The sequence below is a fragment of the Deltaproteobacteria bacterium genome, from assembly GCA_022340465.1.
GTDB lineage: Bacteria > Desulfobacterota > Desulfobacteria > Desulfobacterales > B30-G6 > JAJDNW01.
This window is the reverse complement of record JAJDNW010000087.1, coordinates 1-57,671: the sequence shown is the minus strand read 5'-3', so window position 1 is coordinate 57,671 and position 57,671 is coordinate 1. Positions and strand designations below refer to the sequence as shown.

Annotated in this window: 49 protein-coding genes (1 of these 49 running past the window's edge); 18 read left to right on the top strand and 31 right to left on the bottom strand. The window is 57.2% G+C overall.

The genetic code is table 11. The features are described from left to right. From LJE94_13155 to LJE94_13105, 11 genes are all read left to right on the top strand, one after another. On the top strand, nt 1-352 hold the 3' end of the coding sequence (locus LJE94_13155) for a bifunctional riboflavin kinase/FAD synthetase (GenBank protein MCG6911057.1). Its footprint begins 581 nt before the window's first position; 352 of the gene's 933 nt are visible here — the last part of the coding sequence; its start codon lies off the left edge, out of view; it ends in the stop codon at nt 350-352. Nucleotides 353-418: 66 nt separating this feature from the next. After that, nucleotides 419-1,519, top strand: coding sequence for a flippase-like domain-containing protein (locus tag LJE94_13150; protein MCG6911056.1), 1,101 nt, complete (start codon nt 419-421; stop codon nt 1,517-1,519). A 124-nt stretch (nt 1,520-1,643) separates the two neighbouring features. Continuing rightward, a complete protein-coding gene (gene def / locus LJE94_13145; protein ID MCG6911055.1) occupies nt 1,644-2,156 on the top strand; it encodes a peptide deformylase in 513 nt (170 codons plus the stop codon). A 34-nt stretch (nt 2,157-2,190) separates the two neighbouring features. Further along, on the top strand, nt 2,191-3,105 hold the full coding sequence (gene fmt / locus LJE94_13140; protein ID MCG6911054.1) for a methionyl-tRNA formyltransferase: 915 nt from the start codon (nt 2,191-2,193) through the stop codon (nt 3,103-3,105). Then, a complete protein-coding gene (gene rsmB, locus LJE94_13135; protein MCG6911053.1) occupies nt 3,102-4,463 on the top strand; it encodes a 16S rRNA (cytosine(967)-C(5))-methyltransferase RsmB in 1,362 nt (453 codons plus the stop codon). Before fmt ends, rsmB begins: the two co-directional genes overlap by 4 nt. Beyond that, complete coding sequence (locus LJE94_13130; GenBank protein MCG6911052.1) at nt 4,460-5,434, top strand: PASTA domain-containing protein; 975 nt, start codon at nt 4,460-4,462, stop codon at nt 5,432-5,434. The genes rsmB and LJE94_13130 overlap by 4 nt, the downstream gene beginning before the upstream one ends. 55 nt (nt 5,435-5,489) lie before the next feature. After that, nucleotides 5,490-6,146: a ribulose-phosphate 3-epimerase gene (rpe, locus tag LJE94_13125; protein MCG6911051.1), complete on the top strand. Its 657-nt coding sequence runs from the start codon at nt 5,490-5,492 to the stop codon at nt 6,144-6,146. A 173-nt stretch (nt 6,147-6,319) separates the two neighbouring features. Beyond that, nucleotides 6,320-8,017, top strand: a complete 1,698-nt coding sequence (locus tag LJE94_13120; GenBank protein MCG6911050.1) for a GAF domain-containing protein — start codon at nt 6,320-6,322, stop codon at nt 8,015-8,017. 173 nt (nt 8,018-8,190) lie between these two features. Beyond that, on the top strand, nt 8,191-9,318 hold the full coding sequence (locus LJE94_13115; GenBank protein ID MCG6911049.1) for an SPFH domain-containing protein: 1,128 nt from the start codon (nt 8,191-8,193) through the stop codon (nt 9,316-9,318). Nucleotides 9,319-9,373: 55 nt separating this feature from the next. Next, nucleotides 9,374-10,654, top strand: a complete 1,281-nt coding sequence (locus LJE94_13110) for a hypothetical protein (GenBank protein ID MCG6911048.1) — start codon at nt 9,374-9,376, stop codon at nt 10,652-10,654. Nucleotides 10,655-11,005: 351 nt separating this feature from the next. Beyond that, on the top strand, nt 11,006-11,398 hold the full coding sequence (locus LJE94_13105) for a hypothetical protein (protein MCG6911047.1): 393 nt from the start codon (nt 11,006-11,008) through the stop codon (nt 11,396-11,398). Nucleotides 11,399-11,547: 149 nt separating this feature from the next. Here LJE94_13105 and katG read toward each other — a convergent pair whose 3' ends face one another. The 8 genes from katG to LJE94_13065 form a co-directional block, all read right to left on the bottom strand. Further along, nucleotides 11,548-13,758, bottom strand: a complete 2,211-nt coding sequence (gene katG / locus LJE94_13100; GenBank protein ID MCG6911046.1) for a catalase/peroxidase HPI — start codon at nt 13,756-13,758, stop codon at nt 11,548-11,550. Between the two features lie 91 nt (nt 13,759-13,849). Next, a complete protein-coding gene (locus LJE94_13095; protein MCG6911045.1) occupies nt 13,850-14,239 on the bottom strand; it encodes a transcriptional repressor in 390 nt (129 codons plus the stop codon). A 117-nt stretch (nt 14,240-14,356) separates the two neighbouring features. Continuing rightward, entirely contained in the window at nt 14,357-15,763 is a 1,407-nt protein-coding gene (locus LJE94_13090) for a CoA-binding protein (GenBank protein MCG6911044.1), read from the bottom strand. Between the two features lie 14 nt (nt 15,764-15,777). Next, nucleotides 15,778-17,067, bottom strand: a complete 1,290-nt coding sequence (locus tag LJE94_13085; protein ID MCG6911043.1) for an MFS transporter — start codon at nt 17,065-17,067, stop codon at nt 15,778-15,780. A gap of 44 nt (nt 17,068-17,111) precedes the next feature. Next, nucleotides 17,112-18,401, bottom strand: coding sequence for an amidohydrolase family protein (locus LJE94_13080; protein MCG6911042.1), 1,290 nt, complete (start codon nt 18,399-18,401; stop codon nt 17,112-17,114). A 24-nt stretch (nt 18,402-18,425) separates the two neighbouring features. Beyond that, nucleotides 18,426-19,280, bottom strand: coding sequence for an alpha/beta fold hydrolase (locus tag LJE94_13075; protein MCG6911041.1), 855 nt, complete (start codon nt 19,278-19,280; stop codon nt 18,426-18,428). 143 nt (nt 19,281-19,423) lie between these two features. After that, nucleotides 19,424-20,671: a competence/damage-inducible protein A gene (locus LJE94_13070; protein MCG6911040.1), complete on the bottom strand. Its 1,248-nt coding sequence runs from the start codon at nt 20,669-20,671 to the stop codon at nt 19,424-19,426. A gap of 113 nt (nt 20,672-20,784) precedes the next feature. Continuing rightward, on the bottom strand, nt 20,785-21,372 hold the full coding sequence (locus LJE94_13065; GenBank protein ID MCG6911039.1) for a hypothetical protein: 588 nt from the start codon (nt 21,370-21,372) through the stop codon (nt 20,785-20,787). Between the two features lie 226 nt (nt 21,373-21,598). Here LJE94_13065 and LJE94_13060 point away from each other — a divergent pair, with 226 nt between their 5' ends. Beyond that, on the top strand, nt 21,599-22,765 hold the full coding sequence (locus LJE94_13060) for a M20 family metallopeptidase (protein MCG6911038.1): 1,167 nt from the start codon (nt 21,599-21,601) through the stop codon (nt 22,763-22,765). Between the two features lie 122 nt (nt 22,766-22,887). Here the strand turns inward: LJE94_13060 and LJE94_13055 are convergent, their stop codons facing one another. From LJE94_13055 to glpK, 3 genes are all read right to left on the bottom strand, one after another. After that, entirely contained in the window at nt 22,888-23,052 is a 165-nt protein-coding gene (locus tag LJE94_13055) for a hypothetical protein (GenBank protein MCG6911037.1), read from the bottom strand. A 218-nt stretch (nt 23,053-23,270) separates the two neighbouring features. Then, nucleotides 23,271-23,924, bottom strand: coding sequence for a helix-turn-helix domain-containing protein (locus tag LJE94_13050; GenBank protein ID MCG6911036.1), 654 nt, complete (start codon nt 23,922-23,924; stop codon nt 23,271-23,273). 171 nt (nt 23,925-24,095) lie between these two features. Then, entirely contained in the window at nt 24,096-25,574 is a 1,479-nt protein-coding gene (gene glpK, locus LJE94_13045) for a glycerol kinase GlpK (protein MCG6911035.1), read from the bottom strand. Nucleotides 25,575-25,878: 304 nt separating this feature from the next. Here glpK and LJE94_13040 point away from each other — a divergent pair, with 304 nt between their 5' ends. Further along, on the top strand, nt 25,879-26,733 hold the full coding sequence (locus tag LJE94_13040) for an alpha/beta hydrolase (protein MCG6911034.1): 855 nt from the start codon (nt 25,879-25,881) through the stop codon (nt 26,731-26,733). Here the strand turns inward: LJE94_13040 and LJE94_13035 are convergent. The 16 genes from LJE94_13035 to der form a co-directional block, all read right to left on the bottom strand. Next, nucleotides 26,724-27,785: a hypothetical protein gene (locus LJE94_13035; protein ID MCG6911033.1), complete on the bottom strand. Its 1,062-nt coding sequence runs from the start codon at nt 27,783-27,785 to the stop codon at nt 26,724-26,726. The two genes, LJE94_13040 and LJE94_13035, sit on opposite strands and share 10 nt — an antisense overlap. 195 nt (nt 27,786-27,980) lie before the next feature. Continuing rightward, complete coding sequence (locus LJE94_13030; GenBank protein ID MCG6911032.1) at nt 27,981-28,703, bottom strand: TVP38/TMEM64 family protein; 723 nt, start codon at nt 28,701-28,703, stop codon at nt 27,981-27,983. A 19-nt stretch (nt 28,704-28,722) separates the two neighbouring features. Further along, a complete protein-coding gene (locus LJE94_13025) occupies nt 28,723-29,925 on the bottom strand; it encodes a phosphoglycerate kinase (GenBank protein ID MCG6911031.1) in 1,203 nt (400 codons plus the stop codon). A 39-nt stretch (nt 29,926-29,964) separates the two neighbouring features. Further along, entirely contained in the window at nt 29,965-30,264 is a 300-nt protein-coding gene (locus tag LJE94_13020) for a hypothetical protein (GenBank protein MCG6911030.1), read from the bottom strand. Continuing rightward, nucleotides 30,248-31,009 carry a DNA repair protein RadC gene (gene radC / locus LJE94_13015; GenBank protein ID MCG6911029.1) on the bottom strand — a complete coding sequence of 254 codons (762 nt, stop codon included), beginning with the start codon at nt 31,007-31,009 and terminating at the stop codon, nt 30,248-30,250. The genes LJE94_13020 and radC overlap by 17 nt, the downstream gene beginning before the upstream one ends. Nucleotides 31,010-31,139: 130 nt before the next feature. Then, a complete protein-coding gene (locus LJE94_13010; GenBank protein ID MCG6911028.1) occupies nt 31,140-32,168 on the bottom strand; it encodes an NAD(P)-dependent glycerol-3-phosphate dehydrogenase in 1,029 nt (342 codons plus the stop codon). Between the two features lie 235 nt (nt 32,169-32,403). After that, a complete protein-coding gene (gene gyrA, locus LJE94_13005) occupies nt 32,404-34,827 on the bottom strand; it encodes a DNA gyrase subunit A (protein MCG6911027.1) in 2,424 nt (807 codons plus the stop codon). Beyond that, the gene (locus LJE94_13000) at nt 34,824-35,909 is read right to left on the bottom strand and encodes an AI-2E family transporter (protein MCG6911026.1); all 1,086 of its coding nucleotides are present in this window, start codon (nt 35,907-35,909) and stop codon (nt 34,824-34,826) included. Before LJE94_13000 ends, gyrA begins: the two co-directional genes overlap by 4 nt. A gap of 416 nt (nt 35,910-36,325) precedes the next feature. Continuing rightward, nucleotides 36,326-36,481, bottom strand: a complete 156-nt coding sequence (locus LJE94_12995) for a hypothetical protein (protein ID MCG6911025.1) — start codon at nt 36,479-36,481, stop codon at nt 36,326-36,328. Between the two features lie 340 nt (nt 36,482-36,821). Continuing rightward, the gene (locus LJE94_12990; protein ID MCG6911024.1) at nt 36,822-38,108 is read right to left on the bottom strand and encodes an acetyl-CoA C-acetyltransferase; all 1,287 of its coding nucleotides are present in this window, start codon (nt 38,106-38,108) and stop codon (nt 36,822-36,824) included. A gap of 113 nt (nt 38,109-38,221) precedes the next feature. Beyond that, nucleotides 38,222-38,869 carry a (2Fe-2S)-binding protein gene (locus LJE94_12985; protein ID MCG6911023.1) on the bottom strand — a complete coding sequence of 216 codons (648 nt, stop codon included), beginning with the start codon at nt 38,867-38,869 and terminating at the stop codon, nt 38,222-38,224. A 109-nt stretch (nt 38,870-38,978) separates the two neighbouring features. Continuing rightward, entirely contained in the window at nt 38,979-40,910 is a 1,932-nt protein-coding gene (locus tag LJE94_12980; protein MCG6911022.1) for an NADH-quinone oxidoreductase subunit NuoF, read from the bottom strand. 11 nt (nt 40,911-40,921) lie between these two features. Further along, the gene (nuoE, locus tag LJE94_12975) at nt 40,922-41,458 is read right to left on the bottom strand and encodes an NADH-quinone oxidoreductase subunit NuoE (GenBank protein ID MCG6911021.1); all 537 of its coding nucleotides are present in this window, start codon (nt 41,456-41,458) and stop codon (nt 40,922-40,924) included. Beyond that, on the bottom strand, nt 41,459-41,929 hold the full coding sequence (locus tag LJE94_12970) for a Crp/Fnr family transcriptional regulator (protein ID MCG6911020.1): 471 nt from the start codon (nt 41,927-41,929) through the stop codon (nt 41,459-41,461). It lies immediately after the preceding gene. Next, the gene (locus LJE94_12965) at nt 41,926-43,332 is read right to left on the bottom strand and encodes a replication-associated recombination protein A (GenBank protein MCG6911019.1); all 1,407 of its coding nucleotides are present in this window, start codon (nt 43,330-43,332) and stop codon (nt 41,926-41,928) included. Before LJE94_12965 ends, LJE94_12970 begins: the two co-directional genes overlap by 4 nt. A 106-nt stretch (nt 43,333-43,438) precedes the next feature. Further along, the gene (gene der, locus LJE94_12960; protein MCG6911018.1) at nt 43,439-44,818 is read right to left on the bottom strand and encodes a ribosome biogenesis GTPase Der; all 1,380 of its coding nucleotides are present in this window, start codon (nt 44,816-44,818) and stop codon (nt 43,439-43,441) included. 251 nt (nt 44,819-45,069) lie between these two features. Here der and LJE94_12955 point away from each other — a divergent pair, with 251 nt between their 5' ends. Together LJE94_12955 and LJE94_12950 are read left to right on the top strand one after the other, a co-directional pair. Continuing rightward, nucleotides 45,070-46,200, top strand: coding sequence for a pyruvate flavodoxin/ferredoxin oxidoreductase (locus LJE94_12955; protein ID MCG6911017.1), 1,131 nt, complete (start codon nt 45,070-45,072; stop codon nt 46,198-46,200). After that, a complete protein-coding gene (locus tag LJE94_12950; GenBank protein MCG6911016.1) occupies nt 46,181-47,500 on the top strand; it encodes a thiamine pyrophosphate-dependent enzyme in 1,320 nt (439 codons plus the stop codon). The genes LJE94_12955 and LJE94_12950 overlap by 20 nt, the downstream gene beginning before the upstream one ends. Before the next feature lie 354 nt (nt 47,501-47,854). On the opposite strand, the gene LJE94_12945 is transcribed toward LJE94_12950, so the two are convergent. From LJE94_12945 to LJE94_12930, 4 genes are all read right to left on the bottom strand, one after another. After that, nucleotides 47,855-48,580: an amino acid ABC transporter ATP-binding protein gene (locus tag LJE94_12945; GenBank protein MCG6911015.1), complete on the bottom strand. Its 726-nt coding sequence runs from the start codon at nt 48,578-48,580 to the stop codon at nt 47,855-47,857. A 123-nt stretch (nt 48,581-48,703) separates the two neighbouring features. Beyond that, nucleotides 48,704-49,798 (bottom strand): amino acid ABC transporter permease, encoded by a 1,095-nt coding sequence (locus LJE94_12940; protein ID MCG6911014.1) that lies wholly within the window; start codon nt 49,796-49,798, stop codon nt 48,704-48,706. A gap of 172 nt (nt 49,799-49,970) precedes the next feature. After that, nucleotides 49,971-51,164 (bottom strand): amino acid ABC transporter permease, encoded by a 1,194-nt coding sequence (locus LJE94_12935; protein MCG6911013.1) that lies wholly within the window; start codon nt 51,162-51,164, stop codon nt 49,971-49,973. A gap of 215 nt (nt 51,165-51,379) precedes the next feature. Further along, nucleotides 51,380-52,393 carry an amino acid ABC transporter substrate-binding protein gene (locus LJE94_12930; GenBank protein MCG6911012.1) on the bottom strand — a complete coding sequence of 338 codons (1,014 nt, stop codon included), beginning with the start codon at nt 52,391-52,393 and terminating at the stop codon, nt 51,380-51,382. Between the two features lie 300 nt (nt 52,394-52,693). Here LJE94_12930 and LJE94_12925 point away from each other — a divergent pair, with 300 nt between their 5' ends. Genes LJE94_12925 through LJE94_12915 form a run of 3 tightly spaced genes read left to right on the top strand, consistent with a single transcriptional unit; the run spans nt 52,694 to nt 57,544 of the window. Further along, complete coding sequence (locus tag LJE94_12925; GenBank protein MCG6911011.1) at nt 52,694-53,308, top strand: hypothetical protein; 615 nt, start codon at nt 52,694-52,696, stop codon at nt 53,306-53,308. Next, nucleotides 53,305-56,223, top strand: a complete 2,919-nt coding sequence (locus tag LJE94_12920) for a response regulator (GenBank protein MCG6911010.1) — start codon at nt 53,305-53,307, stop codon at nt 56,221-56,223. Before LJE94_12925 ends, LJE94_12920 begins: the two co-directional genes overlap by 4 nt. A 49-nt stretch (nt 56,224-56,272) precedes the next feature. Beyond that, complete coding sequence (locus LJE94_12915) at nt 56,273-57,544, top strand: FAD-dependent oxidoreductase (GenBank protein ID MCG6911009.1); 1,272 nt, start codon at nt 56,273-56,275, stop codon at nt 57,542-57,544. Nucleotides 57,545-57,671: the final 127 nt, after the last annotated feature.

Below are 57,671 nucleotides of genomic sequence, written 5' to 3'. Positions count from 1 at the left end.
AGGCATGGTCGTGACAGGACGCAACCGCGGGGGCAAATTGCTGGGTTTTCCCACCGCCAACATCAACCTTCACGATGAGCTGAGTCCCAAACTCGGCGTCTATGCCGTTACCGTCGAGTGCATGGGAGCCACCCACAAGGGTGTCGCCAACATCGGTTTCAGCCCGACCTTCGACGACCACATGTTTACGGTGGAAGTGCACATACTCGATTTCGACAGCGACATCTACGCCCAAGAGATCCGCATAAATTTCATCCAGCGGATCAGGGATGAAATCAAGTTTGCCAACATAGAGGAACTCTCCGAGCAGATCACGAAAGATATCGCCATCGCGCGCGGCATACTTAAGTAAAAAATCATAGCTCAGAGGATCAGGGTTTATATGCTGGCATAAAATTCTGTGCCACGATTTTATTACATGAACATTAAATGGATCACATCGCTGCTTTTAGGCATCGTCATATCGATCGGCGGGCTTTACCTGGCATTCCGGAACGTTCCCCTGGCAGAGCTCTTGAATTATCTGGCGTCCATCGATTATATCTGGCTCTTGCCTTCGGTCGCCCTGGTCATCCTCAGTTTTGTCTTCAGGGTGCTGCGCTGGCGGATCATCCTCGGATCGATCCGCCAGATCGATTTCTGGCCGGCCTTTCACCCGCTGATGATCGCCTTCATGATCAACACCATTCTGCCCGGCAGAGTCGGTGAACTGGTCAGGCCGGCCATTCTGCAGAAGCGGACGGGCGTGCCTTACAGTTCGGGACTGGCCACGGTAGCAGCGGAAAGAGCCTTCGACCTGGTCATCATCGTCATCCTTTTTTTCGCGGTCATGAGCACCGTACAAATCGACCCGGAGTTCGGCATGGCCTTCGGCGGCAATCAGCTCAACAAAGAAACCCTGGAAGCGATCACGGCGGGGCTGGCGAAACTCAGCCTGGTCCTGACTGCCTGTATAGCGCTGGTCAGCATCGATACCTGTCGCCGGTGGATCGGAAAAGGGATCGCCCATGCCCCCGCCTATCTGCTTTTTTTTGTGGGGAAGGAGCGCCGGGGCAAGCTCGCAGCCAAAGTCAGCCTTCGGCTGGTGGCGCTGCTGGAAGGGGTTGCCTCGGGTTTTTCCATGGTCAGGTCCCCCCTGAAAATAACGGTGACCCTGCTGCTTTCAGCGCTGATCTGGATCCTGGCCGCCCTGTCCTACGCGGTGTTTGCCCTGGGTTGCCCGGGCATTACGGTCAATTTGATTGAAATGACCGCGGTCATGGTTATTGTGTGTATTTTCATAGCGCTTCCTTCGGTCCCGGGGTACTGGGGACTGTGGGAAGCCGGAGGCATATTCGCTCTCACGCTGTTCGGCGTGGCTCATAACGAAGCGGCGGGGTTCACCCTGGCGAACCATGCCCTTCAGGTGATCCCGGTGATGGTCATCGGTGCCATATCGGCCTGGATCACCGGTATCAATATCTGGCGCACTTCGATTGACAAGGCCACGAAGAACGCGCATAAAGAGGATTTAGGTTGAGCGAGGAACAACCGCTTTTATTGACATGTAGTTCGGGGCATTCGCCTGTGCTTTGGACTGTCCGCAGTTCAGGGCGTTCGCCCTGTTGAAACCTGGTATTTGAGTACGTTGCGAGACAAACGACATGACACAGCTGAAAATCGTTACCTATCCGGACAAATTTCTCAAGGAACCTACAAAACCCGTCGAAAACATCGACGGTAAGCTGATAGAAAGCATCGGCGACATGGGCGAAACCATGTACGCCGCCCCGGGCGTCGGTCTGGCGGCCATCCAGGTGGGCATCGACAAGAGCTTCATCGTCTACGACGTCTCACCCGGTGATGAAAGGGGCAAACTGAGCGTGCTCATCAACCCCAGGATCGTGGAAAGGGAAGGGGAAATCATCTCCGAAAACGAAGGCTGCCTGAGCGTGCCCGATTACCGGGCGGATGTCAAACGCCATGCCTCGGTAATCGTGGAAGGTTATGACGACAACGAAAAGCCGGTGCGAATCGAAGCCCACGACCTTCTTGCCATCGTGCTGCAGCACGAAATCGATCATCTCGAAGGACGCCTGTTCATCGACCGCATCAGCTCGCTGAAACGGCAGATCTACAAACGCCGTGTTAAAAAGCAGTTGAAAAGGGAGGAGTAGCATCGTAGCACCGCGGACATACAGAATCGCCTTCATGGGCACACCCGGCTTTGCCGTGCCGTCTCTGGATGCGCTGCACCGTAGCAGGCACGAAATAACCCTGGTGGTAACGCAGCCGGATCGCCCCAAGGGGCGCGGCCGCAAGCTGACGGCGCCGCCGGTAAAAACGGCTGCCCGGAAATTCGGGTACGAGGTTATCCAACCGGAATCCGTCAAAACCGACGCATTCGCCCGGACCGTCCTGGACCTGAATCCCGACATCATTGTGGTCATCGCCTTCGGACACATCATTCCCAAAGCCGTTCTGGCAACCGCGCGGGAGGGCGCAATCAACCTGCACGCCTCCCTCCTGCCCAAGTACCGTGGACCGGCGCCGATTCAGTGGGCCATCATCAACGGTGAAGCGGAATCCGGGGTTACCACCATGTTCATGGATGAAGGGATGGATACCGGCGACATTCTCCTGTCGCACAGCGTCGCGATCGGCAGCCGCGACACATCGGGAACGCTCCACGACACGCTCGCGGAAACAGGCGCCGAACTGGTGCTGGAAACCCTTGACCGCATGGCGGCCGGCACCCTCAGCCCCCGTCCTCAGGACGACCGCAGGGCGACCTACGCCCCCATGCTGAAAAAAAAGGACGGCCGTATCGATTGGAACCTGCCCGCAAAAAAGATAGAAAGTCTCATCCGCGGCGTCAATCCCTGGCCGGGCGCCCACACATTCTGCGATGACCAGCGCCTCAAGATTCATTTGGCCCGGCAACTAGACGCACAAACGGACGCCGAGCCGGGCACCGTGCTGGTCGGCTTCCCCGGCGAACTGAGGATCGCCACCGGACGGGGTACGCTTTTACTGGAAGAGATTCAGGGGGCATCCGGAAAATGCCTCTTGATCAAGGACTTCCTGTGCGGTTGCCACATCAAACCGGGGTCGAAACTCACATGAAGGACATCGCCCGCCAAAGCGCACTGAAGATACTGAACATCGTAGAGGGGTCCCAACGACCGCTGGATGCCGTCGTGGACGAGCACCTGCCCGAGGGAAGCGCTCTCCTGAAAAGAGACCGCGCCTTCATTCAAACCATCGTATACGGCACCCTCAGGTGGCGCGGGCGCATCGACTGGGTTATCGCCCATTTTTCCAGCGTCAAGATCCACCGCATCGACCCCAAGATTCTCAATATCCTGCGCATGGGCCTCTTCCAGATCATGTTCCTGGACAGGGTGCCCGTTTCGGCCGCCGTCAACACCGCCGTGGAACTGTCCAAGTCCGTGGCCGAGCCCTACGTGGTGAAATTCGCCAATGCCGTCCTGAGAAAAGCCGCCGCCGGCCACACCCAAGTGCCCTTTCCCGCTTTTGAAAAAGACCCGGCGGCATCCATCGCCGCCAGGCACAGTTTCCCGCAGTGGCTGGTGGAAAGATGGCTCGAACGATTCGGGCCGGAGGAGTGCACGCGCCTCTGCAGTTTTGTCAACACCATTCCGCCGATCACCGTGCGCGCCAACAGTCTCAAAACGGATCGCAACGAACTCAAAGAAGCCCTGGAAAAAGACACGGAAAGCGCCGTGCCGACACGCTCGTCACCGGTGGGGATATCGATTACCGGGCCCAGGCTTCCCATCCCGAAAATGAGCGCCTACCGGAAAGGATGGTTCCAGGTGCAGGACGAAGCCGCCCAGCTGGTTTCCATCTTTCTCTCCCCCGAGCCCGGGGAGCGCATCATGGACGCCTGCGCCGGCCTGGGGGGCAAAACCGGTCACATTGCCCAGCTGATGCACAACAGGGGAAAAATCATCGCCGCCGACAAGGACCGTTGTAAACTCAGCCAGCTGCGCACCGAAATGATGCACCTGGGCATCTCCATGGTGACGACCCGGATGCTGGATCTGGAGCGCCCCCCCGCGGAGGCCGGCCCCGCCCAAGGATTCGACCGCATCCTGCTGGATGCCCCCTGCTCCGGGCTGGGGGTTTTGCGCCGCAACCCGGATGCAAAATGGGTTTCCGCCAAAAGGAACCTAACCGCTTTCAAAGAGCGCCAGGTATCCTTCCTGACGCAAGCGGCTCAGCTGTTGAAAACCGGAGGCACGCTGCTCTACACGGTGTGCAGCATGGAACCTGAAGAAAACGAAGCCGTTGTGTCGGCTTTTCTGGAGAAACATACGGACTACGCGGTCGATGCGGACAGACAGTCCTTCCCGGATGCCGTAAAACCGTTCGTGGACCGGCAGGGTTTTTTCAGAACCTTCCCTCATGCCCACAACATGGACGGTTTTTTCGCCGCCCGTCTGAAACGAATCAGATGATTCTGCGGTCTGCAAAATATATCATTCTGATAACCGCCTTGTTAGGGGTGACCGCCGTCAGTGCCTACCTGACCCTCATCTTCCTGATAAAAAGTGAAGACAGTGTCATCGTTCCCGACCTGGTGGGCAGAGACGTCATCTACGCACTTGAAATCCTGACGGACCTGGGCCTGAACATCAAAGTCAAGGGGTCCGAATACAGTGGCGATATCGCAAAAAACCACGTAATCTTCCAGGAGCCCGGACCGGGTGCTGAAATAAAAGTGGGCCGGGATGTCAGGATATTGCTTTCCAAGGGCACTAAAAACATTCTAATGCCCAACCTGAAAGGGCTTTCGATCCGCCATGCCAACCTGGCGATTCAGGAGAACGGGCTTTGCCAGGGCCGGACATCCTATACCCACTACGGCCAGAGCCTCGCCCGGGATGCCGTTATCTCCCAGGTCCCCGGGCCTGATCAATGGGTGAACCGCGGAAGCTGCGTTGACCTGCTCGTCAGCCTGGGGCCCCGCCCGCGCGCCTTTGAAATGAGAAAGCTCGAGGGGCTTTCCCTGGATGAAGCCGTCTACCTGGTCGAACAGAGCAACCTGGCCGTCGGCAACATCAAATATGCCTATGACAGGAGCAAAGCGGAGCACACCATCATTGACCAAATGCCGAAATACGGCTACAGAATAACGGAAAAAGAAACGGTGGACCTGGTCGTCAACCGAAACCCCGCCGGGCAGAAACGGGTCGCGGGGCAGGACGAATTCTCCCAGGGGGTTTTCGTCCATCGTTTGGCGCCCGGATTTTTCAAGAGGCGCGTGCAGGTCAAACTGGAGCTATCCGGCATAACCGGCGAGATCTTCGATGAACTGGTAGAGCCGGGAAAAGAGGTGTGGCTGATAGTGCCGACCAGTACGCCCGCCACGCTTTTCTGCTATGTCGACGGGGAGCTGGTTCGCACGCAGCGGTATAGCCCGGACTAACAGACTGCGAGACGAATGACCAGAGGACAGGTTGTCAAAGAAAGGAGAAGCGTTAATGAAATTGATAGCACCGTCGATACTGTCGGCCGATTTTTCTCAACTGGGCAATGAAATCAGGGCGGTCGAGGCGGCCGGCGCCGACTGGATCCACATTGACGTCATGGATGGTCATTTCGTACCCAATATAACCATTGGGCCGCTGGTAGTGGAAGCCGTGCGCAGGGTAACGTCCCTGCCCCTCGACGTCCATCTGATGATAGAGAACCCGGAGAGGTACATCACGGCGTTCGCCGAAGCGGGCGCCGACACAATCACCGTTCAGGTGGAAGCCTGTGTCCACCTCAACCGGGTGATCCAAATGATCCACAGCACCGGCGCCAAGGCCGGTGCTGTCCTGAACCCCTCGACCGCTTTGTCGACCCTCGAGTGGGAGCTCGAAACCCTCGACATCGTCATGGTCATGAGCGTGAACCCCGGTTTCGGGGGGCAGACCTTTATCCCCTCCTCGCTCGCCAAGGCAGCGCAACTGCGGCGGCTGATAGATCAAAAGGGGCTGCCGACCCTCATCGAAATTGACGGGGGAGTCAACCGTAAAACCATAAAAGATATTGCGGATGCCGGCGTGGATGTCTTTGTGGCCGGTTCGGCCATTTTCGGAAGCACCGACTATGCCGAAACCATCAACGACTTTCGCAAACGCATTGCCCGATAAATTCCCACTCGCACATTTATCTCATCGTTGAGGTTTACAAGCCGGGCGCGATTATGCTATTTTCCCGGCCATACCACCTTCAGGAAAAATTGACTACTTCCCACGGCAAGCTTGAGGGAGTATGCGCCCGTTATCTCGGTCCAAAACCACCGCGGCAATCGAGGGAAAAGGCCATGACCATTTCGAACGATTCTCGACCCATTGAAAGAGATGAGGACGCCCGGGAGTCTCGCAGGGACCCCGGCGAAGCGGGCCGCCCCCTGGACACCGCCCTTCTGCGCCACATCAGCAGAACGGCCCGTATCGGGATCGCCCTCTCGGTAGAAAAGGACATCAACAAACTGCTGGAAATGATCGTGGACGAAACCCGCGATTTGACCAACGCCGATGCGGGGACACTCTACATCCTCGACCGGGACCAGCGCTGCCTGACGTTTCAGATAATGCAAAACGACACCATGGATACGCGGCTGGGAGGCACCAGCGGAAAGGCCATCGATCTGCCCCACGTCCCCCTGTATACCGACAACGGCGAAGCCAACTACGCCAATGTATCCTCCTACGTGGCCCTGACCGGCAACGCCGTCAACATTCCGGACGTATACCGGGCCGAAGGATTCGATTTCACCGGCCCACGGAATTATGACGCCTCCACGGGCTACCGGTCGAAATCGATGCTGGTCATGGCGCTCCAAAACCACGAAAACGAGATCATCGGTGTACTGCAGCTCCTGAATGCCCAAGACCCGGTCACGGGGGAGGTCATCGCCTTTTCCGACGAATACGTGGACCTGGTGGCTTCGCTGGCCTCGCAGGCGGCGGTGGCACTGACCAACACCCAATTGATCCAGGACCTGACCGACCTGTTTTACTCCTTCATCAAGGGCATTGCCACGGCCATCGATGAAAAATCATCTTACACGGGCGGTCATATCAACCGGGTGGTCTCCATCGCCAAGATGATCGCACAAGAAATCAATGACGCCGAAAAAGGCCCTTTCAAAGATTTCTCCTTCTCCAAGGATGAAATGGAGGAGCTGATGCTGGCCGCCTGGATGCACGATGTCGGCAAAATCACCACCCCGGAATACGTGGTGGACAAGGCCACAAAACTGGAAACCATCTTCGACCGCATAAACCTCGTCGAATCGAGATTTCGCCTCATCGAACAAACGATCGAAAACGACCTGTTGAAGCAAAAGGTCGCCCTGATGCAAAAAGCACCGGGCGAAGCCGCCCCTGCCCTGGAAAAAGCCGAGAAAAAAGCGACTGAACGCCTGAGGGCCGTGAGGGAAGACTTCCATGCGGTCCGGCGCGCCAACACGCCGGAAGAGTTCATGGGCCGGGAAAAAATAGAGCTCATAAAGACCATCGCCAAAAAAACGTTTGTCCACGCCGGGAAGAAGACACCCTACCTCACGGCGGACGAGCGCCACAACCTGTGCATCAGCAAAGGGACCCTCACCGGTGAGGAACGGCAGGTGATCGAAAACCACGCCAGCATGACCTTGAAGATTCTCAACGAACTGACATTCCCGCGCAAATTTTCCAGAGTACCGGAATTCGCCGCGGGGCATCACGAAAAGCTGAACGGAACTGGCTATCCCCGGAAGTTAAAGGATAACGAGCTGGCCCTCCAGACGCGCATTCTGGCGATTGCCGATATCTTCGAAGCGCTCACCGCCAAGGACCGACCCTACAAACAGCCGATGAAGCTTTCTCAGGCGGTAAAAATCCTCGATTCCATGGTTCGGGATCACCTCATCGACGCCGACATCTTCAACCTGGCGCTGGAAAGCGATATCTTTACGGATTACGCCCAAAAGAACATGGACCCGAGCCAAATCGACGAACCGGGCGCAACCGATTGATACCGTTCAAGTGCCGCCAATGCCGAAGCACAAACCGGATGCTGGAACGTTATCATCAAATCAGCGACCTCCGGCAGAGCCTCGAGGTATGAGGAGGACCCCCTCGAAAGGGCCTGGATTGCCGTTGCCGCTGATTTGTTTCACCAATCGTCACAACTGTTGGAGGAGATATAATGGGAACCGACAACGTGGTCTTTTTGGAAAACCTGGAATGGTTCGACGAAACAGGCCGGCAGCTTGTTCACCGGCTGCCGGAAAAGGGATCCGGTGAAATCAAATGGGGCGCCCAGCTGACGGTGAGGGAAAGCCAGGCCGGGGTGTTCTTTTACAAAGGTAAAGCTGTCGAGGCCTTCGGCCCGGGGCGGCACACCTTGAAAACCGGTAATATCCCCCTGCTGACAAAGATCGTCAGCCTTCCCTGGGCCCTGCAAAGCCCCTTGCGAGCGGAAATGTACTTCGTAAACCTGAAGGTCTTTACGGACCTGAAATGGGGGACCAGGGACCCCGTTGCCTTCAAGGACTCGGAACTGGGGTTGATACGCCTGCGGGCCTTTGGCGTTTTCAACCTGCAAGTGGTGCAGCCGGTCCTATTCATCAACAGCATGGTGGGAACCCAGGGCATTTTCACCACCGAAGCGATCGAAACGTACCTAAACCGGGTGATCGTCGCGCGCTTTAACGACTATATGGGAGAAACCATCGACTCCATCCTGAACCTGCCGGCCCGATATGATGAACTGTCCGAAGGGCTGGCCCAGCGTCTTGGGAAGGATTTCAGCCACTTCGGCCTGGGCCTCACCCACCTGTACATGAATGCCATCACACCGCCGCCCGAGGTGCAGAAGGCCATCGACGACCGCAGCCGCATGGGTGTTTTCGACGACATGAACAAACTCATGCAGATGAAGGCCGCCATGGCCATGGAAAAAGCCTCCGAAGCGGAGGGTGGCGACACCGGCGGCACCATGGGCATGGGCATGGGGCTGATGATGCCCGCCATGTTTGCCCAATACTTTACCGGAGAAAAAGGCAAGGCGCCGGACCCGGGTGCAACCACGTCCTGCCAGGAGTGTCGCAGCGACATCCCGATCAACGCCAAATTCTGTCCATACTGCGGCCATCAGCAACTGGTCATCAAGCAGTGCAGCCACTGCGGGAAAAACCTGACGGCCAATGCCAAGTTCTGCTCACGCTGCGGGAAGCCCGCAGAGGAGAAACCCGAGCCCAAATTCTGTTCCCGGTGCGGCGGTGAGAACATGGCGGATTCCAAATTTTGCGGCAGCTGCGGGGAGAAATTGTAAGTTATAGCTGACAGCTAGTTGCTGACAGCTCATAGCATACCATCAGCTGTCGGCTATGAGCTATCAGCGCCGTCACCGGCAATCCGACGGCCAACTAAAGGATGTCGTTATCCAACTACGCATCGACCATCAGTGCCCCCAGTGCGGCGCACCGGCAATCCTGGAAGAAACGGACCGTTTGTTCACCTGCGAGTTCTGCCGGGTCAAATCCTTCCTCCAGGAGCAGGGATATTTCCGTTACCTCCTGCCCTCCAGAGCCCCGCAGGGGAAATCACTGGTATGGGTACCCTACTGGCGTTTCAAGGGCATGCATTTTTCCTGTACGGAAAAGGAGGTACGCCACCGCTTCGTCGATGTCAGCCTGCGGGCTGTGGATCTCGACCCCTTCCCGCCATCCGTCGGACTGCGCAGCCAGGCCCTCAAGCTTAAATTCGTCACTCCGGAAAGCCGGGGGCTGTTCCTGAAGCCCACCGTTCCCTTTGCGAACGTGCTGAAACGCATCGAGAGGCGTTTCGCCAGCCAGCAGCCCGAACCGGTCGTTCACAAGGCCCACATCGGCGAAAGCCTGAGCGTCATCTACGCCCCGTTTCACATTGACCGGAAGCTTTACGACGGTGTCCTCAACAGGCCGATAGCATCCGCAATGCCGGATAACTTCGACTTGTCAAAATCTCCTGAATGGCGCCGTAAAAAGGGCATCACGTTCCTGCCGACCCTGTGCCCGCACTGCGGGTGGGATCTCGAAGGCCAGCGGGACTCGCTGGTGCTTCACTGCGACAATTGCGCGTCGGTCTGGCGACCCCGAAAGGATGGGTTTTCCAAGCTGAACACGGCGCATATTCCGGACAGGGGCGACGATGTGATCTACCTTCCCTTCTGGCGCATCAAAGGGGAGATAGCCGGCGTCGATCTCAATTCCCATGCGGACCTCGTGCGGCTTGCCAATCTGCCTAAAATCGTCCGGCCCGCTATGGAAAAAACCCGCTTTTATTTCTGGGCCATGGCCTTCAAGGTGAGACCGCAGCTTCTGCTGAACCTGTCACGCGCGGTAACCCTCGCCCAGCCGAATGAGGGGCTTGCCGCCGGCCTACCCTCTGCTCCGCTCCACCCGGTTACCCTGCCCCTCAAAGAGGGGGTGGAGAGCCTGAAGCTGACCGTCAGCGACCTTATCAGGCCCAAATCCAGAATGGTGGAACTGATTCCCGGGATTAAAATCGTTCCCAAAAGCTTCCTCCTGATCTACATTCCTTTTCATGAAAACCATCACGACCTGGTGCAACCGACATTCAACATGTCTATCAACAAAAACATGCTGGCGCATGCGAGGCACATATAGCCCAGCAGATGCAACGCCGGGGATAACCCTCTTCCCGTTGGCGTCGAACGCATTCCGTTTCGGCCCCGGGCACCGAACGGCCGCCTTTCTCGACAGAAAACGGCAGCATAAGCAGACGCCTGCGGGAAGGCCGTCCGGTATTGTAATTTTTAAAATAATCCCCCTATTATAACAATCTAAGTTGAGCGATTGTCGAGCTTGCCGCATATGCAAGGAAGATGCTGTTTCACTATAGTGGTCTATGCGGGATAGCATCTGACGCGGTAGATTTAGGTTCGATCGGCAATCCCAACGGGTTTTTCCCTGAGCTACCTGGATGACGCCCTGCTGGTCCGCAACGCCTTTGAACTGGTGGCGAAGAATTCTTACGGCGACCTGTTCGGAAAAGTGGTCGACAAAATGAACCGTCAGGTCAAATGGGAAGAATATGTCGCCGAGGTCAAGAACGTCTATTCGGAAATGGCCAACAACTGTCTTTACTACGGGGTGAGCCAGGAAAAGGGAGTGGTGTTGAACGGCCCGCCGGGCGGCGGCAAAACCTTTCTTGCCAGAACCTGGTTGAGTGAAAACGAAGACGTTCATGACATTTCCACGAGCACGAGGTCATTCTCAGGCTGCGCTCCATGGAGTCAACGCAGGAGGAAAGGCGTGCGCGGAGTTTTTTCGGCACCGTCAGGGATATGGTTCAGAAAAACAGGTAGAAGTCAGACGTCAGAATACAGAAGTCAGGGGTCAGACGTCTAACGCCTCATGTTTCACAACTCATGTCTCACCATTCACGACTTGACACGGGGTTTGACAAGGCCCGCCAATCGCGAGGCGATCGGCGGGCCTTGTTTGGGGGGTATGGCGTTGGCTCGTGGATCTCCATCCCGCTTCTGACGCCAAGTTGCTCAGGCAAGGTCAAAGCGGTCTAGGTTCATCACCTTGTTCCACGCCGCCACAAAGTCGTGCACGAATTTTTCCTGGGAGTCCCCGCTCCCGTAGACCTCCGCCAGGGCACGAAGCTGGGAGTTCGAACCGAAGATCAGGTCGACGCGGGTACCGGTCCACTTGCGTTCGCCCGTTGTCCGGTCACGGCCCTCGAACACGTCTTCGTCGTCCGGGGTTGCCTGCCACGCCGTGTTCATGTCGAGCAGATTCACGAAGAAGTCATTGGTGAGCGTCTCCGGCCGCTCGGTGAAGACGCCGTGCCGGCTCTGTCCGAAATTGGCGTTCAAGGCGCGCATGCCGCCAACGAGAACCGTCATCTCGGGAGCGGTCAGCGTCAAAAGCTGCGCCCGGTCGACCAGCAGTTCCTCCGCCGACACGCTGTATTTGCCTTTGAGGTAGTTCCGGAAACCGTCGGCAACCGGTTCGAGCACGGCGAACGACTCCGCGTCGGTTTGTTCCTGCGACGCATCCGTGCGTCCCGGTGTGAAGGGAACGGTCACATCGGTGCCGGCGTTCTTCGCAGCCTGCTCGACACCGGCGCATCCCCCCAGGACGATCACGTCGGCGAGCGACACCTTTTTCCCGCCGGACTGTGCGCCGTTAAACGCCTCCTGGATTCCTTCGAGGGTCTCCAGCACTGAGGCGAGTTGCTCAGGCTGGTTGACGGCCCAATCCTTTTGCGGTGCGAGACGGATGCGCGCCCCGTTGGCACCGCCGCGCATATCGGAGCCGCGGAACGTGGACGCCGACGCCCAGGCGGTCGAGACCAGTTCCGGAATCGACAGGCCCGACTCGAGGAGCTTGCCTTTGAGGTCGGCGATGTCCTGGGCGTCGATCAGCTCATGATCGACCGCGGGCACCGGGTCTTGCCAGATCAGTTCCTCCGCCGGGACCTCCGGGCCGAGATAGCGTGAACGGGGGCCCATGTCACGGTGGGTCAGCTTGAACCAGGCCCGGGCAAAAGCATCCGCGAACTCGCCGGGGTTGTCCAGGTAGCGTCGCGCGATCGGTTCGTAGATCGGGTCGAAGCGCAGGGAAAGGTCCGCCGTGGTCATCATCGGCCGATGCTTCTTCGACGAATCGTGCGCGTCAACCACCATGTCCTCCTCGTCCACGTCCTTGGCCAGCCACTGATTCGCGCCGGCCGGGCTCTTGACCAGTTCCCATTCGTATTTGAACAGCACTTTCAGGTAGCCCATGTCCCATTGGGTCGGGTTGGGCTTCCAGGCGCCCTCGATGCCGCTGCCGATGGTGTCGCCGCCCTTCCCGCTGCCGAAGCTGCTCTTCCAGCCGAGGCCCTGCTCTTCGATACCCGCCGCTTCGGGTTCCGGGCCGACCTGCGCGGCATCGCCCGCGCCATGACACTTGCCGAAGGTGTGCCCGCCGGCGACCAGCGCGACAGTCTCTTCGTCGTTCATGGCCATGCGGGCAAAGGTCTCGCGAACGTCACGGCCGGAGGCGACCGGATCCGGGTTGCCGTCCGGGCCTTCCGGATTCACGTAGATCAGGCCCATCTGCACGGCGGCCAGGGGGTTTTCCAAATCCCGGTCGCCGCTGTAGCGGCTCTTGGGCTTGTCGCTCGTGGCCAGCCATTCTTCTTCGGCTCCCCAGTAAACGTCCTCTTCCGGCTCCCAGATGTCCACACGCCCGCCGCCGAAGCCGAAGGTCTTGAACCCCATCGATTCCAGGGCGCAGTTGCCGGCCAGGATCATGAGATCGGCCCACGAGATCTTCTTGCCGTATTTCTGTTTGATCGGCCACAGCAGGCGCCGCGCCTTGTCAAGGTTCACATTGTCCGGCCAGCTGTTGAGGGGCGCAAAGCGCTGGTTCCCCGACCCCGCGCCCCCACGGCCGTCCCCCATGCGGTAGGTGCCTGCACTGTGCCACGCCATCCGGATAAAGAGTCCCCCGTAGTGACCGTAATCGGCCGGCCACCATTCCTGGGAGTCCGTCATCAGCGCATAAAGGTCCTGCTTGACGGCCTCAAAGTCGAGTTTTTTAAATTCCTCGGCGTAGTTGAACCCTTGGCCCATGGGATTGCCCAGATAAGAGTGCTGATGAAGAATCCTGAGATTCAACTGGTTCGGCCACCAGTCGCGATTCGATGTGCCGCCACCGGCCACCTGTCTGCTTGACCGGCCCGTTACCGGGCATTTGCTGTCGTCACTCATAATGCTCCTCCTTTCTTTTGCCTGCATGGAACGTCTCAAATTGCATTCTCGACATTTGAAACCCTCCGGGATCTTCAGGTTCACCGTGCACTTATGTCGCGGCGCATTGGTGGCATATTCCCTTCACTTCTACCTGGGTCACTTCCGCACGACCGATTCCTCGAGCCGCTCGCGGCGGCTTCACTCTGTTCAGATCTTCGCTGTGAAAATCGCGTGTCAATCCGCACCGGGTACAGATGAAATGATGATGACGACGGAGATTGGCCTCGAAACGGGCTCTCTCCTGCTGGGGCCCCAGCATTTTGATCAACCCGAGGCCTTTCAGCCACCAGAGCGTCCGGTAAACCGTATCCAGGGATAGGGTGGGCATCCGTTGGCGTACACCCCGGAACACCGTCTCTGCGTCGGGATGGTCCGCACGCCGCGCCACTTCACGAAAAATTTCCAGGCGCTGAGGGGTTCGTTTGGCGCCCGACCGCATGCATGCCTCATTGAAGCGCGCCAACCGTTTTTTCGACTTCCTGCCCGGGAATTTTCATACTATATTCCTCATCAAGAATTATTTCCTAATTAGACTATATGTCGGAAACGATCCTTGTCAACAGCGCACGGCCAGCAATTGAAAGGCCCTCACGGCCCTCTCGGGGGTGAGAAAACACGGCACCCTGTGTTGCCCCAACCGTTCAACAATGGCGCGGTTTTCGGCATTTTTTGACAGGGACCCGACCGTAACCGCAAAGACCGGCTTGGGTTGCGACACCACCACCCGGATGATGTCGTCCAGTCCCTGCGTCGTCTGGAGCGCCCCGACGATCACAATCAGGCCGTCCACCGAGTCGTCCGCCAGGACGGTTTCGATGGTCCGCCAGACAAGCTCCGGATTGGTGGCGGCGCTGCCGGTCATATCGACGGGATTGCGCCACGAGGCAATGGGCGGCAGAATGCGCGACAACTTCTCGGCAGTGCCATTGCCCAAAGTCGCCATCTCCAAACCGGCTTCCAATGCGGCGTCACAGGCGGCCACGCCCGGTGCGCCCGGGCCGGTGACCACGGCCAAACGCCCGCCCCGGGGGCGCCGGCCGCAGGTAAAGGCCATGGTACCGTCGATGAGATCTCCGTAGGAACGCGCCTCCACGACGCCCACCTGCCGGCAAAGCCCGCTCAGGACGGCATCGCTGCCGGCCATGGCACCGGTGTGGGAAAAGGCCGCCTCCCTGCCCCGGGGCGTCCTTCCGGTGCGGAACATCACCACCGGTTTTTTCCCCTCACGATCCTTGAGCAGCTGAAAAAAACGCCGTGGCCGGCGAATCTGCTCCACATACATGGCCACGACCGCGGTGTCCGGGTCGCGCAGTAAATATTCCAGATAGTCGCACAGATCCAGGTCCGCCTCGTTCCCCGCGGCAATCAGCGTGGAAAATCCACCCCCCCTCTCCAGGCACCTGAAATACAAGGTCTCGCAAACAGACCCGCTCTGGGACACGACACCGATACCGCCCGGTTCGGATCCGCCCATATCCGAGGAAAAAGAAGCGTTCAGTCTGGACCGGACATCGATGATTCCGATGGTATTGGGCCCGATGAGCCGGACCCCGGCCTGTCGGGCGACCCGCAGGAGTTCCCCCTGGAGAGCCCTTCCCTCCGGGCCTGTTTCGGCAAACCCTCCGGCGATGACGGCCGCGCAGGCCACACCTTTTCTGCCCAGGGTTTCCAGCGTCTCCGGCACCCTGTTCCCGGGGACGGCCACAATGCCGAGATCCACCGGTTCCGGCAGGCGTTCGACATCGGTGATCACATCCAGTCCGAGCAAATTCCCGCCTTTGGGGTTCACCGGGTAAATCGCACCGGGAAATCCGCCGCTGATCAAGGACTGCAGGATCCAGTGGCCCAGGTTGTTTTCCCGGGAGGAGGCACCGACGACGGCGACCGCCCGTGGGTGCAAAGCGCGTCCGAGAGCCCCGGCGGCCCCGGGTTCGGTATCGTTGGCGTTTTGTCTTGGTTTCATCGTATCTTCTCCCGTCAACTCGCATTCTGCCGGCAATACGTTTCCCGTGTAAACAACAGTAGCAGCAGTGACAGGGCGATCCAGCAAAGCATGAGGGTGAAACCGGCTTGAAACGACCGCAACCCGTACACCCTCACCCCCTGCTGCAGCGCCCCTTCCCAACGGGTGTCGAGAACCCAGCCGACCGCAGGCTGCAGCACCATCGGTCCGGTCATGAGGCCGGTATTGACAACGCCGGAAACCGTTCCCGCCAGGGCAGGCGGTACCGTCTCCTTGGCAAAAACGAAACTGAGCACCGCCACACCGGAGCTGAATCCGGTAACAATCAGCAGCACCAGGAGGCTGAATACGGAGGTGCCGCGGGCATAGGTGATCAACATCCAACCGACGAAGGCCGTGGCCGTCATCGCCAGATAGAGCGGCTTTCGCCTGCCGATGCGGTCGGAGAGCCACCCCGACACCGGCCCCCCGATTGCCATGGCCACCATTAGGGTGGAAGTCAGGGCGGCGGCGTGAGGCTTCGACAGACCGTAGCGGGCTGTCAGGAAGGGGACCCCCCACAAGCCGGAAAAGGTAAGCACGCTTCCCAGGATACCGGCGGGGATAATGAAAAGAAGCAGCACATTGCGGTAGCGCAAGACTTCCGGAATGCCTTGCAGGATTTCCCGGAAGGTCGGCCTTTGCCGGCCGCTGTCGGCTTCCAGGTAATCGTCGAAACCTTTTTCGTGCGGATAATCCCTGACAAATATCCATATCAGAGCGGCCACGGCAAACAAAATCACCGACGAAAGGATGATGCCGCTGCGCCATCCCAAAAGGTTCACGAGCCAGCGCAGCGGCGTCCCGGCCGATACCGCGCCGACGATCCCCACCATCAGTGCGACGCCCGACAGCGTGGCATAATGACGCGCCGGGAACCAGCTGCTGGTAAGCTTCAAAATTGCGACCCAGGCGACGGCCACGGAGCCGCCGATAAGCAGTCTGCCGACGCCGGCCCACATCAAGCTGGGCGCCAGCCCGAATATGGCGGCCCCGACGCCGGCGACAAACGCACCGCCGGCCAGCAAGCGCCGGGGCCCCCATGTGTCGGCGAGGATGCCCGTAGGGATCTGCATGGCCACGTAGCTGTAGAAATAAAAGGCGGACAGGTTGCCGAGAACGGCCGCATTGATGTCGAAAGCCTGCATGAGTTCCGTCGTGATGACCGCGGGCGCCACGCGGTGGAAAAAGGCCATCAAATACAACAGTGCTCCCAGACCCCACATCGATCCGGCCAAAAACAGTGGCGGCGTGTTTTTATGCAAGGTCCCCCCCGTTCACGGTGCAGGCGGTTTCCGCCATACCGAATTTATGCATGCACACCGCGGTCATTGGTTATCCGACAGCGGCTTTCCCCGGACCACCGCCGGCCTTCGATGAACAGCGCATCGATGGCGCCCAGGCTCTGCGGCATCGCTTCCGGCGTTCCCCTGACGGCGATAAACGTCGCCGGCGCCCCCTTTTCGATGGAACCGCCCTGCGCCATGTCTAGCAGCCGGGCGCCGATGCTGGTGGCACTTTTCACAGCCGCCTGTACGCTGAGTCCGGCCTCCATCAGAATGCCGATCTCCTCGTGCAGGAATGTCCCGTGGTTGACGCCGGGACTGCCCGCATCGGTTCCCGCGGCAATCGGAACCCCCAGCCCTGCGGCTGCGGATATCTGCTCCAGCTGGTGTTCCAGGTTTCTGCGGGCACCCTCCACCGCGGCCGGCAGGATGTCGTCCCCGGCCGCCGGTTGTTCTCCGCCCCGACTGCCGTCAACCCTTTTTTGCATGAAATCGATGTAAGCGCGCATGGTACCGGCCGTCGGCACCCATACGACCTGCCTTTCCGCCATCCGCTCCAGGTTGTCTCTCCCCATGAAGAATCCGTGCTCGATGGAATCACAGCCCGCCCTGACGGCAATATCGACGGGAACCCTTCCATTGGCGTGCACCATGGTTTTAAGTCCCATCTCTTTGGCCGCGGCAACGGCTGCGGTCATCTCTTCCAGACTGAATTGAGGCGGCGTTTCCCTGCCGAAACGCACCAGGCTGTTCAATCCCGAATTGACGATTTTGACATGGTCGACGCTTTCACGGCTGTTCCTTATGGAGCCGGAGAGACCCCGGCCCGGATCCGGCGGTCTGCCGATCAGCCTGCCGTACCGCTTTCCCCTGCGCCAGGCCCTGCCGGCCGCAGACACCGCCACGGGTAGGGCCCTCGGATCCAGGACCTCCTGTTTGTAGGCCAGGGCGTGCCCGTGCCGGTCCCCACCGTCCCTCACGGCGATGATGCCGTTTTCCAGGCATTTGCCCAAACGCCGGGTGATGGCCTCGCGGACGGTATCGAAATCCGCTTCCAGTTGTCTTTCCCTGACAACGAGGTCGTGCGTACCGGACATGAACAGGTGGACGTGACTGTCGATCAGCCCGGGCATGACCGTACAGCGGGAAAGATCTTCGACAGGTGCGATGCCGCCCGATCCCGGTGTGTCCACCCCGGCCAGGCGTTGTATGCGGCCGTCGGCAATGGTGATCAGGACGTCATTTTCCGGGGGGCGGCCGCTGCCGTCGATCAACCAGCCGGCATGCAACCGTATAATATCCTTACCAAGCATGTGGATCAATACGTCTCATTGGGCTTACTTCAGGTACCTGTCGATAAACGCTTTTACCGCGTCCCGATATCCCGGCGTCAGGCTCGAGTCGCTGTGTCCCGCTCCCGGACCAATGTACATTTCCACTTTTTCATGGACAAAGCCGGCTTTGAGTTCATGGGCAAATGCGACCGGAAATCGGCGGTCCTGTTCACCGTGAACGATCATCACCGGCATGTCGATCTCCTTTGCCAGGCGTACAGGGCTGCAGTCGTTCAGCATGCCGCCATAGAAAAGATCCATCCAGAAAAGAATCATGCGTGCAAACAGAAGCCCGAACAGCGGGTTTACCCAGCAGTAAAGGCTGTAAAGCGCCTCCTTTGTGCGGGCATAGGACGCCTCCAGGATTAGAAGCCGAACCATCTCCTTGTTCCCGGCCGCGGCGATGATGGCACCCGCCGACCCCGCCGAATGCCCATACAGGATGACCGGCTCTTTCAGCCACCGCATCACCGTCGCGATGTCCTCCGCGAATCTGGCAGCGTTCATGAATCTCTTTTTACTGGATTTGCCGTGGTCCCGGGCGCTGTGAATCACGCAGGTGAATCCCCATTCGGCAAAAATCCTGGCCCTGGGCACCATTCTGTCGCGGTTGCGTCCCCAGCCGTGGGCAAAAAGAACAATGCCCTTCGACGACCGTACCTCCGGTTCGACGCGCCAGACCTCCAGGAATCCGCCTTCCGGCGTCGGGATTCTGGTGTCCAGACACGACCCCCAGTCAGGGGCCTCTTCGACCGGATGCCGCGGAAGTTGCTGCACCAGATAGGTCAGAAAGAGCGTGAAAAGCAGATAGAACAGCGCCAAGCCAATCAGAATGAATACTACCGTCAATACCGACATCCCCCTTGCATGTTTCCCTTCCGATGCCAATGAATTGCAGGTATCCGGGCCCATAGGTTCCGGCACTGGTCTTACTCTGGACGGTGGGTGGTTGGATACCGCCTAAACCGGTTAATCCCAGCCTGGGTAACCTGGAAATAGCGCTACAATGAAAGCAGCTCCCGCCGCAGCATTTCCAGTGCCGCCATGGCAAACATGCTCTTGTTCATGGAGCGCTTGCCAAAAGGGAAAAAAAAGCGTTTCCCGACGGCTTTTTCGGGCATGGCCAGTCCGACGCATACGGTGCCCACGGGCTTTTCTTCCGTGCCGCCGCCGGGGCCGGCCACACCGGTCGTGGAGATGCCGTAGGTCGCTCCGGCTATCCTGCGCACCCCCACGGCCATCTCCCGTGCCGTCTTTTCGGAAACGGCGCCGCAGGCGTCCAGCGTCTGCGGGGAAACTCCCAGTATGTCGACCTTGGCGGCATTGGCGTAGCTGACCCCGGAAAACAGGAAATAGTCGGAGCTGCCGGCCACGTCGGTGATCCAGTTGGCGATCCGCCCGCCGGTGCAGCTTTCAGCCACGGCCAGGGTGGCCCTCTTTTCCCTCAGCAGGTTTCCCACCACATGCGGCATCCCTTTCCCTTCGGTAGAGAGCACATATTTGCCGATACGCGCGTTCACCCATGCCGCGGCCGCATCCAGAGTCTTTTCCACGTGATCGCGATCGTCTCCCTGCAGGTAGAGTTTGACGTGAATTTCGGGAAATTTGGCACGCAGCCCCAGCTTGATTTCGGGAAACTGCCGCACGACACCGGCCACCTTTTCACCCGTGACGGATTCGGTCAGCCCGAAGGTCGATATGTTCCGTACCAGGCAGTTGGTCCGCCCGTCCCCCACCGTCTTTTCGATGTCCGGGAGGACTTCCGCTGCCAGCATGCGGCGCATTTCCGGCGGAACACCGGGCAGGAAATAAAACGTGCAGTCTTCAATCCTGAGTCTGAAACCCGGTGCGGTCCCCACGGGGTTGTAAAGCGTCTTCGCGCCCCTGGGTATCCGGGCCTGCTTCCGGTTCGACGGTGTCATCACCCGGTTCCGCGTTTTGAAAAAGGCTTCTATCATGGCCAGGGCTTTTTCGTCTTCGACAAGATCCATACCGGCCGCCGATGCCGCCGCCTCGGCGGTGACGTCGTCGGTGGTGGGGCCCAGTCCGCCGGTCACGACGCCGATGTCCGCCCTGGCGGCAATTTCCCTTAAAACAGCGGCCAGTGTGTTCAAATCGTCGCCCACACAGCCGTGACGCCGGACGACGATGCCCGCCGTTTCCAGTTTATCCGCTATGTAGGCCGAATTGGTGTCCACCAGGGCTCCGGCGCGAATTTCATCACCGGTTGCCAGAATTTCCGCATTCATATGCATTTATCCTTTCACATTCGCGCAAAGCCTTTTAGCACACGTACTGCAAAAAATAAACCTAAGTCGATCGTTTCAAATTTTCGACAGGCGGGGCATACCTTGACAATCGATCAGATCAGGGCCAGGAGTCGTTCCAGGAAGGAGGTGCCGAAATAGATGCGAATCGTTTCCTTGATCCCCTCGTCGATGTCCTCCCCGGCATGTTTCCGGTTGCATGGAAAGGACGTTGCCAGGAGGTTGACGGAAAGTTCGGGCACGGGCCCGCAGGACAACGCAAGCGGCCAGAGGGAACAGCACTTCGGCTTGACGTTCACGGGGGGCATATCCATATCGACGGCCGCGGAATGAAGGGAGCACAGCGTTTCCCCCTTGCGGCCGCTGTAGGCAAACACGCAGCGTTCGTCCTCGTCGGCATCGACGATGTAGCCGCCGTCGCCATCCTCTTCGAAAACGTTGTCATCGTCTTCTTCCCTGCCGATGGAGGGCTTGTACGCTTTAACCAGGGGAAGAAAACCGACAATCGTTTTCAGTTCTTCTTCGCCGATGTGTATCCTAAAACACGAGCAGCAGTTTACCGTCTCCCTGCAGCCTTCGGGCAGACAGCGGTGACGGATCGATTTCAACGCCGTCACATCGACAAGGATGCCGTCGACTATGACGCGTTTCCCGGCGGCTTTTTCTTTTACGGATAAAGACAAGCGCCCTCCCCCTTGCGTGCGAAACATGGTTGTAGTACAATCCGACGCGGATAAACCGGAAATAATATTACCATGCGTATGATTCAGGCATATCTGATATCAAAACGCGAAGCAATTTCAAATGACCCAGTACCAAATGCGTAAACAGCCAAAAGACGAAAAACCAGATGCCAATTACGCCGCTTTCACGTTTTGAATACGTGAACATTTGAATAAGGAAAAGACGATGATCGATATTCATGCAAGTGTCGAGGCGAAAAAAACGTTTATTGTAGAAGCGAGGCGTGACCTGCACCGTATTCCGGAAACGGCCTTCGCGGAAGAAAAGACGGCACAGTACCTGTTGAAGCGCTTGGACGCCATTGACGTCGTGACGGCGTCAGGCATCGCCTCTTTCGGGATCGTTGCCCTGATGGACACGGGAAAGCCCGGGCCGACGACGCTCTTCAGAGCGGACATGGATGCGCTCCCTATCTCAGAGGCAACCGGACTTCCCTATGCGTCGACGCATGCGGGGGTCATGCACGCTTGCGGACACGACGCCCACATGGCGATGGTGCTGGGAGCGGCGGCGGTATTGGACGGCCTGCGCCCACAGTTGTGCGGCTGTATCAAGTTTCTGTTCCAGCCCGCCGAAGAAGGGCCGGGAGGGGCCAAACCCATGATCGAGGCCGGGGTCATGAACAACCCGTCGGTCGACTATGTTTTTGGCTGTCACGTCTGGCCCGACATCCCGGAGGGAACGGTGGGGATTCTGCCCGGGCCTTTCATGGCCGCCATGGACCGTTTCGACATCAAAATCCTGGGCAGAGGGGGGCACGGCGCCCAGCCGCACCACTGTGTGGATGCGCTAGAGGTGGGGACGCAGGTGGTCAATGCCCTGCAGCGTATCGTCAGCCGCCAGTCCGACCCCCTGAAGCCCACCGTGGTGACGGTCGGCACCTTCAACGCCGGAACGGCATTCAACATCATACCCGGAGAGGCGTCCCTGAGCGGCACCACCCGCACCTTCGACACCGACGTGTGGAATGCATGGGAAGCCACCATGAGAAGAATCGTCGGCGGTGTGTGTGCTTCCATGGGGGCCGACTTCGAACTGACCTACTCCCCCGGTTATCCGGTGACCGTCAACGATGCCGCCGCCGCCGCTCTGGTAAAAAAATGCGCGGAACGCGTCGTGGGAGCGGAACATATCGTAACGCCTCTGAAAACGACGGGAGGGGAGGATTTCGCTTTCTTTCTCCAAAAGGCCCCGGGCTGCTACTTTGCCCTCGGTGCCGGATACGAGGGATGTGCGGGGGTTCACAATCCGGAATTCCGGTTCAACGAAGAGATCCTCCTGACCGGCGTGGAAACCTACTGCAACATCGCCATGGAAATCAACGGCGTTTAAAGCGGATAGGGGTGCCGAGTTATTGCGTTCGTCGGGTTCGTTGAGCTACACCTGCTAACTCAATAACCCAACAAACCCGCTAACCCAATGAACTATGTTGCGTTGCAACCTTGAAGACGGCACTAGGCGGCCGTATCCCCCTGCGCGGTATTTTCCCCTTTTCCGCCGAACGCTTCACAGGTCTTGCACCACACACGAATGTCGCCCTTGCGAAACACGTTTTCACACACGTCACGGTTGTACTTCGTTTGGGTATCCCTTGGGCATTCAATCATTTTCCCGGCCATTTGTTCTCCTTTCATTTGTTGATTAAAAAATTACATCCCCACCGCCAATGTGGCCAGCCCGGCAATAACGACCAGCGCGGACATGAACACGCAGTCACACATCACTTTGATCAACATGGCTTGCATACGGTCTCTCCTTTCGGTGTTCACTTCACCTACGTTCGTGTTAATTTTATTGCGCTTCATGTTTAGTTTTATATACAACCACGATAAATTTTTTAGCGAATTTCGCGGCAGACCCAGATCACCTTGCCCAGAATCCTGACCTGGTCCGCCTCGTCTCCCTCGAGATAGATCGGGGCATAGTCCTTGTTGTCGCTGCGCAGCACAAGTTTGTTGGGGTGTTTCTCCACCCTTTTGACCATGATCGTATCCTCGATGCCGAGCGCAAAAACGGCGCCGGCCAGAATATTTTTCTGGCTTTGGTCGATCAGGACCGTGTCTCCGTCGTGCATCTCAGGTTCCATGGAGTTGCCGAAAATATCTAAAAGCACCATCTCGTCGGATGCCCCCCTTTTGTTCAGCCATGCCCTGCGGAACGCGTAGTAGTTTTGAACGTCCCCTCCCACCTCGAAAGACCCGTTGCCTGCGCACAGACGCGCCGACACTTTGGGAATTTTTTTAAAGGCCGACGCCTCTTCCGTTTGCCGACCGACAAACGTGTGCCCCCGGCCGGTTTCAAGCCACTCCGGATTGATGCCGTAGGCGCGGTACAACCGCAGCAGCCAGCGTTCGGGAACGGCGCCTTTTTTCCGTGCCTGGGTAACGGCGGACCGATTGACCTTCAAAATTCTGGCGAGGTCGGTCTGGGATTCGATCCCGGCGGCTTCGAAGATCCGTTTTATAATACCGTCGAATTCATTTGCGCTCATGAACCTTCCCTTCAGGCAAGTGTTAACGTCCGCTGATGTTTCCGGCACGCGATGTTCAATTTAGTTAACACAGTCGCAAATTTTTTGCAACAGTTTTTTCGCGAATCAGCGTAGATACCCGGGTCCGTAGGGACCGGCACCGGTTTCACCCTGGAAGGAGGTGTTCTGAAGCTAAGCCTTTTCCACCGCCCGCCGCCACCTCTCCAGCACGGACGCACGTTCCTCTGCGGACATTGCGGGGGTAAAGGTCCGGTCCTCTTTCCACACACCGGCGATATCCTCCAGACCGGGCCACATCCCTGCCCCCAACCCTGCCAGGAGGGCCGCCCCCAGCGCCGTGGTTTCCACAATTTGCGGCCGCACGATGCTGCATCCCAGAAAATCCGCCTGCATCTGCATGAGCAGGTTGTTGGCGCTCGCGCCGCCGTCAACCTTCAGCCGCAACAGTTGCCTGCCGCTGTCGGCTGTCATGGCCTTCAGGATGTCGACATTCTGCAGGGCGATGCCTTCCAGCGTGGCCCTGGCGAGATGTGCCCCGCGCGTTCCCAGGGTCAGGCCCGTTATCACGCCGCGTGCATCGCTGCGCCAATGCGGCGCGCCGAGGCCTACAAAGGCGGGCACGACGGTGACGCCGCCCGTGTCCGGCACCTGCTCCGCCAACGCTTCTATCCGTGAAGCGCTCTCGACAAGCTTTAAGCCGTCCCGCACCCACTGGACGGCGGCCCCGGCTATGAAAGCCGACCCCTCGAGGGCGTAAGTGGTTTTGCCCCCAATGCGCCAGGCAACGGTTGTCAGTAGTCGATTCTCGCTCGCAATCGGTGTGCCTCCCGTATTCATGAGAAGAAAAGCCCCGGTCCCGAAAGTGCATTTGGCTTCGCCCGTCTGAAAACAGGTCTGACCAAAAAGCGCCGCGTGCTGGTCGCCGGCCATGCCGCAGATGGGAATCCCGTCGGGCAGACCGGGTACGCCCTTCGTACGGCCGTAGACCTCGGCGTTCCCCCTGATTTCCGGAAGCACCTTTTGGGGAATATCCAGAAGGGCGCAGAGTTCATCGTCCCACGTAACGGCTTTAAGATCCATCAACAGGGTCCGGGAGGCGTTGGTGGCATCGGTGACATGGGCCCGGCCGCCGGTTAATTTCCAAACCAGATAGGTGTCGATGGTCCCGGCTCTGACCTTCCCGGCTTCCGCCTGCTCCCGCAACCCCGGTACGTGATCCAGCTGCCACTTCAATTTGGTCCCGCTGAAGTAGGGGTCCAGCAGCAGTCCGGTGCGTTGCTGAAAAAGCGTTTCGTGTCCTTTGCGCCGCAGCTCGTCACAGATATCGCTGGTGCGCCGACACTGCCAGACAATGGCATTGTGGCAGCCCCTGCCGCTGGCGGCATCCCAGAACAGGTTGGTTTCACGCTGGTTGGTGATACCTATCGCCCCGATGTCGTCCGGTGAAACCGTTCCGTTTGAAAATGCCGCCCGTATGGCCCCGAGAACGGATTCCCAAATATCGTCTGGATTGTGTTCGACCCAACCCGGCTGCGGATATATCTGTCTGAATTCACGGTATCCCTGTGCCCGGACATTGAGCTCCCGGTCCATAAGAACGACGGTCGTTCCCGTGGTGCCCTGGTCTATGGAGAGAATGATTTCAGCCACGATGCGCTCCTTTCATGTTCTTCGATGCCTGATAGCCGACCCCGCAGTTGCAGCACTGGGGTTGCCCCCCAACGTTGAGGGTGAGATGGTATTGTGAATGGTACTATGATCCGTATAGCCGCTGTCCCGCCCGAATGCAACCTTAATAGCCGGCGGCCCGGATCTGGTTGCAGGGAGCATGGTGGCAGGTGGAGCAGACGGCAGGCAGCGAAACACCCGCAAAAATTGACATCGTGGCAGCGGCCTGCTAATGTTGAAACGGCTGGTTTTACCGTGACGTTGAGGTTTAAAGGAAGAGGACACCATGAGCAATTGCAAAGAGAACATCGGTTCATTCAGTGGACAAAGGGGCATCGACATCTTCTACCGCCACCTCCCGGCGCAAACCGAACGGGCGCGTCTGATCATCGCCCATGGCCTGGGCGAGCATTCCGGCAGATATGTCAATCTTTTCGAACGGCTGGTGCCTGCGGGTTTTTCCGTTTGGGCCCCGGATCTCAGGGGCCACGGCAGAAGCCGGGGAAAAAGGGGGCATGTCGACGCTTTCGATCAATATGTTCTCGACTTGAAAAAACTGATCGAAGCAGTCCGCAGCGACCTGCCCCCTAAGCGCAAGGTTTTCCTGCTGGGGCACAGCATGGGCGGCCTGATCGCCCTCAACTATGCGCAGCGGTTTTACGATACCATCGACGGGGTTGTTGCCTCGTCCCCGGGACTGGGGATGAATGTAAAGGTGCCGGGTGCAAAGGCCTTTATGGGAAAGGTGATGTCGTCCATCTGGCCCGCCCTCTCCATGGCCAACGGCCTGGATGCCGAGAAAATAAGTCACGACCCGCAAGTGGTCGCAGCCTATGTGAGCGACCCACTGGTGCACGACCGCGTAACGGCGCGCTGGTTTACGGAGTTTCTCGCAGCGATGGATGCAACCAACGCCCGGTCCGCGGAGGTCCGGGTGCCGGTGCTGCTGCAGGTGGCTGGAGACGATCACCTGGTGAACGCGCAAACGTCAACGACTTTTTTCGAGGGCCTGGCCGTTCGGGACAAGACGATCCATGTTTACGAAAAACTCTATCACGAAATCTACAACGAAACCCGGGCGGAAAGGGATGTCGTCATCGACGACCTGATGAACTGGCTGGCATTGCATATTCACGAATAGATCACATTCAACGGGATGGGTGGGTTTTTCCAAACCCCCGGTTTGGGCAGAATGTGCTGCCCCCCTACGGTGAGCCAGTAAAGGTCGGGGTTTACATCCCTCAGCTTGCCGTCGTCCGGCGGTCGCGCCTGATTCGTGTAGGCATAGGTTGTCTGAAAGATGCAGATACTCTGCTTCCCTTCATAAGCGACAACGTAGTTCTTCTTGAAGGTAAGGGGTTTGATTCTGCGGGTGGCTGCGATCTCATTGATCTCGTCATCGGAAAATTTCATGAGGATGGCGCGGCTGGCGCCCCGTTCCGAAATCCTGATCAAAGCCCGTGATTCACTGCTCGCGACATACACCGTGGTAATGCAGGGAATTCTCTTGAAGTACTGTGCGGCCACGATGGCGGCCGTTCTCCTGCCACCGACCATCACCGGAACGCTGTAATACTCGAAAAATTTCTTTTGAATATCCTCGGCACACTTATCGCCTTTTTCGTAAAGGTCTTTGGAGATGTACCGCAGATCACGCGCCAGGTCTTCCGCCGCCTCCGCAATCGGCCAGTCGATACGCACATGGAAATGGGAAAGCGAATAGCGGTTTCTGGCCCTGCTGGCCTTGTCCCTCTGGATCAGAAGGGCGTAATCGACAGGCAAGAGGTCATTCATGAAGTTAAAGAAATGAACCGACTCCAGGTATTTCTGATTGCGATCGAATTTTTCCGAAAGAGAGAGCGCGTCCGAATGCAGCAGGTTCGTTTTGGTGGTTTTGTTGACGTCGAAAAAGCGGATGTACTTTTTATGGGCTGAATGAACGAAGTCCTCGATAAAAATCACCAGAAACGTATTGTGATGCTTGTACTCCAAGTCTGGAATCCGTGCACGGGGTTTGAGCTCCCGCTTTTCAACAAAAGGATAATTTTCCCCTTTCGCGATGAAATTGTTGTAAGAATCGACCAGCGAACACTGAATCATGAACTGGTCGAGTTGGTCTCTCAGCAGTTCGTAGTAGGAGCGTCTCAGACGGTCCGACTGGCTCAATTCCTCGCGTACACTCCAGAATGACACTTTACTCTCCTACTTTTTGATGGGTTCACGCAATCGCAGAGGTAAGTAGATACCCGGGCCCGTAGGACCCGGCACTGGTTTCACCCTGGGAGTAGGTCGTTTGGACACCGATGAAACAGGTAACCCAATATCAAAAGTCTAAACAAACTTGGCTAAAAGCCCCTAATATATATCACTTTTTCATTTAAGCGTCAACTATACTCGACCGTCCGTTTTATTTTTCTTCTCCAGCCAGTGCTGCAGCCTGTCGCGGTAGCGATATCCCGTGTAGGCGGCCGTCACGCTGACAAGGGCAGCCGCCGCCAGCACGAGGTAATTTTTTTCGAAAAGCATGGCCCCCTGAAGACTCAGGATGAAGGTGCCCGGCATCCGGCCGATGGTCGCCATCAGGATGAACACCTTGAAGGGAATGGCGGTGAGCCCCAGAAACAAACAGAGATAGTCCTTTGGAAATCCCGGAAACAGGAACAGGATAAAAATCAGCATGATCCCCTTGTTGCCGGCAAGACGGTCGAAACGCGCCAGGTGCTCTTTTGGAATCAACTTGCGAATATACCGTCTGCCGAAAAAACGACCGATGGCATAATTGATCCAGGATCCTATGGTCAGGGCAATGCTCGAATAGATGAACCCGCCGACGGCGCCGAAAAGATACCCGCCGATAAACCCGGTAGCTTCCCCGGGGACCGGTGCTAAGACAACCTGAAGAATTTGAAGCAGCATGAAAACAACCGGCGCCCCCGGCCCGAAGGCTGCCACAAACCGGGCCGTTTTTTCCCGATCGGCCAGCAGTTCCCACACACGCCCGCCCCCCTGCATCAGCGCTTCCCGAAAATAGAGCAGCACGAGAACGAGACACGCCGCTGCGGCCACCGTTATCAGAAGAGGACGCCTTTCAGTAAAACGTTTCAGGTTCATGATTCCTGCGCGGGTATCTTCAGGGCTTGTCTGGGGATGGCGCCTGCTTTTCGAGAGCGGCGACGGCCGGCAATGGCTTGCCTTCCATCAACGCGAGAAAAGCGCCGCCTCCAGTGGAGATATAGGACATGCGCCGGGCTTTACCGCTGATGTGCACGGCACTGCCCGTGTCACCGCCGCCGACAACGGTCATAGCTTGCGAGGCGGCAATTGCCCGGGCCAGCGACAAGGTGCCCCGGCTGAAGGGATCCATTTCAAAAACGCCCATGGGGCCGTTCCAAAGAATGGTTCCCGCATCCACCAAAGCTTCCTCGAACAGTAGTCCGGTGGCGGGGCCGATGTCCAAAGCCATCCATCCCGGCGCGATCTCCTGAACCGGCACCGCGCGGTGCTCCGCCGTCGCCTCCATCCGGCGGGCGATGACGACGTCCACGGGCGTGTAGAACTTGATGCCCCTCTCGATGGACTGGCGGTAAACGTCGCCGGCGACCTCGACCTGGTCTGCCTCGAACGTTGATGCGCCGACATCGTAGCCGAAATACCTGAAAAAAGTATTGGCCATGGCGCCGCCGACCATGATCTTGTCGACGTGCTGCAGCATATTCTCGAGCGCCGCCAATTTGCTCGATATTTTGGCCCCGCCGATCACCGCCACAAGCGGTCGCCTGGGTTCGTGCATCGCCCTTTCGAACCAGGTCAGCTCCTTTTCCAGCAGGAAACCTGCGGCCTTTGCCGGTGCATATTTCGTTATTCCGACGACCGATGCGTTGGCGCGATGCGAAACCGCGAAGGCATCGTTTACATACAGGTCGCACAGGTTGGCGAGCGCTTCGGCAAAGGCGTCTTCGTTGGCCTGCTCCTCTTTGTGAAAACGCAGGTTCTCCAGGAGAACGACCTCTCCGGGTCTCATTCTTTCCACCATGGTTTCCACTTCGGGGCCGACACAATCGGGCGCCAGCGTGACGTTTCTTTCCAGCAATTTCTCCAGGCGAACGGCAACCGGCGCTAAGCTGAAAGCGGGAACCACAGCGCCTTTGGGTCTTCCCAGATGGGATGCGACGATCAACTTGGCGCCTTTCTCAACGGCAAAGCGCAGGGTGGGTAAGGCCGCCTGAATTCTGGCATCGTCCTCGATGGCGCCCTCCGGACTCAAGGGTACATTGAAGTCGACCCTAACCAGTACTTTTTTACCGGACAGATCCATGTCTTTGATCGATTTCATGGTGATCCTCCCAACCCGGGCAAACCGGTTCCGTGGTGGCTAAAGTGGAAAATTTCTTTCGCTTCGTTTCTTGCTCTGCTTGCGGCGCGTGTCGAACGCCTTTTTGCGCTTCCACCGTTCGAAAAAACCCATCATGCCCGCAGCATAGGCCCGGTCCACTTTTTCCTCACGCACACGCAGGCCCGGGTCTCCCTGCATGGCGGCCCGCAGGCACTCCGTCTTTTCACGGCAGCGCAGGCATTCATCCGGCGAATGCCTGAGACCGTCATCCCCTTCGGGAAAAACCGTCTCCAGTTCCCCAAAACATGGGGGCGCATCATTTCTACGATCGACCGTCATAATCCTGATTCATTTGGGCTATGAACCCCTGATCGGCAAAGCTGAAGTAGCTGCCGTTTCCGACTATCAGATGTTCATGCACTGTAATGCCCAGTGTTCGGCAGGCAAAAACCAGCTGCCGGGTAAGCGCCGCGTCCTCGGGTGAAGGGTCTGGCTCGCCCGAAGGATGATTGTGGGCGAAAATCAACGCAGCGGCCCGATGGTCTAAAGCGGCCCGCACGACTTCCCGGGGATATACCGAACTGGCCGTCAGCGTTCCCCTGAACAGGGTTTCGGTGCCGATGACCTTGTTTTTCGCATCCAGATATATCACCTCGAAACACTCGCGATCCTTGTCCCGCATGTGGTGGTCCAGGTACTGGAACAGGGCGCGGGAATTGCTGACGACATCCTGCCCCACCAGCTTCTTGTTGAGGTACCGCTCGGCAACTGCCTTGACAAGCTTGATCCCCATCAGGTTTTTCGGACCGATCCCGTCGACCTCGCACAATTCACGTGAGGAGGCTTCGAAAACCCCCTGCAGGGTCTTGAAACGTTTCAGGGCGTCCTTGGCGGGTGTTTTGCAATCCTTGCGGGGGGTGGCCAGGGTCAACAAGAGCTCGATCACTTCGTAGTCGTGAAACCCGTCCAGACCCGACATTAAAAATTTTTCGCGCAGTCTTTTCCTGTGGCCCGCGCCCTTGTGCTCCGACTTGCGGTCCGCGGACCTTTTCTTCCCTCGCTCCAGATTGGCGTCGTCACTCAAACCGCTACCATCCCGACAGGGCTAAAGCCCTGAGCTACATGTGAAGATACGTTATGGATACATACATCTTTCATTTTCAAGACGCAGCCCGGAAAATGAAAACATACAAAAATAAAAATGCGCGGCAGTTTTATTTTTCGTCGAGTTCCTCCTTGAGGTCGCGGGTCATCAGCCTGAAAACAGCCTCTTTCGGGGGAACATCGTTGTACAGGACCTTGTACACTTCCGTCGATATCGGCATTTCCACTCCCCGTTCACGGGCAAGGTTGTAAACGGATTGGGAGGTCTTCACCCCTTCAGCAACCATGCGCATTTCAGCCAAGATCTGCTTCAGGGTCTGACCCTGCCCGATCTTTTTGCCCACCGTATGATTGCGGCTGAGATCGCCGGTGCAAGTCAGGATCAGGTCGCCGATGCCCGCCAATCCGGTAAACGTCCTCGGGTTGGCGCCCATGACCAGCCCCAGGCGCCTGATTTCCGTCTGGCCGCGGGTAATCAGAGCCGCCCTGGTGTTGAGCCCCAGCCCCAGGCCGTCCACGATACCCGCCGCAATGGCTATCACGTTTTTGACGGCCCCGCCCAACTCCACCCCCATAGGGTCGTCGCTGGTATAAACCCTGAAATAGGGCGTTGCAAAAATGTGTTGAACCCTGCGGGCGATTTCCGGTTCCGTCGCCGCAACGGTTACGACAGTGGGCACATTGACGGCGACCTCCCTGGCAAAACTGGGCCCCGACAGGACGGAAATGCGGTCGGCCGATGCCGCCGGCAGCATCTCCCTGAGCACCCCTGTCATGGTGAGATGGGTTCCGTTCTCGATGCCTTTGGACGCCGAAACGACAACGGTTTCCGGTGAAATGTGGGTTGCGATCGCCCCCGCCATTTCGCGCACCAAATGCGACGGCACCACCGTAAGCAAAAAATCCTTGTCAGCTACGACCTTGCCGAGGTCATTCGAGGGACGCAGGTTTTCCGAAAGATGAATCCCGGGAAGAAACACCTTGTTTTCATGGTTATCTCTGATCTGCAGCTTCACTTCCTCCTCGAATACCCACAGATCGATAGGCCACCCCTGCTGCGCAAGAAGATTCGCCAGTGCCGTTCCCCAGCTGCCGCCCCCCACGACTCCGATTTTCAGGTTACCGTTATTTTCCGACATGACTCAGTATACCACTCCGTTTTGTTTGTTTCATTAGCTGATAGCAAACCATGAGCTATGACCTGCCAGCGATGAGCTCATCTTATGTTTCACTCGAATCCTTGAGCCTTCATCATTGTATATTGTTACAACTAAAACCCGTGTCTGAGGGCAAGAGATGTTCTTTCACCCCCTGCTTGATGCACGATACATAATAGCGGCGAAGACGCGTTTCATAATGATGCCGCAGGCAGCATTATTTTTCCGCCAACCGCGCCATGCCGACAACACGCTCGCCCGGATCCATGCCGATCAGCTTGACACCCTGTGTATTGCGGCTGATCACGGAAATGCCCCGGACGGGCATGCGAATGATTTTCCCGCTGTTCGTCATCACCATGAGATCGTCGTGCTCCTCCACCAGCAGGATGGATACGACCATGCCGTTCCGTTCGTTGGTTTTAATGGTGATCACCCCCTTGCCGCCGCGTTTCTGAATCGGATACTCATCGATGGATGTGCGCTTTCCGTACCCCTTTTCGGTAGCCGCCATCAGTGTCTGCCCGTGGCTCAGCACCTGCATCCCCACAATGCTGTCCCCGTCGGCGAGGCGCATCCCCCGAACGCCCCGGGCAACTCTCCCGGTGGGGCGAACATCCGACTCGTGGTAGCGAATCGATTTTCCCATGACCGAACACAGAAAAACGTTCATGGTGCCGTCGGTAATTCTGGCGGCAATCAACTCGTCTCCGTCGACCAGATCGATGGCGATGATACCGCCCGATCTCGGCCGGCTGTAGGCCATGATATCGGTTTTTTTCACCAATCCCTGCCGGGTGACCATGATGATGAAATTACCCGGGTCGAACGACGGCACCGCCATCACCGTGGCCAGCTCTTCATCGGCGTCAAGGTTGAGAAGGTTGACGACGGCCTTGCCGCGGCTCAGTCTTCCGGCCTGCGGGATCTCGTAAACCTTGCGCCAGTAGACCCTGCCCTTGTTGGTAAAAAAAAGAAAGGTGTGGTGGGTGGAAGCCACGAAGAGCAGCGCCACGAAATCTTCCTCTTTGGTGCCCATGGCGGTTTTTCCTTTGCCGCCGCGCCTCTGACTCTGGTACAGAGTTATCGGATTGCGCTTGATATAACCCGAGTTGGAAATGGTGACGACCATGTCCTCCTCGACGATCATGTCCTCGATGGTCAGCTCGTGCGTTTCCTCGATGATTTCGGTGCGCCGCAGGTCGCCGAACTGTGACTGCACCTCGGTCAGCTCGTCCTTCACGATCCCGAGCACCAGCTTCGTGCTTCCCAGCACCTCCTTGTACCAGGCGATGTCTTTGAGCAGAGCGTCGTACTCGTCGACGATCTTGTCCCTTTCCAGGCCGGTGAGACGCTGCAGACGCATGTCCAGGATTGCCTGGGCCTGAATGTCCGTGAGTTCGAATTCCTCCATCAGGCGAGCCTTGGCCTCGGCAGGCGTCTTCGATGACCGTATCAGGGCAACCACCCTGTCCAAATGATCCAGGGCGATTTTCAGCCCTTCCAGTATATGCGCCCGGGCCTCCGCTTTGCGTAATTCGAAGCGTGTCCGCCGAATGATGACTTCCTTGCGGTGCAGAATGAAGTGCTCCAGCAACCCCTTGAGCGTCAGTACCTCGGGCTGTTTGTTCACCACGGCCAGGAAAATGATGCCGAAGGTGTTTTCCATCTGGGTGTGTTTGTACAACTTGTTGATGATCACACCGGCCACCTGGTTCTTTTTCAGCCCCATGGCGATGCGCATGCCCTCCCGGTCGGATTCATCACGGACGTAGCGGATGCCCTCTAGGTGTTTGCTCTTCATCAGGTCGGCAATCTTTTCGATCAGCCGCGCCTTGTTGACCTGGTAGGGAATTTCCGAGACCACGATGGTCTCACTGCCGGTGCGTTTGTCTTTCTCGATGGTCGCCCGCGCCCGGATGCGGATGATGCCGCGCCCCGTGCTGTAGGCGTCGCGAATCCCCTTGGTGCCGTGGATGATACCGCCGGTGGGAAAATCGGGACCGGGTATGAGCTCGATGAGTTCTTCCAGGCCGATGTCGGGATTGTCGATAAGCGCCTTGATGGCATCGATGACCTCGCTGAGATTGTGGGGCGGAATGTTGGTGGCCATGCCGACCGCAATTCCCGACGATCCGTTCGCCAGGAGGGCCGGGACCACCGTAGGCAGCACCACAGGTTCCTCCAGTGACTCGTCGTAGTTGGGAATGAAGTCGACGGTCTCTTTGTCCAGGTCTTCCAGCATCTGGTGCGAGAGACGCATCATGCGTATCTCCGTGTAACGCATGGCGGCTGCGGAGTCCCCGTCCACGGATCCGAAATTCCCCTGCCCGTCAACCAGCGGATATCGCATGGCAAAATCCTGGGCCATGCGCACGATCGTGTCGTAGACGGCCGTGTCGCCATGGGGATGGTACTTGCCGATGACGTCGCCTACGATCCTGGCCGATTTCTTGAAGGGTTTGTTGTAATCGTTTTTGAGTTCCCGCATGGCGTAGAGGATCCTGCGGTGAACCGGTTTCAGCCCGTCTCTGACGTCTGGCAGCGCCCTGCCGATGATGACGCTCATCGCATAATCGAGGTATGATTTTTTCATCTCACGCTCTATGCTGATTTCGGGCAGATGTTCGTTAATGGTCATATTTTCTCCCTCGTCTCGATAATATACTGGTAGCTGGCCTTATAAATGTCCGTAAACGTCAGGAAAGCCGTGATCACCAACGGACCGTATACGATGCCCAGAATACCAAAAAGCTTCAATCCACCGATAATGCTAAAAAATACCAGCAGGGTATGCATTTTTACGCGGTGCCCCACCAGTCTTGGTTTAACCAGGTATTCAATTCCTCCGGAAAGCATGACATAAATAACTACCAGCAATATGCCGACCGCCGTCCGGCCGGCAATGAAAAAGTAAACGGTCGTGGGAAGCATTACCGCACCGATGCCGATGATGGGCAAAAAAGCGAGGATCCCCATGATGACGCCCCACAAGATCGGCGAATTGATGCCCAGCAGGTAAAATGCAGCGCCACCGATTACGCCCTGGATCAATCCGCACAGACCGTTGCCGATCAAGATTGCACCGGCCATATCCTTGAATTTTTCAATCAACAACCACTCCTGATCATCGGGGAGCGGCAACAGGTCCACAATGAATGTAATCAGGCGTTTGCCGTCGATGAGCAGGTAGTAGATCACCAGCAGCATCAACGAAAAATTGACGATAAAGGCCACCATGTTGGATGCTATCATCCGTGCCTGGTTGTAAAGAAACAGGCCGACGTACTTTCCGATTTCCGATATCCCCTTGTTCAGCTCCAGGCCGGTCAATTCGATGTTGAAATGGACCAGTACGGCATTGGCCTTCTCCAGGAGCATGCTTCCCTCGATCAACCCCTGAAACCGCTTGCTGAGCACCGCATTCCTGGCCGCAACGTACAGGTCGTAGGCCTCGCTGGAGAGCACGCCGACGAAGAAGATAATCGGGATGAACAGAATAACGAAGATAAGCAGGCACACCACCAGAGAGGCTATCCACGGCCTGACCCTGCCGGAATGCAGCATCCACTTGTACAACGGGTAAAAGACACCGGCTACGACGGCGCCGATGACGAATATGGACAAGAACGGCCAAAACAGTCTCCCCAGCATGAATGTGGAAATCAGCAGGCATCCCAGAAAAAACCAAAGGATCAAGTCGCCGGTCGTCTTCTCCGCCATCCTGCCTCCAACCATAAAATGCGTGTAATTGCGGATTCCCCGCAGCAAGCTTAAGGGGAATCTTCACCGTAAGGAACGCTGTCAATTATGATTCGCTCGCTTACCCTGCAACAAGCTGCAGGGAATGGGCTCGCTATCTCGGTTCAAAAGGAGAGATTACCGCACGGAGTCCCACGGGTAAACTCGTGGTCCCCGCCGCTAACCGTCTTCGCCTTGCGCTACGACGCCCTTATCCGCCAATGCATTGGGCGACATCGCGCCGTGGCATCGTTGGATCTGCGCATTCATCCACTTTGCCTGCCGTAGCCTTCTGCAAAGGCGGATAAAACGACCACGCAGCCCTTTGTTCCGTTCCATAAGCGGGCTGCGCAGGTTGCTATTCGAAAGGTATTATGCAAAGTCAAAAAGGTGGGGCATTATCTGCTGACATAAACGCCGGCCGCAAAAATCAGCAGCACCTCCCAGATGAATACTGAAAGGTAGCTGTCAAACATGGCGTACATGATGCCTCCGCCGATGATCGCCGGAACGCCACAAAAAACCAGAATACCCAACTTTCTGCTCACATCCATTTGCTTTTTCTCCTGTCGATGTTTACAGCGTATCACCTCTTGGTCATACGCAAAGATTGAACACTCCCCGCAGCAAGCTCGAGGGGAATCTTCACCGTAAGGAATTCTATTAATTATGATTCGCTCGCTTACCCTGCAGCAAGCTGCAGGGAATGCGCTCGCTATCTCGGTTCATGCTGCAAACCAATCTTAATTCTTAGCAATTATAACCGGTTAAGTAAAGCGAATTCTCAGGCGAAGTTGCGGTTTTATGGCCCTTGGCCCCTGGAAATCTTGGCCCCTTTTTATCAACAGCAACCGATCTACGAATCAAGAAACCGGCGACAGTGGGATACACGCATCAGCGTTCAACGATCATGGCCATTCCCATGCCCCCGCCGATGCACATGCTGATAAGGCCTGTGCCGTAATCCTTGCGCTGCATCAGATGCATCCCGGTGACCATCTGGCGGGCGCCGGTGCAACCGATCGGGTGACCGAGGGATATGCCGCTCCCCACTTCGTTGGGGCGGTCGCTGTCTATGCCCAGTTCACGCATGCAGCCGATAGCCTGCGAGGCGAAAGCCTCGTTCAGTTCGATCATATCGATGTCGTCTATGGTCATCCCGGTGGTCTTCAGCACCTTGCGGACGGCTGGAACGGGGCCCAGCCCCATATAGGCGGGATCGACGCCCCCTGACGCGAAGGCCTTTATCCGTAGGATGGGATCGAGGCTTAACGCCTCGGCCTTGTCGGCACTCATCAACAGCACCGCCGCGGCGCCGTCGTTGATGCCCGAGGCATTTCCGGCCGTCACGGTGCCGTCTTTCTTGAAGGCCGGCCTCAGCTTGGCCATCTTCTCCAGGCTGGTTTCCATGGGGCGTTCGTCCGTTTCGAAGACCGTCTCCCCTTTGCGGCCACGGATCACCACCGGCACGATCTCATCGGCAAAGCTGCCGTCGGCTATTGCCTGCCTGGCCCTCTGGTGGCTCAGAACGCCCAGGGCATCCTGCTCCTCTCTGCTGATGTCATACAGGGAGGCGATGTTCTCCGCCGTCAATCCCATGTGGTAACCGTAAAATATTTCGTACAAACCGTCGAAGACCATCAGGTCATAAATCTCCCCCACGCCGGTCAGCTCCATCCGGTGGCCCCAGCGGGCTTTGGGGAGGGCCATGGGCGCCGTACTCATGCTTTCCTGTCCGCCGGCCAGAATCACATCGGCCTGGCCGGACATGATGGAAGCGGCGCCCAGTGCGATGGCCTTGAGCCCCGAGCCGCAAACCTTGTTCAGGCTGAAGGCCGGCGTTTCCTTGGGGATGCCGGCTCTGACCATAGCCTGCCGGGCCGGATTCTGCCCCTGGGCGGCCTGGAGCACGTTGCCCATGATCACCTCGTCCAACGTTACGGGTTCGAGGTTTTCATCCCAGTCATTGTACGGTTCCTCCAGTTCGATGCGTTCACGACCCTTGAGTTTGTCGGGTGCAAAGGCTTCCATCTCTTCGCTTTTTTCGGGTCGCAGGCCGGCCCGCCGCAATGTCTCCTTCATGACCGCGGTCCCTATTTCCACGACGGAAACGCTTTTCAACCCACCGCCGAAACTCCCTACTGCCGTTCGTGAACCACTCACTACGACGACTTCTCTCATCGATCCGTTCCTCCTTGTAATTTAAATTTTCGACAATCACGTTCGTTATCGGTTTCAGAATATTGCCCACGCGTTGCAACTGCGGGGGTGATTGTTCGCTTTTTGTATATCGGTCAGCTGTCCCCGCCGTTCTCCCTGACCACCAGGGCCCCCACCGGACAGATATCGACGCAAGCCAGGCAAGCCGCACAGTCGACATCGGCGGAATCGACCCCGAAAGCGCTGATCACGGTGTCGAATCCCCTGCCGGCATAGGTAAACATCGACTGACCGTTTTTTTCCCTGCAGGCATACATGCATTTGCCGCACAGAACACACCGATTGGGCAGGTAGTCCAAAAAAGGGTGCGAACGATCGACGGCGCTTTTCTCGAGCAGGGTGTCGTACGGTTTGGCCCTCAGGCCGATCTTCAAAAATCGGGCGATGTTCTGCAGTTCGCAATGCTTGTTGGCATGGCAGTTTTTGCAGTCGATGTCGTGAACGGACAACAGCAGCCGCAACGCGGTGCGCTGCAGATGCCTCACTTCAGGTGCAGCGGTCTCCACCACCATACCCTCTGCTACCTGCGTCGTGCACGCGGTGACCGGTCTGTCCACTCCTACCACGGCCACCATGCACAGCCGGCAGGACGCGGGGGGGGTCTGCATGCCCGCCACGTGACACAAGTGGGGGATATAAATGTCGTTTTCAAGACAGGCCTCGAGCAGGCTGGCCCCGGCCTCGGCTTGGATTTCCTTGCTGTCAACTGTAATGGTAATCATAATATCCGGTTTTTCTGTTAGCCAACAGTTCGATGTGGGACGTTCAGGTCTCTGATCCGCGACCTCTGTCCCCTGGAAGTGCGGTTCGACCTTTTATTGAAACCACCAACTACCCATCCCGGGTCTCCGGCCGTTCGACAATCGGCACGCCTTCCGCGGGCGACACCCTTCTGACGGCATCGTATTCCGGCGGGCACACCACCCGGCATTCCCCGCACTTCACGCACAGCGTCTGATCGATACCCTTTTTCCTCGTGCGCGTGGTGAAGATCGCATCCACGGGGCAGCATCCCACACAAACATCGCATCCCCGCGCGCAAGCCTCCAGGTCGATATAAAAGGCCGTTAAATCCCTGCACGTCCTGCCGGGGCATTCCTTTCTGTCCACATGGGCCGCATACTCTTCGGCAAAGTATTCGAGCGACGTGAGCACAGGGTTGGGGGCCGTTTTTCCCAGACCGCAAAGGGATCCCTCGCGCACCGCTTGACTGAGCTCCTTCAGTTGTTCGAGGTCTTCCCGGGTTCCTTCCCCCTTGGTCATCCTCGTCAAAATGTCCAGGAGGTGGCGGGTGCCGAGGCGGCAGAAGGTGCATTTCCCGCACGATTCGTTCTGGGTGAAATCGAGAAAATATCGCGCCACATCCACCACGCAGGCTTCCTCGTCCATGACGACCATGCCCCCGGAACCCATCATCGCTCCGGCTTCGCGCAGGGAATCGAAATCGATGGGCGTGTCCAGAAACGACTCCGGCAGGCATCCCCCTGACGGTCCGCCGATCTGCACCGCCTTGAAGCCCTTCTGGTTGGGTATACCCCCGCAGATGTCGAAAATCAGCGTTCGCAGGGTCACTCCCATGGGAATCTCCACAAGTCCGGGATGCACCACCTCGCCGACGACGGAAAAAACCGTAGTGCCCGGGCTGCCCGGGGTTCCGATTCCCCGAAACCACGCCACCCCCTTTTTGATGATCGGGGAAACGGTTGCCAGCGTCTTGACATTGTTGATGACGGTAGGCCCGCCATTGAGGCCTTCGTCCACCGGGTAGGGAGGACGGTGAACCGGCATACCGCGAAGCCCCTCGATGGATCTGATCAGTGCCGTTTCTTCGCCGCAGACAAAGGCTCCGGAGCCCTGAAACACCTCGATGTCGAAGCTGCATTCCGATCCCAGAATGCGCTCTCCCAGCAGCCCCGCTTCGCGGGCCTGATCGATGGCCCGCGTGACGATTTCCACCGCCAGGGGATATTCCGCCCGGATATAAAAAATACCTTTCCTTGCCCCCACCGCATGAGCGCAGATAAGCATGCCTTCGATCACCTGATGCGGATTGCTTTCCAGAATCGTGCGGTCCATGTAGGCGCCGGGGTCACCCTCGTCGGCGTTGCAGATCACCACCTTCTCGGTGGCGTCGGCCTGCGCAGCCAATTCCCATTTTACACCGGTGGGAAATCCCGCCCCCCCCCGGCCGCGAAGCCCCGAATCTTTGATGGTCCCGAGAATCTCTTCGGGGTCCATGGCCAGGGCACGTGCCAGGCCTGCATAACCATCTTGAAGCAGGTATTCGTCGATGCTTTCGGGATCGATTTTGCCGCACAGCCCGGTAACGATACGGGTTTCCATGCTGAATCTGGAGAACTCCATCACCCAGGGGATCATCTCGTTTTCGACCGTCGCGCCCAGGACGTGCTCGAAACGGGGGTCGCCCTCCTCCAGAAACAACTTGCTAAGCATCTTGGCCTTCCCCGGGTTGACATTCGGGTAAAGAATCGGGGGAAATCCGGAATCGGGATGATCGATCACAACCACCGGCTCCGCATAACAGTGTCCCATGCATCCCACCGGATGCACGCGGGCTTCGATGCCCCTTGCCTCGAGCTCCTCCTCAAAAGCCTTCCTGGTTTCCAGGGCACCCGATGCAATTCCGCATGTGGCCATGCCGATGTGAATCGTCGCCCCTCCACCCTTTATGGCGGCCGCCTGTCGTTCGGCACCAGCGGCACGAACGGCCTGGTAAGCAACCTGTATTTTTTCAGCATGCATAAAACTACCTGTTATTCCTCTTGTTTTTCCTTGTCTTTGGCTCTTTGGCGCATCTCGTTTTCCACTGCTATGCGCAGAATCAGCCCCTCGACCTTGCTCGGCGCCATGCCGCCGTGAACCGTTTCGCCGACCAGGGCCACCGGCGCCAACGCACAGCAGCCGACGCAGGCCACCTTCTCTATGCTGAATTCACGGTCAGCGGTCGTTTGTCCCTCCTTGATCTCCAGCTTTCTTTCGAAATTCTCGAGAATAATGTCGGCACCCCTGACATGGCAGGCGGTTCCAACGCACACCCTGATGGGATGCTTGCCGGGGGGGTTGAACCGAAATTGGTTATAAAACGTCGCCACACCGTAAACCTCCGAGGGGGGGATGCCTAGATAGGCCCCCACCATTTCCAGGGAGGCTTTAGGCAGGTAGCGGTGCCGCCCCTGTATCATCTGCAGAATCGGGATGAGGCTGCCCCTGTCCCGGCCAAACGCATCCAGGCGGGATTCGATATCCTGCAATATCTTCGCTTCTTCCAGATCTTCCTTTGGTTCAACCATCTATAACTTCTCCATGGCCCCGTATGCCGCCTGGATTCTGTCCCGCAACAGAAAACAGAGCCTCTCCATTACCTGCATGCCCAACGAGGTATTTTTTAGCATGATACCCCGCAACTCGGCTCCCTCGATGGAGATAATTTCCGTTGGTTTCTGGCAGTAGGCCGACGACATCAGTATATGCGCTTCCCCGAGAAGCGTGGACCAGCACCCCAGAAAACGTCCCTTTCCCAGCATGTCGACCACCACCTTTCCGGTTCTCCTGCCCAAATCCCTGGTGCGCTCCAGCGTGACAGACCCCTTGACGATGATGTAGATGTGTCGGCCGACCTCCCCTTGCTGAAAAACATGCGCGCCGGCCTCCAACGTCTCCAGGTGCCCGATGCCCGCCACCTCGGCGATGGTCTCCACATCGAAGTCCTTGAAAAAACGACTTTCCTTGAGCGCCTTCTCCACTGCGGCTGATTTTTTCATTGTTTTCTCCCCCCGGAATCGGCAGCCATGTTGTCCGAGTTCTGTGCAGCCTGCTGTTCCTTTTTCAGGCGTCGCCAGTACGCCATCCGTTTTTGTATGGTATGCTCAAAACCACGATCGGACGGTTCGTAAAAATGGTGGCGCCTGATCGCCTGCGGCAGGTACTCCTGCCCCACGAACGCATCCCTGAAGTCGTGGGCATAGCGGTATCCCTTCCCATAACCGATATCACGCATCAATCTTGTCGGGGCGTTGCGAATATGCAACGGCGTCGCCAGGCTCCCCGTTTCTGCAATGCATTTTTTAACCTGTCCGTACGTCTTGTACACACTGTTGCTTTTGGGGGCGGTTGCCAGGTATATGGCGCACTGCATCAGTGCAAGCTCCCCTTCCGGCGATCCCAGGAACCGATAGGCCTCCATGGCATTCAACGCCACAGTCAGGGCCTGCGGATCGGCCATGCCGACGTCTTCGGTGGCAAAACGCACCATCCTGCGAGCCACATAGAGCGGATTTTCTCCGGCTGAAAGCATTCTCTCCAGCCAATAAGCCGCCGCATCGGGATCGCTGCCGCGCATACTTTTGTGAAGGGCCGAAATCAGGTTATAGTGTTCTTCGCCCGACTTGTCGTACACCAGTGCTTTCTTCTGCAGAGCGGCCTCTACACGTGAAAGCGTAATGGTCCCGGCGTTCATCGACTCGCCGGAGGGGGCCCGCCCGTCTGCCAGGAGCCCGGCGGTAAGTTCGAGGCTGTTCAAAGCCGTTCGAGCGTCCCCGTCCGAAACGGCGGCCAGGTAGGCCAGCGCTTCCTCCGTAATCGTCAGTCCCGCGCTGCCAAGCCCCCTGTCCCTGTCGTCCAGCGCCTTCTGCAAAATGCGCTGGATATCCTTTTCCGAGAGAGCTTCGAGCACGATGACACGACAGCGTGAAATCAGCGGCGGGATGACCTCGAAGGACGGGTTCTCGGTTGTAGCGCCGATCAGCGTTATCAGGCCGCTCTCCACATGATGCAGAAACGCATCCTGCTGGGCCTTGTTGAAGCGGTGAATTTCGTCCACAAACAGCACGGTATGCCGCCGGTAAAGGCTTTGCTGCTCCCTGGCTATTTTGATGACCGACCGGATTTCCTTAACGCCCGCAAGAACCGCTGAAAAATGGATGAAATGGGCACTGGTTTCGGTGGCCATCAGCCTGGCAAGGGTCGTTTTCCCGCACCCGGGAGGCCCCCACAGGATCATGGAAAAGAGCTTGTCCTGCTCGATGGCCCGCCGAACCAGTTTGCCCTCTCCCACGGCTGAAGGCTGTCCCAGATACTCCTCGAGGCGGCGCGGCCGCATGCGCTCGGCCAACGGCCGTCTGCCGCTCGAGGCCTTGCGCGCGCTATATTCAAAGAGATCGTTCATGTCTTTGTATTTGGTATTTGGTGTTTGGTGTATGGTGTATGGTGTATGAAGCCCTGCCACCCTCCTCTAACCACGAAATACCAAATACCAAACACTAAACACTAATTTACTCTTTCCGGCGGCCCTTGCGCTGTCTGAAAATCAGCCGCAGCGGGGTGCTGTCCAAACCTGTTTCCGCGCGGACCTGGTTGATGAGATACCGTTTGTATGAAAAATGCACTGCATCCGGGTAGCTGACAAAACAGACAAACGTTGGCGGCTTGGCCGACACCTGGGTGGCATAGTAAAATTTCAGACGCCGGCCCCTGTACAGAGAGGGCTCGTTGCTGCGGATGGCCCCCTCGAAAATCCTGTTGAGCACGCCTGTGCCAACCCGCGTGGCGTACTGGCTGTAAACCGCGTCTACCAGCGGAAAAATTTTCCTGACCCGCAGTCCCGTAAGGGCCGAGATGGTAAGCACGGGTGCAAACTGAAGAAATTTCGCATCCATGCGAAGCCGCTCCAGAAAACGTCCGGCCGTCCGGCTGTCCTTTTCCACGACATCCCATTTATTCAGCAAAAAGATGCATCCACAGCCCCGCTCGTTGGCGTATCCCGCTATGTTGACATCCTGATCGGTAATGCCGTCATGCGCATCCAGGACGATCAGGGCCACATCGCAGCGCTCCAGGCTTTTGAGGGCCTTGATCACCGAAAACTTCTCAATTTTTTTGTGCACCCTTCCCTTACGGCGGATACCGGCCGTGTCGATCAACCGGTACAAGCCTCCCTCCGCCCTGTACACCGAATCGACGGCGTCGCGCGTCGTCCCGGGGATATCGCTCACCAAAAGACGCTCCTCACCCAGCACACGGTTGATCAGGGACGATTTCCCGACATTCGGCCTGCCCACGACGGCAACCTTGATGGCCGTGTCGTCCTTTTCCGATGAATCCTGCTCGATGATGCCGGTCAGCAACCGCGCCAGACAATCCAAAAAGTCGTTAATGCCGTATCCGTGTTCGGACGAAATCGGATGGAGTTCGTTTACACCGGTGCCGTAAAACTCATAGAGGCGGTTCTCCTGCTCAAGGCCGTCTATTTTGTTGACCGCGTACAGTACCGGCTTTTTAACGGAGCGGAGGAGTTGAACGATATCATGGTCGAACGGCGAAATGCCGGCCTTCCCGTCGAGCATGGCCACGATGACATCGGCATCCTGAACAGCCTGTCGAACCTGGAATTTTACCTGCGGATTGAATTCATCCCCGGTTTCGGTGAATCCGCCGGTATCGACGAGAGTAAAATCGACGTCGTTCCACTGGGCATCGCCGTATATCCTGTCACGCGTCACGCCGGGGGAATTTTCCACCAGCGCATCCCTGGTGCGGGTAATGCGATTAAAAAAGGTCGATTTCCCCACATTGGGGCGACCGATGACGGCGACGATGGGTTTCATACACAGCAGGCAGACGACTTCGTTGACACCTTTGTATTGTTTTTGCAAATGCCGGTAACATACTAAATAGCGGTTCAAAATGAAATCTTTTCTTTCTATTTCGGGGATAATTATATATAGGCCTGAGACGTGGGCCTTGAGCCTTGCGGCCATTGACCGAAAACCGTAAACCGTATACCGTGTACCGTGAAATATGAAACGTCGGCCGTGTGTCCTGAGCCTTGAACCGTAATACCGAAAAAATAAACATCACGTCCAACGTCCTACACCTAACGTTTAACGAACGCTTTGGGTATCCTATGGCACTCAATTTTATGGAAGGCAATGAAGCCGTCGCCTGGGGGGCATACAAAGCGGGTTGCCGGTTCTTTGCCGGCTACCCCATCACACCGGCAACGACCATACTGAACACCATGCTCAAATTGCTGCCGCCCGCCGGCGGCATATGCCTGCAGGGGGAGGATGAAATCGCCTCCATGGGTTTCTGCCTGGGAGCTTCCATGGCGGGTTTGAAGGTCCTGACGGCGACATCGGGCCCCGGCATCAGCCTGTACAGTGAAAATATATCCTTCGCCGTCGGCAGTGAGATTCCGCTGGTCATCGCCGACGTGCAGCGCCTCGGCCCCTCGACAGGGTCGGCAACCCGCGGTGCGGACGGCGACATTCAGTTTCTGCGATGGGGCAACACCGGAGGGCTTCCCGTGGTCGTCCTCGCACCGGTCGATGTCGTCGACTGCTACCGGCTGACCTTCCATGCCTTCAACCTGTCGGAAACCCTGCGGTGCCCCGTCTTCATCGCCAGCAACAAGGAGACCGGGATGACGAGGGAAAGCTTCGATATGGATGCGGTGGAACTGCCGCCCGTCGAAAATCGCACACGGTACACCTCCGCCGAGCCTTTTCTGCCCTTTGCCGCACCGAACGATCATTCCGCACCGGCTTTTCTGCCCATCGGTGATCGGACGCCCGTTCGTCAGACATCATCCACCCACGGCACGGACGGGTACATCACCGTGGACCCGGAGGCCATCGCCGCGAGCCAGGAGCGCCTGGGGAAAAAGCTCGAAGCTTCCGTGGACCGGTTTTCATTTTACGAATTCGACGATGCCGGCGGCGACACGCTGCTGATCACCTACGGCGTGACCTCACGGGCGGCAAGGACGGCCGTTTCCGAGATGAACGTCGCGGGGCGGCCCGTTGCCCACCTGATCCTGAAAACGCTGTGGCCCGTCCCGGAGAAACTGATCCGCCAAACCGCCCGCAGGTTTCGTAAGGTCATGGTTGTGGAAATGAACATGGGGCAGTATGTGCGGGAGATCCGGAGAGTCCTGATCGACAAGCCTGTTGCGTTTTTCGGACGGATGAACGGAAACCTGATATCCCCGGAGAAAATCAAGGAGGTGCTGTCGCATGGCCAGCCTGCTCAATGAAAAAAGGCCTCCGGTCTTCTGTCCGGGATGTGGCCATGAGACCGTCGCCCGGGCGCTGGACAGGTCCTTTGCCTCTCTGGGGGTAAAGGGAAGCGACGTCGTCATCGTCAGCGACATAGGGTGCTCGGGTCTGTTCGATACCTTTTTCCACACCCATGCCTTTCACGGTCTGCATGGCCGGGCCTTGACCTATGCCACCGGCATCAAGCTGGCCCGTCCGGAGCTGAAGGTCATCGTCACCATGGGGGACGGCGGGATGGGCATCGGAGGGGCCCACCTTTTGAGTACATGCCGCCGCAATATCGATCTGACCCTTGTGGTGCTCAACAATTTCAACTACGGCATGACCGGCGGCCAGTTTTCCGCCACGACGCCGCCGGATGCCCTGGTCGGATCGGGATTCCTGAACCGAATCGAAAATCCCATGGACATCTGCCGGGTAACGGCGGCCGCCGGAGCCGGTTATGTCGCCAGGGTTTCCGCCTACAACAGGGAGCTGGCCCTGGAAATCGAAAAAGCCGTTCGATTCAAGGGATTTTCCGTCCTCGACCTCTGGGGAGTCTGTCCCGGACGCTACACCAAGAAAAACAAGCTGTCGCCAAAATCCATTCAGCAAAGCATCGATTCGCTGCCCGCTTTCAGCGGCCCTGTCGACGCCAACCACCGGGGCGAATACGGCGAGCGGTACCGCGCCGCAGCAACGGAATCCGGCCCGGTGCCGCGGGCGCTGAAGGTTTCCAAAACGCTCGCCTCTCCTGTACACGGCCGCCAGGAAATAATGATTGTGGGAAGCGCGGGCCAGAGAATCGTCACCGGCGGTGAAATTCTCTGCTATGCCGGGCTGACCGCCGGCTTGAATGCTGCCCAGAAAAACGACTACCCCATCACCGTTCTGCGCGGGCACTCCATCAGCGAAGTGATCCTGTCCCCTGAGGCCATAGCATACACCGGCATCGAAAATCCCGATGCGGTCCTTGCGCTGGGTCCGGAAGGGGCGGCCCGCCGGCGAGCCATTTTGGGTGGGCTGACAAAGGACACCGTGGTCATCCAGTCCGCTGACGTCCCCCTGCCGCCCTCGAACGGCAAAATAATGACCGTCGATTTCCAGGCTGCCAAGATCAAACCACCCGACAGGGCCCTGGCGGCCCTGGCCATGCTGGCGGGCCTGAACTCGGTCTTATCGATGGAGATGCTGAAAGCGGCCCTCAACATTCGCTTCAGGGGGGATGTGCTGAAAAAAGCACTCGCCCTGATAGACAAAGCATCTGCTGTCCCCCTCGACCTTGCTACATCGAAGTAGCGCCGGGAAGCGGCCCTGAAAGGGCATATAGCGTTTGGAAAAATACCGTTGTAAGATTTTCCGTAGAAAATCTATTGAATAGCGGTTGTCATGGTAGTCGACTACCTGACTGCTTCGGAAAAAATATTTCTTATGATGGACATCGTTTGTATCGGAACATATATATGACAACCGGTATAGTTTATCTCACCGCAGATTTACGAAGTGGAACCCTCCGAAGGATTGAGAGAGCACTTGAAGAGAGATGTAAAATTATCTAATAAAATGCCGAACGGGCACACCTTTTGACAACGTGCAGATGAAACCAAGCATCGATGTCAACCTAACCGTCTGCGGGGTTGCATTTTATTAGTCTCAGTTAAGGATTTGGCTCAGGAAAAGCTTGGTGCGGTCGTTCCTGGGGTTTTCAAAAAATTCTTCCGGCGTGTTCTGTTCGACGATCTGCCCGTAGTCCATGAAAAGGACCCGATGGGCCACGCTTTTGGCAAATCCCATTTCATGGGTGACCACCAGCATGGTCATCCCCTCCTGGGCCAGGTCGATCATGACGTCCAGAACCTCCTTGATCATCTCCGGATCGAGCGCCGACGTCGGCTCGTCGAAGAGCATCACCTTGGGCGCCATGCACAGGCTTCTGGCGATGGCGACCCGCTGCTGCTGCCCACCGGAAAGCTGGCCGGGAAATTTTTGAGCCTGTTCGGCGATCTGGACTTTTTCGAGATAATACATGGCCATTTCCTCCGCCTCTTTCTTGGGCACCTTGCGCACCCAGACAGGCCCCAGGGTGAGGTTCTCCACGATGGTGAGGTGGGGGAACAGGTTGAAATGCTGAAACACCATGCCCACTTCGACCCTGATTTTTTCGATATTCTTGATGTCGTTGGTCAATTCGATTCCGTCCACGACGATACGGCCCCGCTGGTGTTCCTCCAGGCGGTTGATGCAGCGGATGAGGGTCGATTTCCCGGACCCCGACGGGCCGCAGATAACGATCCGCTCCTTTTTCTGGACGGTCAGATTAATGTCCTGCAGGACGTGAAATTCACCGTACCATTTGTGCATTCCGGTGATTTCGATGATGGCGTCGTCAGACAGTTCATTTCTTTCAGCAGTCGCTGTGTCGTTCATGCTAAACCTTTTATGCAAGAATAGTGGGTCTTCAATAGCGACGAAGTCGCGTTCAATAATATCGCCCGAGCGATATTATAGCCCTGTATCCAACTCCACCTCCAACCGCCGGCTGTAGCTGGACATGAAATAGCAGCAGGCGAAATAGATCAGAGCCACGAAAATGTAGGCCTCCGAGGAATATGCCATCCAGTTCGGATTCGACAGGGTGGATTGGGTGGTTTTCAACAGGTCGTACAGGGCGATGATCACCACGAGTGATGTATCCTTCAGTGCGGAAATCAACTGGCTCACCGTCGGGGGAATCACGATTTTCAATGCCTGCGGCAGAATCACCAGGCGCATGGTCTGATAATAATTGAGCCCCAGCGATTCCGCGGCTTCGTACTGGCCCTTGGCCATGCCCTGCAACCCGCCCCGCACCACCTCGGCGATGTAGGCCGCCGTGAACATGATGATGGCCACCTGGGCGCGGAGGATGGGGTTTACCGTCACACCCTCCGGCAGGAAAAGGGGGAAAACGACGGAAGACATGAAAAGAAGCGTTATCAGCGGCACCCCTCGGATCATCTCTATGTAGACGATGCAGACCGTTTTGATCGCCGGCAACTCGGACTGTCTTCCCAGGGCCAGAATCACACCCAGAGGATAGGCGGCCGCCAGGCCGAATACGGACAGCATGAGCGTCAGCGGCAGCCCGCCCCATTGGTTGCTTTCGATCGGTGTCAGCCCCGCAACCCCCCCCTTCATGAGCAGGCCCATGGCGACCAGGCTGATCAGCCAGGCGTACAGCAACGATTTTTTCCAGTGGTCCCGGTTTCTGCTGTAAAACAGCAGTATGACCAGCATGACCATGGCCAGCAGGGGGCGCCACTGTTGTTCGTACGGATAAAATCCGAAAATCATGAAGCGCCAGTTGGCCGGTATGATGGACCAGCACGCGCCCCCGATTTCCCTGCACTCGTCGCTGGTGGAAAACCAGAGGCTGTCGATGAAGGTCCAGCGGATGAAAGGAGGGATGATCCTCCAAAGTACGAAAAGTGCAATCAACGTCAGGATGGAGTTGAACCAGCTGTTGAAAAGATTGGCCCTGGCCCACCCCAGAACGCCTACGCTGGTGGCCGGCGGCTTTATATTGTTTTCCGAATTTGTTCCGTTGTTACCGTTCATCTGTCGACGATTTTAATAGAATGCTGATTGGTTATGTCATTTATCTTGCGTGTAATTTATGCTGCGCATGTCACTGGGCCTGCGGCCGTCATGTACCCTGCGGGTGCAATTCTCGCTTCGCGTGATATGTATTGCACAACTGATGGTATTATACTCCGATCCATGTATCGTGCTATCGTTCCACCAGCTTCGTCTTCTTGTTGTACCAGTTCATGAATACGGACGTGAGCAGGCTCAAGGTCAGATAGACGATCATCATGAGACCCACGCCCTCGATCGCCTGGCCGGTCTGGTTGATGGTTGTGCCGGCCACGGACACGAAGTCGGGATAACCAATCGCCACGGCGAGCGAACTGTTCTTGGTCAGGTTGAGCATCTGGCTGGTCAACGGGGGGATGATCACCCGGAGGGCCTGCGGCAGGATAACCAGGTTCAATACCTGGCCCGGCCGAAGACCCAGCGACATGGCCGCCTCGGTCTGTCCCTTGTTGACCGACTGGATGCCCGCTCTCACGACCTCGGCCACAAAGGCGGCGGTGTACAAGATCAACCCCAGCAGCAGCGCCGTGAATTCGGGGCTGATATTCAACCCCCCCCTGAAGTTGAACCCCTTGAGAACGGGAACGCTCATGGCCGTGGGGGCGCCGCCCAGCGCCCAGGTCAGCAGGGGGCAACCGACCATGATGGCCAGCGACACTTTGAACACGGGGAAGGGTTCGCCTGTTTTAGCCTGCCGGTTTCTGGCCCAGCGGCGAAGCAGATAAATGGCCACACAGGCCACAGCCGCCGCCGCCACCATGTATTTGTATACCGGGTGTGCTTGGGGCACGGTGAAAACCAGGCCGCGGTTGCTCAAAAAAATACCCTTGACCGGAGACAATGCCTGTTTCGGCCCCGGTAGAATATTGTAAAAAAAGGCGTACCAGAAAAAAAGCTGCAGCAGGACCGGGATGTCCTGCAGCACCTCGATGTAGATGGCCGCAAGCCTGGAAACGAGCCAGTTGGATGAAAGTCTGGCAATGCCGATCAGGGTTCCCAGTATGATGGTGATGACGATGCCGATCGAGGAAACGATGAGCGTGTTGAGAAACCCCACCACCAGGGCCCGGCCATACGTGTCGGCGGCTGAATACGGTATGGGGCTTTCACCGATCTCGAACGCCGCCTCTTTTTCCAGGAAGCCGAGACCGGTGGCGATGGACTGTTTCTCAATATTTGCACGCGTGTTGGACAACAGGTAAAACGCCAGCAGACCCAGCATGAGCAGCGTAGCGACCTGAAACAGCATCGCCCGCTTTTTAGGGTCGTTATAAAACGGTATTGCCTTGGATGGTGGCTCCTTTTTTATTTCCGGACTCTCAGCCATCATGTCTCCCGGCCCATGTGGTGGACATCCCAACATTGGCCCCCAGGCCCTAGCCCCAGCGTTGCACCTTTGGGGTTAACTTGCTGCCTTGGGACATATCATCCACAAGGGCACTCGGGACACGAGAAAAAAATCCGTTGTGTCCCGTGTGCCGTTGTGGTTGGTATTACATTCGGCCGAACGCCATTCTCGGCATCCTGCTGCGTACAATAATACTACTTGAAGGGCGGAGAGTACATCAGACCCCCCTTGGTCCAAAGCGCGTTCAGGCCGCGTTTGAGGCCCAGCGGCGTGTTGACGCCGACATTGCGTTCGAAAACCTCGCCGTAGTTGCCCACCTGTTTGACGATGTTGTAGGCGAATTTCTCATCCAGGCCCAGGTCCTTGCCGTTGCCCGGGGTGACGCCCAGAAAACGCATGATCTTGGGATCCTTGCTCTTGAGCATCTCGTCGACATTTTTGGAAGTGATCCCCAATTCCTCCGCGTCGATCATGGCCAGGACGCTGTAGTTGACAATGTCCTTCCACTGGTTGTCGCCGTGTCGAACCGCCGGGGCCAGGGGCTCCTTGGAAATGATTTCCGGGAGAATGACGTAATCTTTAGGGTGGGGGGCTACGGCGCGCGTGCCCGCGAGTTGCGAGGCATCCGAAGTCAGCACGTCACAGCGGCCGGCAAAGAATGCCTTGGCAAGCTCGGCAGTGCTTTCGATGACCACCGGGCTCATTTTCATGCCATTGGCACGGAAATAATCCGCCACGTTCAGCTCGGTGGTTGTTCCCGGCAGCACGCATACGGCGGCGCCATCCAGCTCCTTGGCGCTTTTGATACCCAGCTTCTTCGGGACCAGGAACCCCTGGCCGTCGTAGTAATTGACCTGGCAGAAATCCAGCCCCAGGGCCGTGTCCCTATGCAGGGTCTGGGTGCAGTTGCGGGTCAGGACATCGATTTCACCGGACTGCAGGGCGGTAAAACGGGTTTTAGCCGTCAACGGGGTGTACTTCACCTTGTCGGCATCACCGAAAACCGCTGCAGCGACCGCCCTGGCCGTGTCCACGTCCAGCCCTCTCCAAACGCCTTTTTCATCCGGCTTGCCGAACCCGAAAAGGTCGCCGTTGACACCGGCCTGAATAAACCCTTTGGCGCGGACGTCTTCCAGCGTTCCAGCCGCGGCTGTTCCTACCAAAGCAAGAATGGCAACCATTACCAGACAGAGCTTCAATGCCTTCATCCTTTTCTCCTCCTATAAACCAAATGATTGTTGTTTTGGAGACGCCCGATTGCGCCTCTTTTCGATTAGTTATCCATAATTGAATACCACATAGGCAGCCGCCAATGCAAGTTAAAACCTGCAGGGCGGCGCACAGGAAAATCCGTTGCCGGCAAGGGTTTTCAGGATGCCGCCCACGGAAAGGGGTCACCGCCGAATCGACACTTTTCCTTGACATCGAATCTATATGCGCATACTCAATTACACTGTTTTCCACTTTACAAGCGGACCAATCGACTCACCAAAGGAGGGATTCCAACGATGAACCGCTCTACCCGAAACAGCTTCGTCTTCATCCTCGCAGGGCTGTTGGTTGCTTTTGCCGCTGCCTGCGCAAAACCTTACAGTGTAAAAGTTCTATACACGCTTCCCGAGGCGCCGCAGCAGCTGCAAGGTCAAAAAATCGGATTGCAGGTTGAAGACCGGCGGGCGGACAAATCCGTCTTTTCAGAAAAAGCCCGCAGCGAATTCGACCTGTGGAACGGCAACTTCACGCTCGCCACCAACGAAGGCGAGGCTTCGAGCCAGACGTATGACCTCCAGGACCTGGTCGCGACCGCCCTGAAAGAAAGGTTGAAAGCCATGCAGGTGGAGGTCGTCGAAGATGGGGCCGAAGCGTTGCCGGTGATGAGGGTTGCCATCGAACAATTCAAAATTGATCTCGAGGGCCGGACCTGGTATGCCGGTTTCGCATACAGGGCACGGCTTTCCAAAGACAGCAGCAAAATTGCCAGAGAATCCGTGAACGGCAAGGCGGAACGCGCTAAAATAATGGGAAGGGGCGGGGGCGAAAAGCTGATCGGAGAACTGTTAACGGACGGCCTCAACAAGCTGAATGTCAGCAAACTCTTTGAAAATGCGGGTTTGACTCAATGAAGCTATCCATCCGCTGGACGCTCATCATCGGCTTTTTAAGCCTGATCTGGGGCACCCACATCATCGCCACCACCTCCTCCTATGTCTCGTCACAGGAGGTATTGAACCAGCACGCCAAAGACATCATGAAGAATATCGCCCAGCTGGCCATGGAGCAATCCCAGAACCACCTGGCCCATGCCCACGGTGCGGCGGCGCTGACCAAGCGGCTTTTGTCCGCGGATGTCGTCAGCAGCAATCGAGAGCAGATCAAGATGCTGGAGCGGTATTTTTACAATCAGCTTTCCATCTATCCCTATTTTGCCGGCATTTACATGGGAACACCGGAGGGCAATTTTTACGATGTCCGCCGCAGCGATGCTCACTCGGCCGGAGGATTCAGGACCAAAATAATTCTACATCACAACCATGCGCGTGAAACGAATTTATCCTGGTATGACAAGGCGTTCAACCTGCTTTCTACAAATGCCGACCCCGACGACACCTATGACCCGCGAAAACGGCCATGGTACGGGAAAGCCCTGAAAAAGAAAGAAATTGTCTGGACGGACCCCTACATCTTCTTCACTTCCCAGAAGCCGGGAATCACCATTGCCGGCCCCTTTTACGATGCTGCCGGCACCCTGCAGGGCATCGTGGGCGTCGATATCGAAATCGACCAGCTTTCCACCTTTATCGGCGGGCTCAAAATAGGAAAAAACGGACGCGCTTTTCTCATGAACCGCAACCGTGATATTGTCGCTTTTCCCGAGATCGGCAAATTGAAACACAGGGGGATCAACCCTAAGACAAGCGATCGCCTGGTTAAGATAGACGAGTTGGACGACGAACTGAGCCAAAAGGCCTTCAGATCCATTGAGTTCGGTACCGATTCCAATGGGATGATCGTGCTCGACGAACCCAAATTCGCTACTTTCGAACACAACGGCAGTGTCTACAGCACCATGTTCTCACCCTTTTCGGCTCGCGAGTGGCCCTGGATCATCGGCGTCTACCTGCCCGAAGACGACTATCTCGGCGGCATAAAAAGGAACCGGCTGAACAGTATTTTCATCACCATGGCCATTTCGATTTTTGCAGCGGCTCTGGGGCTATGGCTGGCCAGGGGGGTCATCGATCCCATTGCAGCACTTTCCAAGGAGGCGGAATCGATCCAGGCGGATAACTTCGACGCCGTCGCCAACATCCGATCGGTGTACAAGGAGATCCAGGAGACGGCGGACTCGTTTGTCGCCATGAAGACCGCCTTGCGCGAAAGCCAGGAAAAAACGACCTCCTACCGAAACCAGTTGGAGGACCTGGTAAAAGAGCAGACCAACGACCTTAAAAACGCAAATGCCAGCCTGGTAGCGGAAAAGGAGCAGCGGCAAATTTCCGACAATGCCCTGCACGAAAGCGAAAACAGGTACCAGACGATTCTAGACAGCATCGAAGAAGGCTATTTCGAGATCGACCTGAAAGGCAACTTCACCTTTGTCAACGATGCCCTGGGCAGAATTCTGGGCAGCAGCGCCGCCGAACTGATCGGCCTCAACAGCCGTCGGTATACCAGTCCACAAACCGCTGAAAAGATGCGCAACTTCTTCAGCAGCATCTACAAGACCGGAAACCCGGGCCGCATCAACAGCGTCACCGTGATCACCATAGACCGGGCCAGGAAGACCCTGGAACTGGCCGCCTCCCCCATGGCAGACAGCGGCGGGCGCCGAATCGGTTTCCGCGGAATTGTCCGCGACATCAGCCAGCGCATAGAGGGGGAAAGGGAAAAGAAAAAACTGGAAAACCAGCTTCACCAGGCGCAGCGCATGAAGGCCGTCGGCACCCTTGCCGGAGGCATTGCTCACGATTTCAACAACCTGCTGATGGGAATTCAGGGGAACGTGTCCCTGATGATGCTGGATATAAACGATAGACATCCGCAATACGACAGCTTGAAGGCCATCGAACAATGCGTGGACAGCGGTGCCTCCTTGACCAAACAGCTGCTGGGCTATGCCCGGGGCGGGAAGTACGTCGTTTCCACCATCAACCTCAACGCCACTCTCCAGAGAACGTCCGAGCTTTTCTCCCGCACCAACAAGGACATCGACATTATCAGGGATTTTCAGAAAGACCTGTGGCCGGTTGAGGCGGACCAAGGGCAGATCGACCAGGTGATGTTCAATATTTACGTAAATGCACGCCAGGCGATGGACGAGTGCAAGGAAATATACATAAAGACTCAAAACGTAACCCTCGGGGAAGATGCCACCCGGCCCCACGGCGTCAACGCGGGAAACTTTGTGAAAATTTCCGTCCGCGATACGGGTTCCGGCATGGACAGGGAGATCAAGGAACATATCTTCGAGCCCTTTTTCACAACGCACAACATGGGCCGTGGAACCGGGCTCGGACTGGCCTCCGCCTTCGGCATCGTTAAAAACCATGACGGCATCATCACCGCTCACAGCAAAGTCGGACGGGGAACCACCATTACCATCTATTTGCCTTCGAGTGACAAGGCATATCGGGAAGACACCGTGGTTAAAGCCGATACCATGTTGTATGGCACGGAAACGATTATGGTTGTCGATGACGAAGACTACATCCTGAAATCCGTCAAGGATATCTTGGAAGACCTGGGGTATTCCGTCATTGCGGCTTCGGACGGCGTGCAGGCGGTCGACCTGTACGACAGTCATAGCGGTAATATCGATCTGGTAATTCTGGATATGATCATGCCGAAAATGGGCGGTGTCGAGGCTTTTAACGCCATCAGGAACAGAAACCCGAATTTGAAAGCCATCTTTTGCAGCGGCTACAGCATGAACAGTTTCGCCGAGGTATTTCTCGAGCACGGCGGTGCCGGTTTCATTCAAAAGCCGTTTAACATGTTGCGGCTGTCGCAGATGGTCCGTAATATTCTGGACGATTAGGCTTCCACGATATAAGTGGATAAAAGCAGTTAAAATGCCCCAGGAATCAATGCAACAAATCTCTGGTATGGCAGGCATGGGATATCGCAAAATGGTGGATAGACATGTAACCGTTGCCGGAAGCGGCGTCGCGGGGCTGTCCGCGGCTGTCCAGCTCGCCGGATTCGGTATAGAAGTGCTGGTGGTCGAGCAATCGCCGTTCGCAGGAGGGCACGCCGTTGGCTATGCCTGCAAAGCCACGGATGCCTGTGTAAAATGCGGCGCCTGCATGGTGGAAACCCTGTTAGCAAAGGCACGGCAACACCCGCGTATTCATCTTAAGACCGACAGCCGCCTTGAAAACATAAACGCGGGAGACCGTCTCACGATCGGGATTGCCGTATCGCCGCAGTTCGTAGATCCCGGGAAATGCGACAGCTGCGGCCTCTGCTTTGACAAATGCCCTGCGGGTGCCGTGATCCAAGGCAGCAGCTCGCATCACGTGCCTTTCTACGCCTTGAAGGCGGAAGCGTGCATGCGACCAAGCAGCGGTGAAACGTGTAGCGTCTGCCGCGACGCCTGCCCGCAGAATGCCATTGCGTTGGATGCCAAAAAGACCGAGGAGAAGATCGAAACGGATGCGCTGGTGTTTGCCACCGGGTTCAATGCCTATGACCCCCGGCAAAAACCATACGGCTACGGTCTTTTTGAAAACGTCATCACCAATTTGGATCTGGAAAGGGAGATGCGTAAAACCGGCCGGGCGCTATGCCCCTCGGACGGGCGGGAACCATCGCGGGTGGCCTTTATCCAGTGCGTGGGAAGCCGTGACGCAAGTCTGAATCACCTCTGGTGCTCTCAGGTGTGCTGCGGTTCCGCCCTGCGCCTTGGCAGGCTTATAAAAGCGCGGCAACCCGCAACGGACATTACCGTTTTCTATATCGATATTCAGCGTTTCGGTAAAGACTTCGAGACGTTTTACCGGACGATCCATGATGAAATCGAATTCGTACGATCAATCCCCGGCGACGTTTTCGAAAATGAGGATCGCACCCTCACCCTCGGTTACATGGATGATGCCGGGAATACACCCAAAGAGGCGGCCTTTGACCTGTTGGTGCTTTCCGTCGGACTCCTTCCCAATCCAGATGCAGCCGGCATGGCGGCCGGGCTGGGCATGACGGTTGATTCCGGCGGGTTTGTTAATCCCCCGGGCTTGGATAGATCGCCTCCCGCCCCGGGTGTTTTTGCCGCCGGTACCGCCACAGGCCCCATGAGCATTCCCGATGCCATCGCCAGCGGCGGGCAGGCGGCAGCGGCTGTGCTGTCGTATTTGAAATAGATGGCATCAGCCGTATGGGGCAAGGGGCGCCCCTTCGGCAAATGCTATAGGTGAACACAGTGACAGAAAAAACGCTACTGATCGGCGATGGGCCAACGGCGCATCGGCTGGCTGCGAAATTGATGGA

What these genes read in the sequence shown, in the direction of transcription:
- LJE94_13075 (MCG6911041.1), bottom strand. Translation starts at nt 19,280, where the DNA reads ATGTCGGTATTGACGGTAGTATTCATTCTGATTGGCTTGGCGCTGTTC.
- LJE94_13120 (MCG6911050.1), top strand. Translation starts at nt 6,320, where the DNA reads ATGACCATTTCGAACGATTCTCGACCCATTGAAAGAGATGAGGACGCC.
- LJE94_12965 (MCG6911019.1), bottom strand. Translation starts at nt 43,332, where the DNA reads ATGAACGATCTCTTTGAATATAGCGCGCGCAAGGCCTCGAGCGGCAGA.
- LJE94_12985 (MCG6911023.1), bottom strand. Translation starts at nt 38,869, where the DNA reads ATGATTACCATTACAGTTGACAGCAAGGAAATCCAAGCCGAGGCCGGG.
- LJE94_13110 (MCG6911048.1), top strand. Translation starts at nt 9,374, where the DNA reads ATGAGCTATCAGCGCCGTCACCGGCAATCCGACGGCCAACTAAAGGAT.
- rpe (MCG6911051.1), top strand. Translation starts at nt 5,490, where the DNA reads ATGAAATTGATAGCACCGTCGATACTGTCGGCCGATTTTTCTCAACTG.
- gyrA (MCG6911027.1), bottom strand. Translation starts at nt 34,827, where the DNA reads ATGACCATTAACGAACATCTGCCCGAAATCAGCATAGAGCGTGAGATG.
- LJE94_12970 (MCG6911020.1), bottom strand. Translation starts at nt 41,929, where the DNA reads ATGAAAAAATCAGCCGCAGTGGAGAAGGCGCTCAAGGAAAGTCGTTTT.
- LJE94_13055 (MCG6911037.1), bottom strand. Translation starts at nt 23,052, where the DNA reads ATGGCCGGGAAAATGATTGAATGCCCAAGGGATACCCAAACGAAGTAC.
- def (MCG6911055.1), top strand. Translation starts at nt 1,644, where the DNA reads ATGACACAGCTGAAAATCGTTACCTATCCGGACAAATTTCTCAAGGAA.
- LJE94_13050 (MCG6911036.1), bottom strand. Translation starts at nt 23,924, where the DNA reads ATGAGCGCAAATGAATTCGACGGTATTATAAAACGGATCTTCGAAGCC.
- LJE94_13130 (MCG6911052.1), top strand. Translation starts at nt 4,460, where the DNA reads ATGATTCTGCGGTCTGCAAAATATATCATTCTGATAACCGCCTTGTTA.
- LJE94_12955 (MCG6911017.1), top strand. Translation starts at nt 45,070, where the DNA reads ATGGCACTCAATTTTATGGAAGGCAATGAAGCCGTCGCCTGGGGGGCA.
- LJE94_13020 (MCG6911030.1), bottom strand. Translation starts at nt 30,264, where the DNA reads ATGACGGTCGATCGTAGAAATGATGCGCCCCCATGTTTTGGGGAACTG.
- LJE94_13095 (MCG6911045.1), bottom strand. Translation starts at nt 14,239, where the DNA reads ATGCGGTCGGGCGCCAAACGAACCCCTCAGCGCCTGGAAATTTTTCGT.
- LJE94_12930 (MCG6911012.1), bottom strand. Translation starts at nt 52,393, where the DNA reads ATGAAGGCATTGAAGCTCTGTCTGGTAATGGTTGCCATTCTTGCTTTG.
- LJE94_12940 (MCG6911014.1), bottom strand. Translation starts at nt 49,798, where the DNA reads ATGAACGGTAACAACGGAACAAATTCGGAAAACAATATAAAGCCGCCG.
- LJE94_12920 (MCG6911010.1), top strand. Translation starts at nt 53,305, where the DNA reads ATGAAGCTATCCATCCGCTGGACGCTCATCATCGGCTTTTTAAGCCTG.
- nuoE (MCG6911021.1), bottom strand. Translation starts at nt 41,458, where the DNA reads ATGGTTGAACCAAAGGAAGATCTGGAAGAAGCGAAGATATTGCAGGAT.
- LJE94_13060 (MCG6911038.1), top strand. Translation starts at nt 21,599, where the DNA reads ATGATCGATATTCATGCAAGTGTCGAGGCGAAAAAAACGTTTATTGTA.
- LJE94_12925 (MCG6911011.1), top strand. Translation starts at nt 52,694, where the DNA reads ATGAACCGCTCTACCCGAAACAGCTTCGTCTTCATCCTCGCAGGGCTG.
- LJE94_12915 (MCG6911009.1), top strand. Translation starts at nt 56,273, where the DNA reads ATGCAACAAATCTCTGGTATGGCAGGCATGGGATATCGCAAAATGGTG.
- fmt (MCG6911054.1), top strand. Translation starts at nt 2,191, where the DNA reads ATGGGCACACCCGGCTTTGCCGTGCCGTCTCTGGATGCGCTGCACCGT.
- LJE94_12935 (MCG6911013.1), bottom strand. Translation starts at nt 51,164, where the DNA reads ATGGCTGAGAGTCCGGAAATAAAAAAGGAGCCACCATCCAAGGCAATA.
- LJE94_13000 (MCG6911026.1), bottom strand. Translation starts at nt 35,909, where the DNA reads ATGGCGGAGAAGACGACCGGCGACTTGATCCTTTGGTTTTTTCTGGGA.
- LJE94_13090 (MCG6911044.1), bottom strand. Translation starts at nt 15,763, where the DNA reads ATGAAACCAAGACAAAACGCCAACGATACCGAACCCGGGGCCGCCGGG.
- katG (MCG6911046.1), bottom strand. Translation starts at nt 13,758, where the DNA reads ATGAGTGACGACAGCAAATGCCCGGTAACGGGCCGGTCAAGCAGACAG.
- LJE94_12980 (MCG6911022.1), bottom strand. Translation starts at nt 40,910, where the DNA reads ATGCATGCTGAAAAAATACAGGTTGCTTACCAGGCCGTTCGTGCCGCT.
- LJE94_13025 (MCG6911031.1), bottom strand. Translation starts at nt 29,925, where the DNA reads ATGAAATCGATCAAAGACATGGATCTGTCCGGTAAAAAAGTACTGGTT.
- LJE94_13030 (MCG6911032.1), bottom strand. Translation starts at nt 28,703, where the DNA reads ATGAACCTGAAACGTTTTACTGAAAGGCGTCCTCTTCTGATAACGGTG.
- LJE94_13150 (MCG6911056.1), top strand. Translation starts at nt 419, where the DNA reads ATGAACATTAAATGGATCACATCGCTGCTTTTAGGCATCGTCATATCG.
- LJE94_13080 (MCG6911042.1), bottom strand. Translation starts at nt 18,401, where the DNA reads ATGCTTGGTAAGGATATTATACGGTTGCATGCCGGCTGGTTGATCGAC.
- LJE94_13040 (MCG6911034.1), top strand. Translation starts at nt 25,879, where the DNA reads ATGAGCAATTGCAAAGAGAACATCGGTTCATTCAGTGGACAAAGGGGC.
- LJE94_12990 (MCG6911024.1), bottom strand. Translation starts at nt 38,108, where the DNA reads ATGAGAGAAGTCGTCGTAGTGAGTGGTTCACGAACGGCAGTAGGGAGT.
- LJE94_13070 (MCG6911040.1), bottom strand. Translation starts at nt 20,671, where the DNA reads ATGAATGCGGAAATTCTGGCAACCGGTGATGAAATTCGCGCCGGAGCC.
- LJE94_13115 (MCG6911049.1), top strand. Translation starts at nt 8,191, where the DNA reads ATGGGAACCGACAACGTGGTCTTTTTGGAAAACCTGGAATGGTTCGAC.
- rsmB (MCG6911053.1), top strand. Translation starts at nt 3,102, where the DNA reads ATGAAGGACATCGCCCGCCAAAGCGCACTGAAGATACTGAACATCGTA.
- LJE94_13010 (MCG6911028.1), bottom strand. Translation starts at nt 32,168, where the DNA reads ATGTCGGAAAATAACGGTAACCTGAAAATCGGAGTCGTGGGGGGCGGC.
- LJE94_12950 (MCG6911016.1), top strand. Translation starts at nt 46,181, where the DNA reads ATGGCCAGCCTGCTCAATGAAAAAAGGCCTCCGGTCTTCTGTCCGGGA.
- LJE94_12995 (MCG6911025.1), bottom strand. Translation starts at nt 36,481, where the DNA reads ATGGATGTGAGCAGAAAGTTGGGTATTCTGGTTTTTTGTGGCGTTCCG.